The organism is Desulfocurvibacter africanus subsp. africanus DSM 2603 (assembly GCF_000422545.1).
In the GTDB taxonomy this organism is placed as follows: Bacteria; Desulfobacterota; Desulfovibrionia; order Desulfovibrionales; family Desulfovibrionaceae; genus Desulfocurvibacter; species Desulfocurvibacter africanus.
Map to the genome: position 1 here is coordinate 115,344 of NZ_AULZ01000009.1, position 46,924 is coordinate 162,267.

Annotated in this window: 41 protein-coding genes and 1 pseudogene; 30 read left to right on the plus strand and 12 right to left on the minus strand. The window is 55.2% G+C overall.

Features of this window, described 5'->3' with window-relative positions:
* Nucleotides 1-218 precede the first annotated feature (218 nt).
* From H585_RS0107040 to H585_RS0107055, 4 genes are all read left to right on the plus strand, one after another.
* Nucleotides 219-1,211, plus strand: coding sequence for a thiamine pyrophosphate-dependent dehydrogenase E1 component subunit alpha (locus H585_RS0107040; protein ID WP_027367306.1), 993 nt, complete (start codon nucleotides 219-221; stop codon nucleotides 1,209-1,211).
* 12 nt (nucleotides 1,212-1,223) lie between these two features.
* Nucleotides 1,224-2,204 (plus strand): alpha-ketoacid dehydrogenase subunit beta, encoded by a 981-nt coding sequence (locus H585_RS0107045; protein WP_027367307.1) that lies wholly within the window; start codon nucleotides 1,224-1,226, stop codon nucleotides 2,202-2,204.
* Nucleotides 2,205-2,328: 124 nt separating this feature from the next.
* Nucleotides 2,329-2,991, plus strand: coding sequence for a class I SAM-dependent methyltransferase (locus tag H585_RS0107050; RefSeq protein ID WP_027367308.1), 663 nt, complete (start codon nucleotides 2,329-2,331; stop codon nucleotides 2,989-2,991).
* Between the two features lie 1,123 nt (nucleotides 2,992-4,114).
* Entirely contained in the window at nucleotides 4,115-4,348 is a 234-nt protein-coding gene (locus H585_RS0107055) for a YwbE family protein (protein WP_027367309.1), read from the plus strand.
* A gap of 201 nt (nucleotides 4,349-4,549) precedes the next feature.
* On the opposite strand, the gene H585_RS0107060 is transcribed toward H585_RS0107055, so the two are convergent.
* The 6 genes from H585_RS0107060 to H585_RS0107090 form a co-directional block, all read right to left on the minus strand.
* Nucleotides 4,550-6,019 carry a carotenoid oxygenase family protein gene (locus tag H585_RS0107060; protein ID WP_027367310.1) on the minus strand — a complete coding sequence of 490 codons (1,470 nt, stop codon included), beginning with the start codon at nucleotides 6,017-6,019 and terminating at the stop codon, nucleotides 4,550-4,552.
* A gap of 403 nt (nucleotides 6,020-6,422) precedes the next feature.
* On the minus strand, nucleotides 6,423-6,932 hold the full coding sequence (locus H585_RS0107065) for a single-stranded DNA-binding protein (RefSeq protein WP_027367311.1): 510 nt from the start codon (nucleotides 6,930-6,932) through the stop codon (nucleotides 6,423-6,425).
* Between the two features lie 685 nt (nucleotides 6,933-7,617).
* Nucleotides 7,618-7,833: a metallophosphoesterase gene (locus H585_RS23885; protein WP_138708170.1), complete on the minus strand. Its 216-nt coding sequence runs from the start codon at nucleotides 7,831-7,833 to the stop codon at nucleotides 7,618-7,620.
* 83 nt (nucleotides 7,834-7,916) lie between these two features.
* A complete protein-coding gene (locus H585_RS0107075; protein ID WP_027367312.1) occupies nucleotides 7,917-8,303 on the minus strand; it encodes a DUF6915 family protein in 387 nt (128 codons plus the stop codon).
* A gap of 31 nt (nucleotides 8,304-8,334) precedes the next feature.
* Entirely contained in the window at nucleotides 8,335-9,072 is a 738-nt protein-coding gene (locus H585_RS0107080) for a metallophosphoesterase family protein (protein WP_034627343.1), read from the minus strand.
* A 293-nt stretch (nucleotides 9,073-9,365) separates the two neighbouring features.
* Nucleotides 9,366-9,920 (minus strand): recombinase family protein, encoded by a 555-nt coding sequence (locus H585_RS0107090; protein WP_027367314.1) that lies wholly within the window; start codon nucleotides 9,918-9,920, stop codon nucleotides 9,366-9,368.
* Between the two features lie 293 nt (nucleotides 9,921-10,213).
* Between H585_RS0107090 and H585_RS22390 the strand changes: the two genes are divergently transcribed.
* The gene (locus H585_RS22390) at nucleotides 10,214-11,383 is read left to right on the plus strand and encodes a Shedu anti-phage system protein SduA domain-containing protein (protein ID WP_161628418.1); all 1,170 of its coding nucleotides are present in this window, start codon (nucleotides 10,214-10,216) and stop codon (nucleotides 11,381-11,383) included.
* A 210-nt stretch (nucleotides 11,384-11,593) separates the two neighbouring features.
* Here the strand turns inward: H585_RS22390 and H585_RS20915 are convergent.
* The 3 genes and pseudogenes from H585_RS20915 to H585_RS0107105 all read right to left on the minus strand — a co-directional run.
* Nucleotides 11,594-11,901 (minus strand): annotated as a pseudogene (locus tag H585_RS20915) (integrase core domain-containing protein); the annotation flags it as partial.
* Between the two features lie 19 nt (nucleotides 11,902-11,920).
* A complete protein-coding gene (locus tag H585_RS0107100; RefSeq protein ID WP_027367315.1) occupies nucleotides 11,921-13,276 on the minus strand; it encodes a sigma-54-dependent Fis family transcriptional regulator in 1,356 nt (451 codons plus the stop codon).
* On the minus strand, nucleotides 13,273-15,087 hold the full coding sequence (locus H585_RS0107105) for an ATP-binding protein (protein WP_051183003.1): 1,815 nt from the start codon (nucleotides 15,085-15,087) through the stop codon (nucleotides 13,273-13,275). Before H585_RS0107105 ends, H585_RS0107100 begins: the two co-directional genes overlap by 4 nt.
* Before the next feature lie 246 nt (nucleotides 15,088-15,333).
* Between H585_RS0107105 and H585_RS20920 the strand changes: the two genes are divergently transcribed.
* The 13 genes from H585_RS20920 (at nucleotide 15,334) to H585_RS23230 (ending at nucleotide 24,560) form a co-directional block, all read left to right on the plus strand.
* Nucleotides 15,334-15,639: a hypothetical protein gene (locus H585_RS20920; RefSeq protein WP_005983201.1), complete on the plus strand. Its 306-nt coding sequence runs from the start codon at nucleotides 15,334-15,336 to the stop codon at nucleotides 15,637-15,639.
* A gap of 37 nt (nucleotides 15,640-15,676) precedes the next feature.
* The gene (locus tag H585_RS22045) at nucleotides 15,677-16,057 is read left to right on the plus strand and encodes a hypothetical protein (RefSeq protein ID WP_051182982.1); all 381 of its coding nucleotides are present in this window, start codon (nucleotides 15,677-15,679) and stop codon (nucleotides 16,055-16,057) included.
* Between the two features lie 88 nt (nucleotides 16,058-16,145).
* Nucleotides 16,146-16,430 (plus strand): periplasmic heavy metal sensor, encoded by a 285-nt coding sequence (locus H585_RS24020; protein ID WP_476728576.1) that lies wholly within the window; start codon nucleotides 16,146-16,148, stop codon nucleotides 16,428-16,430.
* Nucleotides 16,431-16,465: 35 nt separating this feature from the next.
* Nucleotides 16,466-16,738: an SHOCT domain-containing protein gene (locus H585_RS0107125; RefSeq protein WP_027367318.1), complete on the plus strand. Its 273-nt coding sequence runs from the start codon at nucleotides 16,466-16,468 to the stop codon at nucleotides 16,736-16,738.
* Between the two features lie 78 nt (nucleotides 16,739-16,816).
* Nucleotides 16,817-17,242: a Spy/CpxP family protein refolding chaperone gene (locus tag H585_RS0107130; RefSeq protein ID WP_027367319.1), complete on the plus strand. Its 426-nt coding sequence runs from the start codon at nucleotides 16,817-16,819 to the stop codon at nucleotides 17,240-17,242.
* Nucleotides 17,243-17,333: 91 nt separating this feature from the next.
* The gene (locus H585_RS0107135; protein ID WP_051182984.1) at nucleotides 17,334-17,660 is read left to right on the plus strand and encodes an SHOCT domain-containing protein; all 327 of its coding nucleotides are present in this window, start codon (nucleotides 17,334-17,336) and stop codon (nucleotides 17,658-17,660) included.
* A gap of 21 nt (nucleotides 17,661-17,681) precedes the next feature.
* Nucleotides 17,682-19,523 (plus strand): ABC transporter ATP-binding protein, encoded by a 1,842-nt coding sequence (locus H585_RS20935; RefSeq protein WP_051182986.1) that lies wholly within the window; start codon nucleotides 17,682-17,684, stop codon nucleotides 19,521-19,523.
* Between the two features lie 12 nt (nucleotides 19,524-19,535).
* Complete coding sequence (locus H585_RS0107145) at nucleotides 19,536-20,564, plus strand: ATP-binding protein (protein WP_027367321.1); 1,029 nt, start codon at nucleotides 19,536-19,538, stop codon at nucleotides 20,562-20,564.
* A 37-nt stretch (nucleotides 20,565-20,601) separates the two neighbouring features.
* Nucleotides 20,602-21,162 carry a YqhA family protein gene (locus H585_RS20940; protein ID WP_051182989.1) on the plus strand — a complete coding sequence of 187 codons (561 nt, stop codon included), beginning with the start codon at nucleotides 20,602-20,604 and terminating at the stop codon, nucleotides 21,160-21,162.
* Nucleotides 21,162-21,887 (plus strand): ZIP family metal transporter, encoded by a 726-nt coding sequence (locus tag H585_RS0107155; protein WP_027367322.1) that lies wholly within the window; start codon nucleotides 21,162-21,164, stop codon nucleotides 21,885-21,887. Before H585_RS20940 ends, H585_RS0107155 begins: the two co-directional genes overlap by 1 nt.
* Before the next feature lie 489 nt (nucleotides 21,888-22,376).
* Complete coding sequence (locus H585_RS20945; protein WP_051182991.1) at nucleotides 22,377-23,507, plus strand: nickel/cobalt transporter; 1,131 nt, start codon at nucleotides 22,377-22,379, stop codon at nucleotides 23,505-23,507.
* A gap of 82 nt (nucleotides 23,508-23,589) precedes the next feature.
* Nucleotides 23,590-24,189, plus strand: a complete 600-nt coding sequence (locus H585_RS0107165; protein WP_027367323.1) for a DUF1007 family protein — start codon at nucleotides 23,590-23,592, stop codon at nucleotides 24,187-24,189.
* A gap of 215 nt (nucleotides 24,190-24,404) precedes the next feature.
* Complete coding sequence (locus H585_RS23230) at nucleotides 24,405-24,560, plus strand: hypothetical protein (RefSeq protein ID WP_154658846.1); 156 nt, start codon at nucleotides 24,405-24,407, stop codon at nucleotides 24,558-24,560.
* Between the two features lie 239 nt (nucleotides 24,561-24,799).
* Here the strand turns inward: H585_RS23230 and H585_RS0107175 are convergent, their stop codons facing one another.
* On the minus strand, nucleotides 24,800-26,989 hold the full coding sequence (locus H585_RS0107175; protein WP_027367324.1) for a heavy metal translocating P-type ATPase: 2,190 nt from the start codon (nucleotides 26,987-26,989) through the stop codon (nucleotides 24,800-24,802).
* A gap of 416 nt (nucleotides 26,990-27,405) precedes the next feature.
* Here H585_RS0107175 and H585_RS23015 point away from each other — a divergent pair, with 416 nt between their 5' ends.
* The 11 genes from H585_RS23015 to H585_RS23890 all read left to right on the plus strand — a co-directional run bounded on the left by H585_RS23015 (nucleotide 27,406) and on the right by H585_RS23890 (nucleotide 41,320).
* Nucleotides 27,406-27,963 carry a hypothetical protein gene (locus H585_RS23015; protein WP_138708168.1) on the plus strand — a complete coding sequence of 186 codons (558 nt, stop codon included), beginning with the start codon at nucleotides 27,406-27,408 and terminating at the stop codon, nucleotides 27,961-27,963.
* A gap of 88 nt (nucleotides 27,964-28,051) precedes the next feature.
* Complete coding sequence (locus H585_RS0107185; protein ID WP_027367325.1) at nucleotides 28,052-29,965, plus strand: heme lyase CcmF/NrfE family subunit; 1,914 nt, start codon at nucleotides 28,052-28,054, stop codon at nucleotides 29,963-29,965.
* Nucleotide 29,966: 1 nt separating this feature from the next.
* On the plus strand, nucleotides 29,967-30,539 hold the full coding sequence (locus tag H585_RS0107190) for a tetratricopeptide repeat protein (RefSeq protein ID WP_027367326.1): 573 nt from the start codon (nucleotides 29,967-29,969) through the stop codon (nucleotides 30,537-30,539).
* Nucleotides 30,540-30,976: 437 nt separating this feature from the next.
* Nucleotides 30,977-31,444, plus strand: a complete 468-nt coding sequence (locus H585_RS0107195; protein WP_027367327.1) for a hypothetical protein — start codon at nucleotides 30,977-30,979, stop codon at nucleotides 31,442-31,444.
* A gap of 33 nt (nucleotides 31,445-31,477) precedes the next feature.
* Nucleotides 31,478-31,759 carry a hypothetical protein gene (locus H585_RS0107200; RefSeq protein WP_027367328.1) on the plus strand — a complete coding sequence of 94 codons (282 nt, stop codon included), beginning with the start codon at nucleotides 31,478-31,480 and terminating at the stop codon, nucleotides 31,757-31,759.
* A 484-nt stretch (nucleotides 31,760-32,243) separates the two neighbouring features.
* Entirely contained in the window at nucleotides 32,244-33,683 is a 1,440-nt protein-coding gene (locus tag H585_RS23645; protein ID WP_051182992.1) for an IS66 family transposase, read from the plus strand.
* Nucleotides 33,684-33,685: 2 nt separating this feature from the next.
* Nucleotides 33,686-34,498 carry a TnsA endonuclease N-terminal domain-containing protein gene (locus H585_RS22405; protein WP_081678603.1) on the plus strand — a complete coding sequence of 271 codons (813 nt, stop codon included), beginning with the start codon at nucleotides 33,686-33,688 and terminating at the stop codon, nucleotides 34,496-34,498.
* Nucleotides 34,485-36,656: a Mu transposase C-terminal domain-containing protein gene (locus H585_RS22410; protein ID WP_081678604.1), complete on the plus strand. Its 2,172-nt coding sequence runs from the start codon at nucleotides 34,485-34,487 to the stop codon at nucleotides 36,654-36,656. Before H585_RS22405 ends, H585_RS22410 begins: the two co-directional genes overlap by 14 nt.
* Nucleotides 36,653-38,086 (plus strand): AAA family ATPase, encoded by a 1,434-nt coding sequence (locus H585_RS22415; RefSeq protein WP_161628419.1) that lies wholly within the window; start codon nucleotides 36,653-36,655, stop codon nucleotides 38,084-38,086. Before H585_RS22410 ends, H585_RS22415 begins: the two co-directional genes overlap by 4 nt.
* Nucleotides 38,087-38,103: 17 nt before the next feature.
* Nucleotides 38,104-40,050 carry a TnsD family Tn7-like transposition protein gene (locus H585_RS22420; RefSeq protein WP_081678606.1) on the plus strand — a complete coding sequence of 649 codons (1,947 nt, stop codon included), beginning with the start codon at nucleotides 38,104-38,106 and terminating at the stop codon, nucleotides 40,048-40,050.
* Between the two features lie 949 nt (nucleotides 40,051-40,999).
* Nucleotides 41,000-41,320, plus strand: coding sequence for an integrase core domain-containing protein (locus H585_RS23890; protein WP_138708169.1), 321 nt, complete (start codon nucleotides 41,000-41,002; stop codon nucleotides 41,318-41,320).
* On the opposite strand, the gene H585_RS0107220 is transcribed toward H585_RS23890, so the two are convergent.
* Nucleotides 41,259-42,422 carry an efflux RND transporter periplasmic adaptor subunit gene (locus H585_RS0107220; protein WP_027367331.1) on the minus strand — a complete coding sequence of 388 codons (1,164 nt, stop codon included), beginning with the start codon at nucleotides 42,420-42,422 and terminating at the stop codon, nucleotides 41,259-41,261. The two genes, H585_RS23890 and H585_RS0107220, sit on opposite strands and share 62 nt — an antisense overlap.
* Nucleotides 42,419-43,699: a TolC family protein gene (locus H585_RS0107225; protein WP_027367332.1), complete on the minus strand. Its 1,281-nt coding sequence runs from the start codon at nucleotides 43,697-43,699 to the stop codon at nucleotides 42,419-42,421. Before H585_RS0107225 ends, H585_RS0107220 begins: the two co-directional genes overlap by 4 nt.
* A gap of 110 nt (nucleotides 43,700-43,809) precedes the next feature.
* Between H585_RS0107225 and H585_RS20965 the strand changes: the two genes are divergently transcribed.
* On the plus strand, nucleotides 43,810-46,924 hold a 3,115-nt coding region (locus H585_RS20965; RefSeq protein WP_034627398.1), incomplete at its 3' end, for an efflux RND transporter permease subunit.

Below are 46,924 nucleotides of genomic sequence, written 5' to 3' on the forward strand. Positions count from 1 at the left end.
GCGGCATGCGGCCCTAGCGACCATTCTCGGCAAACGGCATGGCCCCGACGTTCAATCCCATAATTGGTCGGAGCGAAACAGGCCTTAACCTGAACTCCTCCTGCTGGTGCTTCTTGCCGTAACCCAACCAACCTCTTTTCGTCGTTGGATATTTTCTCCTTTTATGCCACTATCCCGCCAAACAGGCATAGAGCTTCCCGCAGCTAAGGAGGAAAAACATGCCGACCTCAAGGCCCGGCGGCGAGATACGCCGGCAGATGCTTGCCAGCATGATCTTAGTGCGTGCCTTCGAGAACCGCTTGTCCAAGTTGGTCGCCGACAAGGAAGACGTCCTTGGCATGCAGATCCTGGCCACAGGCCAAGAGGCCGCGTCCGTGGCATCCGTACAGGCCCTGACACCCGAGGACGTCATCGTCTCCAACCATCGCAGCCATGGCCATCTCCTCGCGCGCAACGCAGACATCAAGACGATCATGGCCGAGATCATGGGCAAGGCGACAGGCGTGAACAAGGGCAAATCCGGCACCCTGCACCTCATCGTGCCCGAGGTGAACGCACTCATGACCAGCACCGTGGTCGGCGCAGGACCGTCCATGGCCGCCGGAGCAGCTTTCGCCCAACAGTACCGGGACGAGCGAGCCATCACGGCCGTTTTCTTCGGCGACGGCGCGGCGGCCGAGGGCAACGTGCACGAGGCCATGAACTTGGCCGGCGTATGGAAGCTCCCGCTGCTCTTCATATGTGAAAACAACTGCTGGGCCGGGGCCCAGGCCCTCAAGGAGCACTGCGCGGTAGGCAATATCGCCGTGCGCGCGAGCTCCTATGGCATGCCCGGCAAGCTGGTGGACGGCAATGACGCCGACGAGGTGCACTCCGCAGTTTCCGAGCTGGCCGAGCACTGCCGCAGCGGCAAAGGCCCTGCCCTGCTGGAGGCCTATACCTACCGCATGCGCGGCCACGGCGAGCATGACCATCAGCATTATGTGGACAAGGAAGAGCTGGAGTTGTGGGCCGCCAAGGACCCCATACGCATATATCGCGCGCGCTTGGTCCAGGAAGGTTTGCTGACCGAGGAAGACGTTCGTGGCATGGAGCGGGACGCCTCCGCCCGCGTGGAAGAGGCTGTGCGCTTCGCCGCCGAGAGCCCGTTCCCCGCGCCCGAGGCGGCTGTGGAGGATGTTTGGGTTCAAAGCCCCTGGGCTGGGCGCTAAAGGAGGTCGCATATGCTTGAAATGCATACCGGAGTCGCGGTCCGCGAAGCCCTGACCTTGGCAATGGAGCAGGACGAGCGCATTTTCATAGCCGGCGAAGGCGTGGGCGTGTCCATACACGACAGCCCGCTTATGCCCACGTATGGACTATTACAGAAATTCGGACCCAGGCGGGTCAAGGATACGCCCGTGAGCGAGGCGGCCATTGCCGGCCTGGCCGTAGGCGCGGCGAATCTTGGCCTGCTGCCTGTGGTCGAGATCATGTTCTTCCCCTTCATCACTCTAGCCTCGGACATGCTCGTGAACCACGCCGCCAAGCTGCGCTACCTAAGCGGCGGCAAGAGCAGCTTCCCGCTCACGGTGCGCGTCAAGACTGGCATCGGCTTCCAGGCCGGCTGTCAGCACTGTCACCCGCTGGAGGCCTGGATGGCGCACATTCCAGGCCTGAAGGTCGTGTACGCCTCCACTCCCGCCGACGCCAAGGGGCTGCTCCTGTCGGCCATTTTCGATCCGGACCCGGTCATCGTTATCGAGGAAATGGGCCTGTACTGGATGAAAGGCGACGTGCCCGAGGGCGACGTGCGAGTGCCGCTCGGCAAGGCGCGGCTGGTCAAGCCGGGAAGAGACGTGACAATCGTGGCCTACGGCAGCGCTGTGTACACGGCGCTGCAGGCCGCGGGGCAGCTTGAGGCCGAAGGTATCTCGGCGGAAGTCATCGATCTGCGCAGCCTTGTGCCGCTGGACAAGCAGGCGGTGCTTGAGTCCGTGAAAAAGACGGGCCGATTTGTGACCGTGCACGACGCCAACAAGTTTTGCGGATTCGGCGCGGAGCTGGCGGCCATGGTCGCGGAAGAGGCCTTCGATAGCCTGAAAGCTCCGGTGCGCAGAGTCGCCGCGCCCGAGGCGCCCGTGCCTTTTTGCCCGCCGCAGGAGAAGTTCTATAAGCCTGATGCGGGAAAAGTGAACGCAGCGGTGAAGGGAATTATGAAATGATGGAACACTGGGGAGGGCGCAAGCTCTCCCCAGCATCACTCCAGCGGTTGCCCATTCAGCTGCCCTGAAGAGCAACTCGGCCAAGGTGATGGTATCCGGATCGGAGCAATATCTTGTGGGGGCTATGATAATGGGGCAGAGTTTAAGCAAAATAGAAAAAGTGTATGATACAGTAGCAAAAGAATATGCCGAGACGTTCTTTTATGAGCACGAAAAGAAACCTAAAGACCAGGACATACTTTGCAGGTTCTCACAAGAAATTGGAAACAGAAGACCTGTTTGGGATTTCGGTTGTGGTCCCGGTCATACTGCAAGCTACCTGACAAAGCTTGGACTTGAAACTTCGGGATTGGATCTGTCAGAAAAAATACTGGAGCAAGCCAGAGCAATTCATCCGGCGATGCACTTTAGAAGAGGAAACATCCTAGAGCTCGAATTCGAAGACAACTTAATAGCTGGCATTGTGTCTTTCTACTCCATAGTTCACTTCACAGAAGATCAGGTTAAACTGGCTTTCCGGGAAGCATTTCGCGTATTACAACCTGGCGGCATATTTCTTTTTACCTTTCACATTGGTGAGAACACAATCCACCTGGATCAATTTCTGAATAAAGAAATCGATGTAGATTTCATGTTTTTTACTAATGATTTCATATGGAAAAGCCTCAAGGACAGTGGCTTTGCAAAGATAGAGATGATCGCGAGAGAACCATATCCCGCAGTGGAGTACCAAAGCCGAAGATCGTATGTTTTCGCAATAAAACCTGTCGCTCGAAAATCGCCCTGACAAGGCGCTGAAACGGATGCCATCGTAGGGGCCGGATTACCAGCATCGTGGCCAGTCTCGCCCCTTCGTCCTTGCTGGCCGAGCGGTCTGAGCACGCCCCTGGAGGACCGTCGCCCTGATGCCGGCAGTTTGTAGCGGTCGGGAGCATCTTGGCCGAGGTCATCGATCTCCTCCAACTCACCATGGGCAGCCCGAACGAACCGCGTCCAAAGTTAATAATTGTCATGAAGCTATGCTTTTGTATTTACAAGGCATGCAAACGGTCCTTAAGCCAATCACGTGTAATCAGTGTGCCCACTGGACTCCCGTGAACTGGTCTCTTGGGCACTGCAGTCATCAGTGTTGCCCCATGCCGGGCGTAGCCGGAGCCTGCTCGGCGTACAAGCCGTCTTCATTCAGGCGTCCCAACGAAGGTAAGCGCCCGTAACGATCTCCCAGCCCACCCTCTGCAATTACCTGATCGAACAGCACCGGATTCAGATTCCGGTGCGCCAGGTTCCCGGCCCGCGCTCAAAGTGCTCGTGGGTCACGGACGTGCCCTGCCGCCTGCGCACTTACCCATGTCGCACTCGTACCGGTGCCGTTCAATCTCGGCTCCTTACTTGCGGCACATACATAGCCAACGCAAGGTGTTGTCCATGCGCGTATGTCTCGTCCACGACCACGCCTCGGCACGACCGGCCCGAGTGCCGCGACTGGCAAAGATTGCATAAGAAGGCTAGATAAACCATCTTTGGATTACGGTGGTGGATCGAAACGGCCGAAAAGTCGCCCTGATGAAAGTCAAATGGCCGAGGTTTAGAGCATTTTGCTTTTGAAAATGCTCTGCAAGCCATGCGTCGGCATGGCTTGCCGCCGCGTAGGCGTAGGCGCAATTCACTTGCGCCGTCAACGCCGGAGCGGGCGTCTTAAAAGCAATCTGCTCTAAAAAGCGCTCATTCGGGCCAAGCGCACCTGGGTCTATGCCAAGTACTGCACGCGAAAAGAGTGCAACGCCTTAAGAGAACCGGATAAAAACTGGGCAGAAGGCTTGTCTTTGTACGGGAGGCAAGCCGGCGCCGCCTTGGAAATGATGCAGGAGCATGTGAAACCGTACAGGTGTTATTCAAGGCCAACGAAGGATATGAAAGTGGCATTCGACAATCGCAAACGTGATGATTGCAAGCCTGGGCGGCGCGTTCAGATCATCCTCAAGCAGGACCAAAGGACTGGCAAGACCGTGGCTGGAATAATCGGCCAGGTGCTGACTAGTTCGCCCTACCACTCCCGAGGTATCAAGGTCCGCCTCACTGATGGAAGAGTTGGGCGCGTTGCGCATTTCGAGGAAGATGATGCTGCGAAAAGCCACTCTTCATAAGGGTGGCAAAACGGCCAAGAGCCGCTATTTCAGTTCTTCAATAGCATATCCGCTCCTGCCTGGCCATTTGCAGGGCTAATACAGCTCTGCCTGACTGAAAGCGTGAGGCCTATGCAACGAGGATTTGGGCCGATTTACCAGGATTTGCATTGCAAAATCCACCTGGAGACAGCCCCCCTACTTCTCATTCCATGCGGCAGGCTAACGGTGCAGGCCCAGGAAAGATTCCGCACCGCTTGCAGCAGGAAGAAAGTTCCCGTGGAAGCCGAATGGAATATGATGCGGTACTTCCGCGCGCGTCAGCTCCTCCCAGTTCGAGGCGTCCAGGACGAGCAGGAAAGATCGGCCCACTTGTACATTTAGGACCACCGAAAGAATCAGTCCATCGTCCTCTTCCCGTGCATCTGGAGCGGCAACAAACACCGGCTCACCAGGATAGCACCCTGCCTCGCACCAGGTCCGAACGGCACCCACATGGAGATCGATCTTTACGAGATTATCCATGAAGTCCGCCTTGCCGCCACTCACCGCATTGCCCGCGCCAAAGACAAAGCGGTACGGCTGTCCCGTCCGATGTCGGTAGTTGATCCGAGGCAGTTCCAGACGAGCTTCCGACAGCAACTGCTCGCTAACCTCCCCCCGGCCGCGAGAGTTTATGCGAAAGCGCGTGAGCTTCCCCGTCGCTATCACGGGTTCGTCGGATTGCAGGTGCCGGAGATACAGATGGTCGATGATCGTTGGGTCCGGGTAGGTTACGATGTCGACGACGATGGTGTCGTCCTCTTCGAAAGCATTCACGTGGTGAAAGGCGAAACATGTGTCGCCGCGGGTCTCCTTGACCACCCGCCCCGTCTCCTTGTCCACAACGTGGAACCGTACGCCACGCTCAGGCTTCCACTGGTAGTTGCGGATGAACGGCTTACCACTGAACCGTAGCCGTAGCGGGTTTACCACGAGCGGGAACTCCGTAAGCACAAGGTAATGCTCGGTCATCGCGAACGAGTGCATGTACGCTGGTCGCTCCACGGGAATCTTCGTCAGCACCTTCTGTTGCCGTGTCTTGGCCTCAATGCTGAAGATGCGGTAGGTGCTCTGTTGGCCGAAGTCGAGCATGTAGCTGTAGTGGCAGCCGCGCTGAAAGTCGAAGTGAGGATGGGCGATGGAGATCGGCCCAGGAAGGCGGTCTCCGGGGCCATCGTCATAGTCATAGATGCCGAGCGTTTCCAGCGTCATTGGGTCGAATTGGACCGGAAGGCGGGTCTCGGTGAAGGCAACAATCTTGTCGGCGAGCTTATTGATACTGACGTTGCAGTTGTCCGTCAGCTTTGGAGCGAAGAAGGCCGCCACGCGTTCAAAGAGCGTTCGACTCGGATTGGTTGCGAACTCGCCCCGGCTGATCCTGCCCTTCTTCATCGCCTCCAGATATGATTGACTCTGAAGGAAGCGATTGGCGTAGGAAACACGACCGTCGGCGAATGTGAATGAGTGGAGCATGGCAAGGCCGTCGAACCAGTGGTTGTAGCTCTGGTTGCCGACCTCGAATCTGGCTGGGGCCGTTCGCATGAGAATACCGCTAAGCCAGGAGGGCAGTATGCCCTGGATCGGCAAGTCCTCCACTCTGGTCTCTCGGTCAAGCGTCGTGAATCCGAGGTGGTAGGGTGATTGGTTCATTATTACCCCGGTCGGATGCTACCCTTCTTTACGCTTGCCCCTTCCCAATAGAGTTGGTCATTTCAAGGCGGCTCATTATATGTACTCTATTCCATGCTATTGAACCAACGATCAAACTTGTTTAGAGCATTTTGCTTTTGAAAATGCTCTGCAAGCCATGCGTCGGCATGGCTTGTCGCCGCGTAGGCGTAGGCGCAATTCACTTGCGCCGTCAACGCCGGAGCGGGCGTCTTATAAGCAATCTGCCCTAGAGCCCAAAAAAAAGAGCCCCGAAGGGCTCTCGTAATAGTCATTACTTTTTGATGAAAGCTGCTGCCCCCATCCCCGAAAGCGTCAACAACAAAAAACTGAAGTCATATCAATGACTTCGCCCCATCTGTTAACAAATTATGTTTGGTATTCCCTAGAATGGCACATCATCCATGCCGCCGGCCTCGGACGGAAAAGCCGGTCCTAGGTCGTCATCCTGATATTGGGGAGCCTGCTGGGGTGCTGGGCGTTGACCTCCGCGAGGCTGCTGCTGATTCTGATAGCCCTGATTCTGATAACCCTGCTGGGGAGCAGCGTCGCCCTGGTTATCGCGACGGGAATCAAGCCCCTGCACGCGCTGGGCGATGACCTCCGTGACATAATGCTTCTGGCCTTCCTTCTCATAATTGCGCGTGCGCAGACTGCCTTCGATCATGATCAGGCTGCCCTTGTGCAGATAGTTGGCCACGAATTCGGCCTGCTTTCCGTAGACCGTGATATTATGCCATTCGGTTCGGTCCACGCGCTGTCCGGACTGATCCTTGTAGCTTTCGTCCGTGGCTATCCGCGCGTTGACCACGGCCTGCCCCGAAGGGAGATAGGCCAGCTTCGGGTCTTGCCCGAGACGGCCGATGAGAATGACTTTGTTCATGCTTCCGGCCATGCGCTCTCCTTCCTTGTGAAAAGACAAAAGTAATTGTCCCTCGACAAAAGTAAGTGTCCCTCGACAAAAGAAATTGTCCCAAGACAAAAGTAAGTGTCCCAAGTACGAACTAATTTCAAATCGGCTCCATCTACTCGCATGAGACAGTCATGCCTAAGCTGAAAGCCCCAGCACCCTCAAAAGTTAATTTAGTCCATTTGCACTCTAAGTCATGGATTAACCCGCACCCTCTGGCACGGCAACCCATACTTATTCTGGGCAAATTTTTCTTTTATATTAAACATATAGACCGTGTCAAGCGCAATATTAAACCGTTTCCGCTCCTCACCAAGTGAATGGGAAATCTTTTTGTATATTAATTACAGTGATAGCCCCCCCATGCTCCTTGCCAGGTCACCGATGACAGCAAAGCCATATGGATGTGACTCGGGAGCCTCATATGTCACGAGGATGTCTGCTCTTTGACCTCTAAGCACCTCGACATCCTCCGGAAAGATCGTACTCCAGTGGGTAAGCGGCACTCCATCAAGGAACCGCTGAGCCGGCTGCACATGCTCACGCATCTTGGCCCTAGTCCTGAATCGTGGTTCCTCCTTCGGGTACCAGACTCTTCTTCGGAAGACACCGCCAAGTCCCGCCACACGCAGGTCGTCCAGGACCTGCACACGGGCATGCAGATTGTGCTTCAACATTTCTTCCCTGTGGCAGATGGGTATTCCGGGGCATCGGTGTCATGGTTGCCTAGAATGAACCACGTCCTTTGCCACCAATCACCCAGGATGACCTTAAGCGGCCTATCCGGCGCTTGATCCCCAAGAAGCACGATATGCTCCGGCCTTACCTGCTCAACTCTGGACAGGCATGGAGCAAATTGCCCGTGTGGATCACCGCAGAAGAGGATTACTTGTCGCCCACCTGGAAAGCTGGAATGATCAGAACCTGCTTACCATCTCGCATTTCGTAGCGTGGCGCATTCTCCGGATCCTACTTGCGTGCCTCCCCCTTTCTCCCTTGTTCATCCTCGTTGCTAGGCTCAGCATGATTCACCAAGGGCAGACCGTACCTGAAGCCGAATGCATCCTGAAGACGAGTTTCGATCTCACGCCTCAGATGGGGTTGTTTTGGCCATGGCATGTCCTGAAAGCCCTTCGGAATACGTCCTTCGAAATCGTCCATGACATGCATTTGGGCCGCCTCCCTGGCGCGTTCTCCAAAAACTTCTACGGCCAGCTCGATGCCTTGGACGTGATGGAGAATAATGCGGTGCCAGCCGCAGTATTCGCCAGAATACTGGTCGAACCAGCGGTGCAGATCGGCCCAGTCGGAACCAAGAGCAGCCTTGGTTCGTTCGCAGTGCTCCCTGAAGTGCATCGCTCTTTCCCTTCCTCCCACGTGGGCGAAATTACGGAAGCCAAATCCACCAGTTCGGGTTTGGCGCCATATTAAGCACTGTCCACCTGCAACCTCTGCACTCCCCCTGGATGAAGGTATGCCAGTGCGCAGCATACCAAAGGTTGGGCCTGCAGTGCTCCAGAACGCGGGAGAGCAGAGGCCTGGATGGATCCGGGCTCATGTCCCAGCCCCACTGTTTTTCGAGCGCGTCAGACGTCATGCCTCCCCAGTTTGGGACTTTGAATTCCAGGGGTACGGTGTGACTAATAACAATGTCGGCTCTCTCAGGTAAATTTGCAAGATCCGCTTCGGTGAGGACCTCGTCCGGAAACCAATCCACTTCTGGCTCATTTAGCTTCCAGTCCGTACTTTTGGCCCCGCCCATAAAGAGCACTAACCGCCCATCCGGAAGCCTGAAGGTTGAACCGCGCGGCTGCCAGTAGACGCCGGGGGCGACCTCATAATCCTCTTTCTTCCTGCGTTCCTGCAAGGAGTGGTAATCCTCGTGATTACCCTCTGCCCAGTGAATCGGCACCCGCTTGCCGCCCGGCGCATTTTTGATGCGGCCCTGCGGATCATACTTTCGCATTGCGACCATTCGGCCTGAATAGTCGCGCACCTCTTTCTTCTCACGCGGGAAATATCCGAAGTCGCCGCATTGAAGGATCATGTCTGGTCGCTTGCGATTAATTAGCGCATTGAGCCAACCCCAACCTCCATGCACATCGCCACAAACAATAATCCGCATCAGCTCTCTCTACCCTCCCCCAGGCCCCCCACCGAGGAAAATAACCGCTCGCAACTACTCTCGATCATGGCGTTGACCCGAGAGTGGATAGTTTCGCCAGCCCGGCGTAAGTCCGTGCATATGTCCCACCACACCGATTCCCTGGGCATAGGCATATTAAATCTCCCACGCCGTTTCATCATCCAACTGAGTTCCATCAATGAGAGCTACAACCAAATCTGAGGAAGTGAGGCGCTTCTTACTGAAGAATCTAGAACCTTATCTTGGGGAATCGCTTCGAGCTGGCGATCAGACTACGAGGCAATAGCCGAATAGAGCGTAGGTCTACTTATCCCGTACTCACGGGCAAGGCTGGCCTTCCGCTCGCCCTTGTTTAGCCTTTCGCGGATTTCATTGACTTGTGCCCCCGTGAGGGCCTTCCTTCTGCCCCTGTACTTTCCCGCCTTCTTAGCAATCTCAATTCCTTCTCTCTGCCGCTCCCGAATAAGCGCTCGCTCGAATTGTGCGACGGCCCCAATGATCTGAAGCTGGAGAAGCTGGAAAGGGCTCGACTCGCCAGTGAAGTGAAGGTTCTCTTTGTGAAACTTCACGGACACACCGCGCCCAATTAGCCCCTCAAGGAGGCTAAGAAGATCTTGGAGATTTCTGGCTAGTCGGTCGATGCTATGAACATGGAGGATATCTCCTTCTCGAAGATAAGCAAGACAGGACGTAAGCTGCGGCCTTTGAGCGTCCTTCGCACTTGCCTTATCCTCAAAAACACGATCAAGCTCATGTCCTTCAAGCTGTCGTGCGGTGTTCTGATCTGTTGTGCTGACACGGATGTAACCAACATGCTGTCCGGTCATATCGTGTGCCCCCTTGATTTCTGTAAGCACATCTTTCAGACCATCCTTGACGAGATGTCAAAAAAAGCCATAACTGATCCCATCGTTACGGCTGACTAGCGCTTTCCCACGTGTAAAGCGAAGTACACTACACTTGACCTATGAATATCACCAGCTCTATCCCTCCACTAAGTTTCATTGGCGTATGTTATGGCATTAAAACGGGAGCGAATCCCTTTCCCCTAGGGTCAGTATCCTTGTTCGATTTAACCCTCGCTCCAAAGCATATAATATACCCGACAGGAATAGATCATTTGATCTGGGTATTTAGCCTCCATTCTTCTTATTTAGAAAACCCACATGAGTTTGAGATTAAGTTTATCAAGCCCGATGGCAAAGCGTACATCGGCTTCAAGTTGCTGCTAGATGAAGACTCTGCTGCAAGCAATTCTTCTCTCAGTAGAGGTGAACTTCATGCATCTTATCGCTCTGGCGATATCACAATCTCCGCGCTAAATTCATTCCTCGTTAATAGCTCCGGCTGGAGCAGTTTATTGTTACAAATTTCAAACATGGTAATTGATGAGCCTTCGGATTATAAAATAATTCTCGAAGGTGCAGGCCACTCATGGGAAATTGGACGATTCCGCTTTTGCTACAGCCGTTATCCCGATTTTGAGCCAGAGGAATTAAGAGCAATGCAAGCCAATCCCGATATTCCTCGATCAGCTGTAATCAATTTAAGCTGTAAAGAATGCGGGACAGTATTCAAAGCTTATACAAGTCTGGAACGGAGACCAGACTTAGAAGAAGATGGAGCTGTATGGCAGTACAACCTACAAAATGAATTTCGATGCAATTGCTCGAAAACAATCTATAACTTGAAACACTTGAGAGAAAGCATGCATGGAATGCTTGCACATAATACGCGCGGGCTTCCTACTGACTACATATCAAGATATACGAGGCAAAACGTTCAATCGATTATTGATCGCTATATTTTGCTCCTCTCTGGCGACCACCCAGAAAGCATGTATCAAGTATTCATTGAAGAAAATCCTTTGTTGCTGGCATATTTTCATCCGAAGAAGTGGTACCCTAAAGGCTCGGTTATGGGTCTTAAGGAAACTGACTTTACAGTTCTAGATCAGCAAGGTTGTTTACACTTGATTGAAATAGAAAAACCCCAGACAAAGCTGTTCACAAAGGATGGTCAACCGAGACACGAATTGACTCATGCCTACCAGCAGGTATTGGATTGGATTGCGTTGTTTGAAGAGCATCCTTCTGCCGTATTGGAAACGCTAAAACTGTCTAGGTCTGACGTATCTTCTGTAACGGGAGTTGTTGTCGCAGGAAGGACAACTCGGGAAGACGCTAAACTTCTTAAAAGGCACAGGATGACACAGCACCATAAAGTTAAATTGCTTACATTCGATGACATACATGTCAATCTTCGTAGTATAATGCAGAACCTTCCTTAGTTCCCAGAAGCTGAACGCCTGCCTTTTATTGGTGACCACTTTGTAAGTTGTTATCAACATGGACATTGTATGGCAATACGGGCTTTGTGTGCTGGGGAGGAGGATGAGATGTACCCCCCCTCCATGCTGCCCACGGGTACCTCCCCGGTGTCATGTAGAATGCCCCGCCCGCAACTTTCACTCCAGACCTTTTGAGGTCCCCCCCCGAAATTAGGTCCACCCATAAGTTGAGCTTCCGGCACTTCGTTCCCCGATAAGTCCTCCAAATTCCTTGGGAGTCAGGTACCCCAGGGATGTGTGAGGGCGGTTCTCGTTATAATCCTTCCTCCAGGCCTCGAACTTGGCCTGGGCGTCCCCGAGGGACAGAATCCAGTTGGCGCTCAGGCACTCCTCGCGGAAGCGGCCATTGAACGCCTCGATGTAGGCGTTGTCAGTGGGCTTTCCCGGCCTTGAGAAGTCAAGGCTCACTCCATGGGCTAGGCCCAGGCGTCCAGGGCGCGGGAGACGAATTCGGGCCCATAATACCTGCGGAATACACTATTCTCGCCCATACTGCTTCAGCTTCTTGTGCAGGGTAGCACGGGTGATGCCCAGGACCCGCGCAGTTTCGCTTTTGTTCCCGCCTGTTTTATCCAGGGTCGCTAGAATGGCCTCCCGCTCGACATCCTCCAGGGATTGGTCGCCGCTCAAAGCAGATTGGGGCTGCGCATCAGTCGAGCCCTCTCCAGCTACGAGCAGGGGCAGCTCGCGTTCGCTGACGTACTCGCCCAGGGACAGGATGACGGCGCGCTCGACGGCGTTCTCAAGCTCGCGCACGTTGCCCGGCCAGTCGTGATGCAGCAGGGCGTCCATGGCCTGGGGAGTGAAACCTTTCAGCTTCTTGCGGTTCTTCTCTGCAAATCGCGTGAGGAAATGCTGGGCGAGCAGCGGGACGTCATCCTTGCGCTCCCGAAGTGACGGCACGCGCAAGGTGACCACGTTCAGGCGGTAGAAGAGGTCCTCGCGGAAACGGCCTTCATCGACTTCCTTGCGCAGATCGCGGTTCGTGGCCGCGATGATGCGCACATCCACGCTCACGGGCTTGTCGCTGCCGACTCGCTGCACCTCCCGCTCCTGGATGGCCCGCAGGAGCTTGGCCTGCATGGCCTGGGAGATCTCACCGATCTCGTCCAAAAAAATGGTTCCCTTGTGGGCCTGTTGAAAACGCCCTTCGCGGCGGCGGTCAGCGCCCGTAAAAGCTCCTTTTTCGTGGCCGAAGAGTTCGGATTCGAGGAGCGATTCAGCCAAAGCGGCGCAGTTGACTACCACAAGCGGGCCGTTCTTGCGCGGGCTTCCGGCATGCACGGCCTTGGCGATCAGCTCCTTACCCGTGCCGGATTCGCCGGTCACAAGCACTGTGGCCTCGGTCGGGGCGACCATGGCCAGCATGTCCAAAAGCTCTTTCATGGGCCGGCTGCGGCCGATGATGTTCGGCTGGATGCTGCTGGTGTCCATACGCTGGCGCAAGGCCCGGTTCTCCTCGCGCAGGCGCGTGTGGTCCAGGGCGCGCTCCAGGGTGATGCGCAGCTCGTCAAAGTCGAGCGGCTTGGTCAGGTAGTCGTAAGCCCCGGCCTTGAGCGCCTCCTTGGCCGACTCGACAGAGGAGTAAGCGGTCATGATGAGCACGGGGATGGCCGGGTTGTACTCCTTGATCTCACGGAGCGCCTCGATGCCGCCAAGCCTGGCCATGCGCACGTCCATGAGCAGGGCATCGAAGGCCTTCTCCCTGACCCTGGCCACGGCCTCCTGGCCGTCCCCGGCCTTCTCGGCCTCGTAGCCCCAGCCCTTGATCATGGTGGCCAGCATGGCCAAATGGCCCTGGTCGTCATCCACTATGAGCACTTTTGGTTTCATGCTGCCTCGCTGCTCTGTCCGGCCTCGGCCGGCAGGGTGATGGTGAACGTGCTGCCCTTGCCCGGCTCGCTCTCGACAGTGATCTCACCGCCATGGGCTTCGATGATCTTCTGGACGATGGCCAGTCCAAGGCCCGTGCCCGAGGGCTTGGTCGTGAAGTAGGGATCGAAGATGCGCCCCAGGTCCTCTGGGGCGATGCCCTTGCCCGTGTCGCGTACGGATATGGTCAGGTGTCCATTCTTGCGAGCAAGGCCCACATCCAGAGTTCCGCCCGTGTCCATGGCCTGGATGGCGTTGAGCAAAAGATTCAGTAGAACCTGAGATATGCGGTCCGGATCAAGCTTGGCTGGAAGTGGGCCATTAGGGGTGTAGCGCACATCGACGCCCGAGACGCGAGCATCCTCGCGCACAAGGCGCAGGCTGTGCGCCACGAGGTCGGTCACGTCCACGGGCGCGGGCTTGATCTCCATGGGCCGCGTGTATTCGAGCAGCTCGGTGATGACTCGATTGAGCCGGTCCACCTCGCGGATCATGATGCGCGCGGACTCCTTGTTCTCGCTGCCCTCCTCGAACAGGCTGCCGAAATAGGTGGCAAAGCCCTTGATGGAGCTGAGCGGATTGCGGATCTCATGCGCCACGCCGGCGGCGAGCCGGCCCACGGCCGCGAGCTTCTCCCGGCGGCGCACCTCCTCCTGGAGCTGGCGTATCTCACTTAAGTCCCGCAGGATGAGCACCGTGCCCACACGATGCCCATCTTCGGTAATGATGCTTGAGGCGCTTGCGCTCACAGGCACTCGGCCACGCTCCGCAAAGGCCGCGTCCAGCTCGCGCTCGATCTGGCGAGTCGCGCCAGCCTCGGTCAGAAGCCCGCTCAACTCGGACGGCAGCACTTCCAGGCCGGACCGGCCGACGAGGTCGGAATGGCGCTTGCCCAGGAGGCGTTCGGCGGACTCGTTGGCCAGGCTGATGCGCCCTTGGGGATCAAGCACAAGCAGTGCCGCAGGAAGGTTGAAGACGACTTCGGCGGCCAGAGCGCGCGTGTCTTGCAGAAGCCTGCGCGAGGCCCGGTAGGACTGTGCCCAGTAGAGCGAGACCACGCCCGCGAAGCCAAGCAGAAGGAGCACGGCCGAGATAACAACGCTGATGCGCATATCCTGCGCCCTGGCATGCTCAAACGGCCCCACGTCCATGCCGATGAAGATCACCGGCTCCTCTTCGGCTATGCCGGGCTGCACGCGCCTTGGCCACCGCCAGTCACCTGAACACCAGAAGTCGTCCATGTTGCCCATGCCGCGATGCTCCGAAGCGCCATATCCCATGCCATGGCCCGTGGAATCGCTGCCTTCAAGCGGCGTGAAATTTTTATACACCTCAAAGACATCGGCTCCATCCACGGTTCTTGCCAAACGCCACTTCTCCTCCTGGGAGGCGTTCAAGGCCGTGAATTCCTGACCATCCATCAGCCGGCCGCCCACGCGCTCAGGATCGCTATGGGCCAGGATGCGGCCATTTCGATCCGTGAGCGCGAGATAGAGGATATCCTCCTGCTTGGCAGTCTCCTCCAGGAGCGTCTGGATCTGGGTTCCTTGGCCCAGGTGCCCCATCATGCCTGTCCTCGTCCCGGCCTCGAAGGCCCGAATGAGCGCCCCACCTTTGTCCAGAAGAATCTCGCGGACCATGCGCTCTTCCCTGCGGGCATTAACCACCGCCAAGACGACGATCACGGCCACAAGGATGAGCGAGAAACCGATGATCAGCCAAGGAGAGGCCTGGGCACCTTTGGGCACGCTTTTTAGGCGCTTGAAAACCATACGCAGTTGATCCTTCGCTACCGGCGGGAAGCCGGGCAAGCAGGTGGTGATCATTTTCTAAACAGTTGTATATCGACTCCGCAAACAAAATGAACACTTCCAGGACTACTGGCAAGCCCAACTTTTTGCATCTCTAGCCTCATGTCTATTTTAATCCTTAAAATACGAATAGTTATTAGCAGGTATTTCGCTTGGCACGCCGATTGCCTTTAGAGAAGCAACCAGCAACCACAAGGAGAAGAATCCATGAGACGCATCGCACTGCTTCTGGCTTTGGCAACGACCTTGACCCTGTCCGCCGGCTCGGCCTTCGCCTGGAATCAGGGCGGGGGCATGCATGGCCAGGGCAATACCCAGGGGTATGGCCATCAGATGGGAGGCCACATGGGTGGCATGGGCATGATGGGCGGTGGCCACATGATGAGGAGTGGGCACATGATGGGAGGCATGGGCGGCTACGGCATGGGCATGTGCGCCGGCCCCATGATGGGCATGGCGGGCTATCCCACGGCTGGAACGACTCAGGCTCCGACCCCGAACGCAACCCGCTAACTCGAACAAGACACATCAGGAACGCAGGAGAAATACCATGAGGAAGACCTTTCTCGCACTGGCCCTGGCCCTTACCTTTGGCCTCATCGGCACGCAGGCGCAGGCCTACTACGGCTGCCCCATGGGAGGGGCATACGGGGTAAACCCCGCCGTCTCGGCCGACTACCAGAAGTTCATGACCGAGACCAGCCAGCTGCGCGCGGACCTGTACGCGACCCAGGCCGCTCTCAATGCCCAGCTCGCCCAGCCCAAGCCTGACCAAGCCAAGGTCCGCGAACTGACCAGGAATGTGGCCGACAAGCAGTCCGAGCTTGCCCTTAAGGCCCGCTCGTATAATGTAAATGGTTACGGCTACGCCTGCCCCGGCCATGCCGGCGGCTACCACGCCACTACCTGCGCCTACGGGTATGGTTGGTAGAGGATGATGAAGGGGGAGCTTAGCTCCTCCTTCATACCAAACCGGAGGGCCTATGAAGAGCATATGGAAATGGGCGACACTTCTTCTGATGGCCCTGGCGCTCCTCTCCTTGCAGGCCTGCGGGCACTATGGGCACCGGCGCAGCGGATACTACGGCTCCCAATCGGTAAACAGCGCCTACTATGAGGAGACGGCCAATCTGCGCAGTGAAATCGCGGCCGACCGTGCCGAGCTGGATGCCCTTATGCGCTCTCCCGATCCTGACCCAGAAAGGGCGCGAAACTTGGCTCAGGAGATATCTCGGAACGAGGAGCGTCTCCGTACGCTTCAGGCGAATTCCCAAGGATACGGAGCTTGCCCGTATGGCTGGTAAGTGCTCAGTCCTGATAGCAGACCGAGGAGAAATGTATGTGGTGTAACTTTTCAGGACCGCTTTTCTCTGGCCCAGGGTTCTTCTGGGGCGGAGGCCTGATCGGTCTGCTGCTAAAAATTCTCATTGTTGCGGGCATCGTCTGGCTGGCCCTGCGAATCATCGACGGCATCAGAAACAGGCAGACCTCGGGGGACGACAAGGACCACTCCATGCGGATTCTCAAGGTCAAGTACGCGCGGGGCGAGATCAGCGAAGATGAGTACCGGCGCATGCGCGAGGTGCTCGATGGGCGCGGTCTGCCGACATAAGGACAGGAGCCAGCCTCAATAGGTCTGCAGCCTTGATAGCCATTAATAGCTGTGCAACCTGTAAATAGGAGGTCGGACATGAAAAAGGGAATCATTGCACTTGCGCTGATCACGGTCTTCAGCCTTGCAGCTGGAAGTGCCATGGCCCAGCCCGGCTACGGCTGCCCCTGGGGCGGCTATGGAGCACAGGGTGGCATGTATGGCGCAACGCCTCAGCAAACGGAAAGTTATCAGAAGTACATGGCTGAAACCCAGCAACTCCGCTCTCAGCTCATGAGGGACGAGGCGCAGCTCAATGCCCTTCTGATGCAGGAGAAGCCTGACCCCAAGCAGGTGAAGGAGTTGAACCAGCGCATTGCCGAAACGCAGACGCAGTTGCAACTCAAGGCCCGGGACTATGGCATCCAGGGCCAGTGCCCATGGTGCGGCGGCCCCATGATGGGTCCTGGCATGGGTCGCGGAATGGGGCATGGCATGGGTCGCGGAATGAATAGGGGTTGGTAAACACTGGCCCAGGGGGATTCCCCTCCTGGGCTTAAGCCGTTTTATCGAGCAGGATGGAGTGCAAGTGGCCTACACCGACTGGTGACTCAGTATGATGTTAAAAGAAATCTCGACCAGCTTCAGCGAACTGATTGTGAGGTGCCAGACCAACCAAGAGTGGTGCCCGCCAGGCATGGACCAGTGGGGCGACCGCTGGATGCACCAGTGGGAAATATACCCCAATAGAAACATCTACCTGCTTCTGCTCATCGTGGCGCTTGTGGGCATCATCATCTTCCTTGCCGTGAAGTGCCGCAAGCCGAGCGACCTTCCTGGGCCGCGCTTCGAGGACCCGCTGGAGATCCTCAAGCGCCGCTATGCCAAAGGAGAGATCACCAAGGAGCAGTTCGAGCAGTACAAAAAGGACCTCGGGCTTTAGGCGCGCGGATCAGGAATGCCCATGCGCAAGCCTCAATCCTTTCCCCTTATCCGCTTACTGCGGAACCTCCATTTCTTCCAGCACCTGCGCGCCAGCTGGCTGCTCGTGTTTGGCGTATGTCTGGCCTTGGCGGGGCAGTCGGGGCTCATCCTGGCATTGCCCTGGCCCTTCAGGCAAATCGTCGATCATCTCGTGCAGCAGAAAGCCACCGGGCAGGACGCGACCACGGCGCAGGGCTTAGGGGAATTCGCGCGCAATGCCTTGCATTCCCTTCAGACTACCCAGACTGCAGACATCATCCTCATCAGTGCAGCACTCCTGCTTTTCCTCTACGTCTCGAATGCCCTGCTCATGTATTTGCAGCACTATTTTCTTGTTCGCTTGGGGCAATCCGTGGTCCTCAGCGTGCGCAGGGAACTTTTCACGCGCATCATCACCATGCCCGCAGGCTTCTTTGCTACCGCCAGAAGCGGCGACCTGACCAGTCGCATAACCTCTGATTCCGCCGAGATCGAGACCATACTCGAAGCGATTGTCGTCGTGACCGTGCGCAGCCTTCCCACGATCATCGGCATCCTGCTCGTCACTTTCCTTACGGACTGGGTATTTGCTTTGACCTTCGTTCTGGCCGTCCCGCTGATCTTCTTGGCAAACACAAGGCTTGCCCAAAAAGCCAAGAAGTCCATCAGGCAGCAGCGACGCATCGAAGGTGGAATCGCCTCCTCGGTTCAGGAATCGATCTCCCATCAGAAGGCCGTGTCCGCCATGTGCCTGGAAGAAGGGTTGGTCCAGGAGTTCGCAAGGAGTGGACAAGAGAGCGTGGCGCTTGCCCAACGTGCCGGGCATTACCAGGGGATGCTGACTTCTGCGGTCGATCTGCTCATAGGGCTTACGACTGTGCTGGTCATACTCGTTGGTGCTCTGCGCATTCTGGAGGGTAGCTTGACGGTAGGGCAGCTCATGGTCTTCATGGCCTACCTGAACAGCCTCTTCAAGCCGGTGCGTGAAGTGAGCAAATTCGCCAGCCGCATGTCCAAATCAACGGCCTCCCTGGAGCGAGTGGAAGAGATTCTGCAACTCGACCCGCGCCGCATGGGCGCTGTCGAGCAACCGGATTCAGTGCCGGCCCCGGCTCTTCAAGGGGCTATCCAGCTCTCGGGTGTAACTTTCGGCTACGATCCGGAGTCGCCCGTGCTTCGGGACCTCTCCCTCGTGATTCCGGCTGGAAAAACCGTGGCCCTAGCAGGTGGCTCCGGCAGCGGCAAATCGACCATCCTGCAGCTCCTCTTGCGCATGTACGACCCGCAGAATGGCTCGGTGCGCATCGGTGGACAGGACATCCGGCGGTTCACCCTGGAAAGCCTCAGGAGCCAGATGGCCACGGTCCTGCAGGACTCTTTCCTCTTCAACCTGACCATTCGCGAGAACATTCGCCTGGCGAGGCCGGATGCGTCGGATGAAGAGGTCGAGCGAGCAGCAAAGGCCGCCGAGGCTCACGAGTTCATCTTCAACCTGCCTCTTGGCTATGACACTCCGCTTGGCGAGGGAGGCACAGGTCTTTCCGGCGGCCAGAAGCGCAGGCTGGCCATTGCACGGGCCTTCCTCAAGGATGCGCCCATCGTGCTCCTCGACGAACCCACCACAGGCCTCGACTCGGCCACGGAGCGCGACGTCATCACCGCCCTGAAGCGGCTCTGCGCCGGCAGGACGGGCATCATCGTGACGCATCAGCTCTCCACGGTTACGGACGTGGACGAGATATATTTCCTCCAAGACGGTATAATTGCTGAACAGGGTTCCCATAAGGAACTGCTTTCCAGGCAAGGGCCGTATCGCAGCATGTGGGTGAGCCAGACCAGCTAAAAGGAGGAGAAGATGGACGGCGCGCAGGGTGTGGGAAGGAAAGTTGTCGCCGTTGTCATCTTGGTCGCCGTGATCACGTTCCTCCACTATGTCACCGCCAGTACATTGCACCACTACCATGCGATCTACCGCGAGCTTTACTTCTTGCCTGTCATGCTCGCCGGATTCTGGTTCGGACTGCGGGGCGGCCTGATCACCTCCGTAAGCATTTCCCTTCTCTATCTGCCCGTTATCGTGCTCCAGTGGAATGGGCTCTCCGCTGATGATCTGACCAGGATCCTTGAGCTGATACTCTTCAACATTGTCGCAGCCGTATTGGGGCGCATTGCTGACCGTGAACGTTCCGAGCAAAGAGCCTTGCGGGAGGCGGAACGCCTGGCAGCCATGGGCAAGGCCCTATCCTGTGTTGCGCATGATATGAAGGCGCCGCTCATCGCTATTGGCGGATTCAGCTGCATAATTCAGCGAAAGCTTGCCGACAGTGACCCGAATCGCGATAAATTGAAACTCATTGCCGAGGAGGCTTCAAGACTTGAGGCCATGGTCAAGGACATGCTCGATTTTTCAAAGCCCTTTGCGCTCAATGTGGAAAAAAACCGCATTGAAGATGTTGTCAGGCGCAGTCTGGCCATGGTCGAAAAGACGGCCGCAGAGAAGAACGTCTCCATTCGTCTCGCGCAGTCCGAGAATCTCCCGGTTCTCCCCATGGATAACCAGAGGATGGAGCAGGTGTTTATCAATCTTTTGCTAAACGCCGTGCAGGCCTCTCCCGCAGATGAAGTAGTCAGCATTGAGATGCGCCGGGGTCGGGGGAATATGATCATCGATATCGTTGATAATGGCCCAGGAATTCCCCAGGAGGTGCGGGAAAAGCTCTTCACGCCGTTCTTTACGACCAAGAAGGGAGGAACCGGCTTAGGGTTGGCCATCTCCCAAAAGATTATGCTGGCCCATGGCGGCGCGATACGCTTACTGGATAATAAGGTCAAAGGCGCGCATTTTCGAGTCGAGTTGCCGTTGGACGCTGCTCAACTGAAGTAGGCCGCCGTGTTACCGCCAGCCAGGAACAGCGGAGAACATGATGGTGGATAAAGAAAAAGACATATGCCGGTATGGAGAAGATGAGCGACTTGCTCGACTGATTGCCATCTTTCAGCAGATATTCAAGTACGCGATTCTTCTTGCGGTCATCATGATGCTAGGCTTGGCCCTGAGCACGTTCCTGCTTGGTGCAGGCTATTCCGTTGTTAAAACGTATTCCATTTGGATGGAATTCATCACCGAACAGAGATTCTCCGCAAAATCTCTCGTCTCCCTGCTGGAAATCGTGAGCGATCTGCTCAAGGCAGTCATATTCTATATCATAGCTTTGGGTTTGTTCAATATCTTCATCTACCCCCTGCCCCTGTGCGACCGATTGCGGCTGAGAGAGATACATGATCTCGAAGGGCAGATCATCGGTATTGTCATTGTCATTCTTGCCATCGAGTTCCTGGAGCGTTTCATCCGCATTCCGGATTCCCAATCCTTGCACGTGCTCTGGTTCGGTCTGGGCTTGGCCGCTGCGGTTACTGCCTTGGTCGCTGCCTACTTTTTTATGATCAGGGCCTGCAGGCTGCCGAGGGAAAAGGGCGAATAATGTCTGAATTCCTCTCCATCCTGCTCCTCGCCACCCTTCCTGCGCTGGGCAACTTCGCTGGAGGCATCTTATCCGAGTTTGTTACCTTCTCTCAGCGGAACCTGAGTATGGCGCTGCATGCCGCAGCAGGTATCCTCATCGCTGTAGTTGGTGTCGAGATCCTGCCGGCGGCTATCAAGTTGCAGCCAACATGGGTTATCATCCTCAGTTTTTTCGTTGGTGGGGTCTTCTTTATCCTCATCGATTCTGTTCAAGATCATCTCCAAGAGAAGGGAGGCAACAGTGAGAGTGGGTCTTGGGCTATATTCCTTGGTGTGATGGTGGATCTGTTCGGTGACGGTTTGCTGATTGGATCAGGCTCGGCCATTTCCAGCAGCCTTGGTTTGTTCCTCGCCCTTGCTCAAGTCACGGCAGACATTCCCGAAGGCTTTGCGAGCATGGGCACATTCAAGAGCGAAGGCTTCTCAAGGCGCAGCCGCATCCTTCTGGCTGCGTCTTTCACTCTGCCCGTGCTATTCTCTGCGACCTTGGGCTACTGGCTTCTGCGGGGACAGTCCGAACTGCTCAAGTACGCCATTCTTACGTTCACGGCTGGTATGCTCACGAGCATTACGGTCGAGGAAATTATGCCCTTGGCGCATAGGGGGAAGGAGTCCCGCTTGGCCATGCTCTGCTTTCTTCTTGGATTCACGGTGTTTACGACACTCTCCGTTTACTTAAAGTGAGCGACCCTGGAACAAGGCCATGCCGAGGTGCGGCAACAATTCAGCTTTCCGCTATGATCTAATTATGAGTAGTAGAGAACTAGGAGGAGGATTAAGAGCAAATAGCTGCGGTTTCAGTTAACCGCGAGAGCCAGGTTCTGTTTTCATACTGGATCGTAGAGAGGATGCTGCCCTTTCCAAGCCCCTCCATCCCATGAGTGCATCCTTCGGACCCGTCTTTCTCCTCCCCCTGAACGCGCAGCTACTTATCCACATGCCCCCGTTAAGCTCTTTAGCCTGCAAATGCCTTGCACTGTGTGGTCAATGCAGGAGACGAGCATGCAGTCTCCACCCCGTCCGATACCGAACGATAGCTGAAATCTCCAGGGAGCCGAGATTTCATGGCAGGCTCCTTGCTAACGCAGCAGGGCAAGGCGGCGCGGCCGACGCGGCCCTGGCGCAGCCACGAACTATTCCCTGCAAGTAGACGTATCCACAAGGAAAGCACTCATGCCACTCCTGCGCATCACGGCGCGACATCCACGTTTTCTGGTCTGCGCGCTTCTCGTCATGGCCCTGGCGTGGAGCGCGGCCCCGGCGGCCGCCTCGCCATTTTTCGGTTCTGGAGGCGGCAAGGCAGCCGGAGCGGAAGCCTTGGGAGCAGCCGCCACAAATTCCAGCCAGGTTGTCGAACCGGCCGCTCCCGCCGCCACGGGCAACCCGTTCACCGCGCCATCCGCGCCCGGCGCTTCAGCCCCAGCCGAGACCGCCGTTCCGGCCGGAGCCGGCGGGGCAAGCCCCTTCACTGCGGCTCCGGCCACGGCTCCAGCCGAGGTCCAGGCGAGCGTCGAGCCGGAGCAGCCCTGGCTGCCGGTCCTGCTCTGGCGCAAGCTCCTGGTCCAGTCCACGCGCCTGCAAAAGGAGCTGCGCTCGGGCATGGCATCCTTTGCCCGCGATATTCGCGAGAACCCCACGGGTCAGGCCTTCTGGCTCTTCCTCCTGGCCGGCTTCGGCTATGGCGTGCTGCACGCCCTGGGGCCCGGCCACGGCAAGAGCTTCATCTGCGGCTATTTCCTGAGCCGCAGGGGCAGTCTGATCCAGGGCTTAGCCATGGGCACGGGCAGCATGCTGGCCCACGTGGCCTCGGCCGCACTCATGGTCATCGCCCTTAACCTGTTCCTCCAGCGCACGGGCATGGCCGATTTCGACCAGAACGGCGCGCTCATGCAGCGTGGCAGCTACGGCCTGCTCATGGCCATGGGCGCGTTGCTGACGCTCAAGACGCTCTACGACATCGCCACCGGCCGCCTGGCCGCCCACGGCCACTGTCACGCCAGCGCCAAGGGCATGACGGCCATGTCCCTGGCTGCCGGGCTCATCCCCTGCCCCGGCTCGGCCGTCATCCTCATCTTCGCCACGAGCTTGGGCATCTTCTGGGCGGGCCTTGCATCTCTCTTCTTCGTGGCCCTAGGCATGGGCCTGACCACCTCGGCCTTCGCGATGGCCACGATCCTCTTCCGCCGGGCCGTGGAGCGCGGGGTCCACGGGAGCGGCAGGCTGACCATGGCGGTCTTCGCGGGCCTGAGCCTGACCGGCTCGCTGGCCATAGCCCTGCTCGGCGCGGCCATGTTCTTTGCCTGATGCGCCTTGACGCGCGCCCGACGAACGCTCGTCGAACGATTGAAATCGACATGCCCCTATCGATGAACCTCACGAGGAGACCATGCACTTAGCCATCCTGGCCCTGCTGGCCGTCTGTCTGGCCCCGCTACCCGCCTTTGGCCACCCCCACGTCTTCACCGACTGCGAGCTGACCTTCGTCTTCGACGCCGGCGGCCTGTCCGGCATCCGCCAGCGCTGGACTTTCGACGAGATGTTTTCGACCCAGATTGTGGACATGGTCGACAAGGACGGGAACGGCCGCCTGAGCGAGGCCGAAGGCCGCGCAATGGAGCAGGAGGCCTTCGTCAATCTGAAGGGCTTCAACTACTTCACCCATGCGAGCCTCGACGGCCGCAAGGTCGCCTTCGCAACGGCCAAGGACTTCCGGCCCCAGTACGCCAAGGGCATCCTGAGCTACGAGTTCTTCCTGCCACTGGCCGCACCGGCCCAGCAAACCCAGGTCGGCAAGCCCCGCACGTTGATCGTGGCGGTTTACGACCAGAGCTACTACACGGACATGGCCCTGGTGGAGGCCGCCCCCAAACTCCTCGGTGCAGAACGATTCAAGACCGGCCTCAAGGTCGAGGAGGCGGACACGGTGCACACCAGTTGGGGTCCCATCATGCCCAAGGATGTCATCCTCACATTCGGCCCGCGCTAGACTCTCGTCGGTGTAACCGAGAGAGGGCGAGGAGCCCTCTCTCGGCTCCCCTTTCTCTTCCTCTCCAGGTTCTGCTTTAAAAGGCTAGCCAGAGCAGGGTCGCAGCCAAGGTAAGCCAGGCTAGATAGTTTCGAGCCAGCTTGTCGTAGCGGATCGCAGTCCTTCTGTGGCGCTTTATCGTATTAAAAACTTTCTTTATCAGATCATCTCTGTCCTTGGACAATTCCATAAGCACCGTCTTTCAGATTCCGCCTTGGTCCAGCGACCATAGCGCGTATAAGCACTTCTCCCCGGTCACCGACGTGGATGCGATCCACTTCATCCTGGACGGCAAGGTGGCCGAGAGCGGCTCACACGAGGAGCTGGTTTAGCGAAGAGGGCCGTACCATCAGATGTGGTCAACCAGACAGGCTGACGGAGGAGAGAGTAGCGGCAAACGTGACGCAAGAATCATTCACGTCATTGCTGGCGCGGCCTTGGTTTGGCTGGGTTGGCCGCGAGGCACCAACCCTCGCGGTCGGTACATTGGGTAGGATTGTTTAAATCCTGTTACTGATTCTTTTGCCAGTGGCCTCGCGGCTCGCCTCGCCGATCTGGCCGCCTGCGTGAATCAGGTCCGGCCACCGGCGTTCATCAGCCGTAGGCTGTTGAAGATGACGAGCAGCGAGGCTCCCATGTCCGCGACGATGGCCATCCAGAGAGTGGCCAAGCCGGTGACCGCCAGGATCAGGAAGATGACCTTGAGGCCCAAGGCGAAGACGATGTTTTGCCGGATGATGCCCAAGGCCCGCCTGGAGTGGCGAATGAGCCAGGGCAGCTTCGACAAGTCGTCGGACATGAGTGCGACATCGGCCGTCTCGATGGCCACGTCCGTGCCCATGGCCCCCATGGCGATGCCGACCGTGGCGATAGCCAGGGCCGGGGCATCGTTGACCCCATCGCCAATCATGGCGACCCTCTCCCCATTGTCCACAAGCTCCTGCACCGCCCGAGTCTTGTCCTCGGGCATGAGGTCCGCCCGGATCTCGCTAACACCCGTAACGTGGGCAATGCGCTCGGCCGTGGGCCGGTTGTCGCCCGAAAGCATGATGACTCTGCCGATGCCCAGGTCTTTAAGATCCTTCACCAGATTCTTGGCCTCGGGCCGTACGCTGTCGGCAAGCCCGATGTACCCGTGCACGCGCTCTTCATCCCAAAGGTAGACGTGCGAAGTGGCCTCGCCATTTTCAAGCGACGTTACGGCCGGGAGATGCCCCTTGAACTCGCTCTTCAGCATGCGCGGGCTGCCTATCCAATAGAGGCTGCCCGCGATGCGCCCGCGTGCGCCCATGCCTGGAAAGGCGGTGAACTCATGGACCTGCGGAATATCCACTCCCTGCGCCTGAGCAAAGCCGACGATGGCCCGGGCAAGGGGGTGCGTGCTCTGGCTCTCAAGCGCCGCTGCCAAGGCGAGCACCTGGGCCTGCGCACGGCCGTCCAATGCCTGAACCGACTTCACTTCCGGTTTGCCCCGGGTCAGCGTGCCAGTCTTGTCGAAGGCCATGGCCGTCAGCTCTCCAGGCAACTCAAGGAACACGCCGCCCTTGATTAGCACGCCATTTCGCGCCGCTGCAGAGATGCCGGTTACGATGCAGACCGGAGTGGAGATGACCATCGCACAGGGACAGGCAATGACGAGAATGACCAGGGCCTCGTAGAACCAGTCGCTCCAACTGCCGCCAAAGGCTAGTGGCGGCACGATCGCAATGAGCGCGGCCATGAGCACCATGGCTGGGGTATAAATCGCGGCGAACTTTTCGATCCACTGCACCATGGGCGCGCGGCGGGATTGGGCCGTCTCCACCATGTGAATGATGCGCGCCAGTGTCGTATCCGAGGCCGGTTTCGTGGATCGGAACTCAAGGGAGCCGTCGCCATTGAGCGTACCGGCGAAGACTTGATCGTCAGGCTCCTTCATCACCGGCACCGACTCGCCCGTGATGGGCGATTGGTCCACCGAAGAGCTGCCTTTCAGGACGATGCCGTCCAAAGGCAGCTTGTCGCCCGGCCTAACCAAGATCCGCTCGCCGACTTTGATGTCCCCCACAGGCTTCTCCACGAATTCCTGCCGCCCGAAATCAAATGCTAGAGCCGTGCTTGGCGTGATGCTCATGAGCGACTGGATGGCCCGCCGGGCGCGGCCGATGCTCCAGGATTCGAGCAGGTTGGCCAGAGAGAATAGAAAAGCAACGGATGCGGCTTCGAAGAGTTCCCCAATCATGACGGCACCGACCACGGCGATGGTCATGAGCAGGTTCATGTCCGGCCTGAGCCGGCGCAGAGATCCCCAGGCCTTTGGCATGACATACCAGATGCCGCTCAGGATCGACCCGAGCCAGAGCAGGGCGGCGGATAGGGGATAGGCGTGCTCGCCCTCGACGTCCCCGGCCAGCGCGGAGAGAACGCCTCCTCTTTCAAAGGCCACGAGGGCAAAACCGGTCAGCAGGAGGACGCCGCTCAGAATACACAGAATCAGGCGGCCGTGCTGCTGCCAGAATCCTTCTCCTGTGGGGCACGTGCCTCCGCAGCATGCGCAGCCGATCTCGACGCCCGAGTCGGCCTGCATGCCGGTCTTGGCGATGGCCTTCATGATGTCCTCTTCGCGCACATTCAGGCCTTCGACATCTACCATCACCCTGCGCTCCAGGATGTCGAAGGAGAGCCGCGACCCGTCGCCCACCAGCGGCTCAAGCTCGCGCTTGAGCGTTGCGACCTCGGCCGCGCAGTCCATGTCCTTCACTCTCAGTATGATCTTGTCCAATCGAATGCTCCTTGAGCTTGCCGCATTGTGGTCGTGGTCTGAACACTCGGCAAGAGCGATCGTTCACTTATTATACGGATCATGCCTTGCCCTTCCATTGGGAGCAAAATGTGACCCGTTGGTAAAAGAAGCTGGGCCTGATCGCAGTTCGCATGCAAGCATCTTATTCTATTACGATTATACACGGATGACATGCCTGGGGTTTTGGTCGGGGTCCGCAGACGAAAGGCCTCCTGTGTGTAGTTAGTAAGCATTATGTGCAGGTTTTGGCACTTATTTGGATATTTTTTAAACAGGGAAACTCGTCTCTTTTGCCCCTCAGGTCAACCCAAGTGGCTGTATTATTTAATTCTAAGTTCCGGGGCATGCTTCATGCTTTACGTATAAGTAGTCTACCATTTTAGGAGGAAAACTGAATGAAAAAAATACTTCTCACCCTTACCATGGCCGCCTCGCTTGTCCTTGCCGGTACAGCCTTTGCCGGTCCTGGTGAAGGAGGGCACGGCGGAGGCCACGGTGGAGGCTCCGGCGGTGGCAGCCAGGGAGGCAGTTCAAGCCATGATGGCGGCGGCAGTGGGATGGGTTCCGGTGGTATGGGCAACCACAATGGTGGCATGGGTTCAGGCGGTATGGGTTCAAGCGGCATGGGCAGCCACAATGGCGGCATGGCGTCCGGAAACCAGGGCGGTATCGGCCATGATGGCGAACACAGCCAGGGGACTCACATGAGTGCAAGCGGCAAGGACCGTAGCGGCATGCATGCTGCTGGTTCCTGGACCGGCACGATGAGCGACCACATGGCCAATGCCTCCATGGGCAGGCATAACGACAGGCAGGCGGACGCGGCCCGTCACAACGGCAGCCTTGACCGTCACAGCGCCACCAATCGGGACCAGCACGCCGGCAACGGCCAGCACGCCGGCCGTCACACCATCGCCAATTCCACGCAAACGCCCCAGACAACCAATCAGTAACCCCTCCTCCTCCACATACCCCGAGAAGACAGGGCGGTTAAGCCGTCCTGTCTTCTCGGCATCGGATGTATAAACCTAGGAGTTCCGCATGCCTCTCGTAGCACAAGGTTCGTTGCTTCTAGCTCTTCTGTTCACCCTCGGCCTGGGAGCCTGGGCTTGTTGGACTGCTTACGGCAGGCAAGACGAAACCAGGCTCCTGGAGAAAGGGCATCTCATCGTCACGCTGCTCATGCTCTGCGCTTCGACGATCCTGCTCATGGCGCTTGCCGGGCGCGACTACTCCTACAAGTACGTGCATGATTATGTGGACAACCACCTGGCGCTCTTCTACAGGCTGACCGCGTTTTGGGCTGGCCAAGAGGGCTCGCTTCTCTTTTGGGCCCTGTGCTCGGCGCTTCTGGGAGTCGCATTCGCGCGATCAGCCTCGTACAAATCCTTGGCAGGGGCGACCCGCCAGAACTATTGGGTTCTGTTCCTCGCTGTCCAGGCCTTCTTCCTGCTCCTGCTCACAAGCTGGAGCAACCCGTTCCAGGAGTTCCTCCAGGCTCCAGCGGACGGGAATGGTCTCAATCCCCTGCTGCGCAACCTGGGCATGATTTTTCATCCGCCGCTGCTCTTTCTGGGCTACGCGGGCTTCACCATCCCCGCCTGTCTGGCCTTGGCCAGCGTCATGGCGGGCGAACGGCTTCCCTGGACACGCCTTTGCCGCAACTGGACCATCCTGTCCTGGATATTTCTCACCGCCGGCATCGTCCTTGGCGGCTGGTGGGCATACATGGAGCTTGGCTGGGGCGGCTACTGGGCCTGGGACCCGGTGGAGAACGCCTCGCTCATCCCCTGGCTGACCGCCACGGCCTTTCTGCATACTGCGGCATTGGGCGGCAGATCCGGAGCACTTCCCCGCACGAATCTCCTGCTCATCGGCATTACCTTCCTGCTGTGCATCTTTGGCACCTACCTCGTGCGCAGCGGAGTAGTGAACTCGCTGCACGCCTTCGGCGACGGCGGTGTCGGCTTGCCGCTTCTCGTGTTCATGCTTGCGGGGCTTGTCGTTCTCTTTGTCGGGATGGCTTATGGTTGTCGCAAGGCGGGCCGCCCGCTTGGCGAGTTCCTGAGCATCAAGGGCGCGCTGCTCTGCGCCGCCTGGATTCTATGCGCCTTGGGGCTCGTGGTCATCCTGGGCACCATGTGGCCCGTGATCACGGCCAAGCTGACTGGGACCTCCATCGGCCTCGATGCCGGATTCTACAACCGTGTGTGCCTGCCGCTCTTCTCCGCCCTGGTCCTGCTCTTCGCATTGGCCCCATGGCTCCACAGCCAGCGTGGTTTCCGCGACAGGCGCGGCCTTGTCGTCGCGGGGCTTGTATTCATCGCGTCCGCCATCCTGCTTGCAGCCGTGGGCATCCGCATTCCTTTGGCGCTGGTCACGGCAGCCGGCAGCCTGGCCGTCCTGGCCGGCATCCTCCTTGTGCTGATACGCAGGCGCGATGCACGCTCCGGACGATCCCTGGCCACCTATGGCGTGCACCTGGGCTTTGCGCTCATGGCCCTGGGCGTGGCCATATCCGGGCCTTACCAGAACATGCGCGAGACGTCCCTGGCTCTTGGCGAGAGCATGGAGGTGGGCAAGTACACCATCACCAATGAGGGCGTGAGCCAATCCTCGGACCAGGCCATAGCCGTCGCTACGGCACGCCTGCGGGTGGAGCACCAGGGCAGGGAGGTAGGCATCTTGAGTCCGGAGCGGCGTATTTACGCAAACTTCAGGCAACCTTTCGCCGAGGTGTCCGTCATTCCGGGGCTCCTCGACGAGATCTATGGCGTTCTCCTCGGGTTCGACGAATCCGGAAAGGTCACCCTCAAGGTGAGCGTGAACCCCTTGGTTAATTGGATCTGGATCGGCGGCACGGTGATGTGCCTGGCTGGTTTCGGTCTTCTCAGGCGGCCCGGCAGCCGGTCTGCCGATGGACAGGCAGTGCGTGCGAACGAGGGGGGAGAATAGGATGCGCGAAGAAAGCGGTCAGCCTCAAAAAGTCATGCTCATTCTGATGGCCTTGGCCTTTCTGGCCATATTCGCGACTTCCATCGTGTACAGGCTTGAGCATCCGGCGACCAAGATTGCACTGAAAACGTCGAAAGCCGCACAGGACCAGCAGGCGGAGCACCTTCAGCACCTGATGAAAGATCTGAAGGATAAACCGGACAACCTGGAGACGATACTTCAAGTCGCGGCTCTGTTCATGGAAATGAACGCCCCTGAGAAGGCCAAGGGCTTCATCGAAAAGGCGCTTGCCCTTGATCCGGGCAACAACCACGCGCAAGCCATGCGCGCCGGAATGCTCTATGCCCTGAAGTCATACCCCGAGGCGGCGGAGGCGCTGAACGAACTCGTCAAGGCTGATCCCAAGGACGCCTGGGCGCATTACAATTTGGGCATCGTGCTCAAGTACCAGCTAGGAAGTGAGGAAAAGGCGCGGGAGCATTTTGCCCGCGTTCTTACACTTGAGCCGAACGATAGCGATCTTAGGCAGCGCGCATTGCACGAGATAGAACATAAGGATGAGCAGGCTGACTAATTTCGCAGGTTGGTAAAGTCAGCGATTGTCTACGTACGAGTTATAACCTATGGGTGTGCAATAAGAAATGCACACCCATAGGTTATCTATACGTTATAGGTTATCTTCCCATGGCAAGCACCCTTTGCGTCCTGCCATGACGGGATCCGCCCCCGTGTTTCTCTGCAAGCCGAGTGTTCCTTGCAGAGAGGAAAGCCTACCCAAAAAGAGTTGCAGTCACCTTCCAGGTAGGATTAGGTTCTCCCCAAAGTCTACTTGAACAATCTGAAATGTGAAACGCCATTGGTCGAGCGACTTGCTCAGACAATCTGAGCTGCACTCTCCGCGCAGAATTTGATTGAGCGTTCAGATCTTAAGCGCATCTAACGGCTGGTACGTTCTGTTTCGACCAGTCTTGCGCATACTTCTGGAGGAGACGGCTGCTGTCAGTACGGAACATGAAGATCGGCGTGAAGCTCGGTCTCGGATTTGGGGCCATTCTCCTGATAATCCTGCTAAGCATCCTCGCGGTCATGCCCTCTCTTGAAAAGGCCGACCAGGGGTCCATGGCGGTTGCAGACCATTACCTGGACTATGCGTTCCAGGCCGACAACCTTGAGAAGTCATTGCTGCGTATGCAGCTGACCTTCCCCACGGCGGCTACGGCTCACGATCATGAAGGCGTGTATCAAAAGAAGCTTGACGAGTTAAAGGCCATCTTTCTTAAAGATATCGCCAAATTCAAGGACATGTTCAGGCGGATGGACAACGCGGAGTCTGCCCGGCAGGTGCTTGGGACTGATGCTGCTGATGCTGGCTTCCAGCCTGCTGGGCAAGGGCGGCCGAAGCCACGAGTAGAAGGGACAACAAACACATTGGAAGCAAGGTGCCGCATTTTTGGAGCATATCTTCCTCCATCCGGTTGAGGGTGATATGAATCCATACAGCCTATCCACGTTTTGGCTCTCTGGAAAGACGCTCACAGGATTAAGCTGCTGGATGAGCCCAGCACAGGCATCGACTCGGCTACCGAACGCGACGTCATCTCAGTCCAGGAGCGGCTCTGCAGCGGCAGGGCCGGCATTATCGTGACCCACCAACTCTCGACGCTCACCGGCGTGGATATAGACGCAATCCATATCCTCCAGAACGGCAAGATGGACGAGGACGGCTTGCACGAGGAGCCGATTTCGAGAAGATGGTCGTCCAGTGGTGAGATACGGGGCAACCAGACAAGCTGACGGAGGGGAGTCACGGCTAACAGGACGCAGGGAGGATGCTCGTCATTGCAGACGGCACTGGCTTGGCATAAGCGCACTTGGCAAGCTTGCCGAGCTAGATTCATATCAATTGCAAAACATCTCTAGGACCTGTTAACGCCTTATAAAAACATAAGCTATTATAGTATGTTACGTTTGGAGCTATTTCCCGAGGCCCCTATCTTCATTCATAAACTGCTTTAGTGTGAACAGGCCCTAGCCGATCTTGATCTGGCCTCTTCCAGCAAAAAGCTGGAGATTTCCAGATCTGACTATCCAAGAGGAAAAAAGCTAAGATACTAGTTTTTATTCTTTTTAACCCACAAGGAGTCATAAGCCCTGCCCCATTTACCTTAACGTAACCGATCACAGGGTATAACCACGGTCCCGCCGATCCTTCCGGAATGAACCGAAAGGCTCGGATCGGCTCTGGACGTTATCTCCCGAAAATGCTGATCTCATAAGCATGAAACCTTCCAGTCATGAGCAGATCCCCCTGACCGAAGAGGTTATCCTCCAGACCCCGCCAGACGCGCTGGCTCTGATCGAAACTCTGCTCAAGGAAATCCGGGCGCTCACGGCACGCGTTGAATATCTGGAAGACCAGCTTGGCCAGAACTCATCCAATTCAAACTGGCCCCCGTCCTCGGACAGCCTCCTCAGGACCAAGTCAGCGAGCAAGGCATCCGGCAAGCGTGGCGGGCGCAAGTGCCACAAAGACTTTCGCCAAGCCATGCTCGAGTCGACCGATGTCACTTACGTCCGGCTAGGCCCTTATCGCTGCGGCGGCAGCCACTTTCCCGACCTTGCGCAGTACTACACGCATCAGGTCATAGAGCTGCCTGAGATCAGGACGCAGGTCACCCACGTGGTCCTTCTGCGCGGCAGGTGCTCCCGCTGTGGCCAAATGGACAAGGCGCTTGTGCCTGATGAGCAGCGCAGCGGCTTTAGTCCACGCCTCTCGTCCATAATCGTCGAGATGGCCGGCGTGCAGAAGGACTCCCGCCGCGCCGTGCAGGACTTCTGCCAGTCCGTGCTCGGTGTGCACGTAAGCCATGAAGCGATCCAGAAGGTTATCGACCGGTCAAGCCGGGCCATCACAGCCCACTACGCAGCCATCGACAAGGAAACTCGCGCCCAGGCTGTGGGCCATGTCGACGAGATCTCCTGGCGAAACAGCGGCGCGCTCTCCTGGCTGTGGGTCCTGGGCAGCCAGCGAAATGCACTGTTCATGATCCACAAATCCAAATCCAGGCAAGCTTTTGAGTCTCTCGTGCAGAACTTCGGGGGAGCCCTCGTCTGCGACGGCTCCAGCGCCTGCTGCAGATGGGAAGGTGACCGGCAGACCTGCCTCGTCCACCTCATCCGCCACGCCAAAGGCCAGTCCGAGCGCTCGGACACCGCAGTCGCCCACTCCTGCTCCTGGGCATTCATCGAGTTGCGCCGGCTGTGCAAAATGGCCCATGCCCCGCCGTCCACGGGACCGTGGAGAGCGTTTCGTACCCGACATCATCGCTTTATATCACGCCATGCCGACCGAGAAGACGATGCAGGCAGGTCTGCCCGCCGCCTGCTCGGCGAGATGGACAATCTCGGGCTCTACGCAAGCAAGGTGTTGGGCAGACCCAAAACCATGCCGAGCGGCGGCTGCGTTTTGCGATCCTCTGGCGGAAATCGAGTTTCGGCACTGCAAGTGACAAGGATGACCGTTTTGTCGAGCGCATCCTCTCCCTGCGCCACACCTGTCGACTCAGTGGGCATGCGCCCCTTTCCTCGTCCTTGTCGAAGTCCTGAACCAGTTCTTTCAAAGAACCTCGCCCGACCTGTCTTGGATCACCCAGTCTCAAGCCGACACACTGTAATCGTTTACATCTTTAAGTTATTCGATGACCAAGTGCGAGAGTAAAAATGGCTCGAAGGAAGTATACCGAAAGCAGCATACAGAAGATTCTCGCAAAAGGGTTAGGACAGGGATCTGGCGTAAAGTACAAACCTTTTTATCATGTGCGCGATGTCCCCTCAAAAGGACTTTCGTTCATGGTAAAAGGACTTAAGACAGGCAGAATTCACCATTATTTATCTAAGATAGAATTTAGTGCACACCTACTAGCAGAGCATAATACTAATGTAATAGATATTCGAGAGCAATACGCTCTTTTACCTAGGGAGGAGACCCAGGAGATCGCAAAAGAACTTGGATTTAAACATCCTCGGTACCCAGGATCAAACTGCTTTGTAGTTATGACTACTGATATCGTGTTAACGCTAACAAACGGATACAAAGCAATATGCATAAAAACGAGCGAAAGCCTTTCAGAAAAAAATAAAACAGCGAGACGTACTCTTGAAAAGTTATTAATTGAGAAAACTTATTGGGAGCGTCGGAGCATTACATGGAATGTTATTACAGAAAAAGATTTGCCCTGGGTTAAGATTGACAATCTCAAGATGCTTTGGACAAGCATGACATCAAAGGAGAAGGACCATCTAAACACTTCCATTTCTAAATATGCTCAAATATTTCTTGGCATTTGGAATAAAAACATAATTTTGATTGACATCATAAAAGAAACTTCCACTATAATGAATATATCAACTAATGATGCATTTACAATGTTTGCACGAGGAGCCTGGATGCGAAATATACCTATAGATTTAAATCGCAGAATTTGCTTCCACTGTAACGTAAAATTGAGAGAAAATAAAAATGATAAACATTAACACTATCTTAAAATTCACTAATTATGCAATGTATGATATTTCAGGGTATGCCAGATTATTATTAGTAAAGGATGGTTACGCTTATTTCATCGGACTCGAGTCCTCCAAAAACAAGGGAATCTTCAAGGTGGGCCTTGAACAACTAAAAGAAGGAATGCAGAACTATCATATCATTCCTCAAGAAGACAAAAATATAAACAGAACACATGATATTGATGTATTAAGTGAGGCTACAAAGAAAAAACTCAAACACTACTCACAGATAGTCTCAGAACTTGCAAAAGATACCTCATGCATTACAAATATGTCCACTCGCAATATAAAAATTAGAACAATCTCGAATCTATACGAAGTATCTCAAAAGACAGTAAGAAGAATTTATTATAAATACTTACGTGGAGGGCAGTCAGATTTAGCTCTAATTCCAATGTTTATGAATAGAGGAAATCCAGGCCAGATTCAATCCCCAGGAACTAGCAAGAAAGGTCGCAATAGCCACAAATTTCAAAATAAAGGTATTCCATTACCGCAAGTCAGGGAACAACTCATAGATGGCTATGAAAAGTATTACAAACCAGGCAAAGCAACGCTGCGAGCAGCATACTATAAAACAATGTTGCACATATTTATGAAAGAGAATAATGTTGAAGAATTTTCGAGTAACTCAATCGTGGAATACATCGATAAAGAAGTCGAGGGAGGTAAACTCCCAACAATTTGGCAATTTTATTACGTATGCAATACAGAATCCAGTAAAGACGGTGGCAGAAAGAAAAAACCCCGAACAATCAGAGCTAAAGATGCATCTTGGAAGTTTCGCGGCAAATCTAGAGATGAACTGCAGGGACCTGGGCAAAGATATGAAGTAGATCCAACCAACATACAGGCTGAACTTGTTTCAAGAATAGATCATCATACAAGAATAGGCAACTGTACTGTTTACGTCCTTATAGACGCTTGGTCGGGTTTTTACTCTGGCTTAGGCATATCTTTGGAAAAGTCTAGCTGGGCCGTTGCATCCAATGCATTGTACAATGCATTTACCCCTAAGCATTCAATCTTTGACAGACTTGGACTTGCTTATACAGATAGCGACTGGCCGAGCCATCACCTACCTATGGCTATAACAGCCGATAGAGCAGAGTTGATCAGTAACAAAGCAGAATCTGTACCCAATTCTGGTATTATTGTTCAAATTACACCACCTTACTGTCCGCAGAGAAAGGGATTAGTGGAATCTGCTATCAACAAATTAAAGCACGGACACGGCTATCATATCCCAGGTAGTTATCCAAAGTTCAGAAGACGGGGCGAAAAAGATGGAAAGCTAACGGCTGCGCTTGATATAACTATGCTGGAGCGAATATTAGTTGAAATAATTATTGATTTAAATAATGAGCCAGTACCTGTTGAAAACCTTCCCCTAGAGTTAATCGAAACCAGGAAGTCATATAGTTATAAAGACTTATTTGTATGGGGTCTTGAAAACAGGCCTGGCTACACTAGGACTCTAACCAGCAAGGAAGTTTATACAGCCCTATTGAGTCGAAGCACAGCAACTATTACAAATCGTGGCTTAAAATTCAAAGGCAACACATACACGAGTGATCATCTCATATCTGCAGGATACACCCTTGTAAAGTCAGGTGACCGCAAGCTAATTAGCATACGATACAATGAGCATTCGGTTAATCAAATATGGTATTATGATGCTGAATCCGATGATTGGCTCATGGCATTAAACAATAACTCCGAAGTACATAGACTAACGGCCTCCTTTCTCGAATGGCAAGCTGCAATCAAAGCATCGCACTCCAGTTACGACGAAAGAAAAGCTGTTAATCTAATAGAAAGGATTAAAAAAGAGGACCGTTACAACAAATCAGCTGCAAATGCAACTATAGCGGCAAAAAGGCTGCGGAAGATAAGGAAGAATATTAAAGGTAATCTTAGCGTTCGTGAAAGCAGGCATGTAGAAAAGACATTGCAAAAGTTCGAGACAGAACAATCTGCTATACAATCCTACATGAGAGGTATTGATAATGCCAAGCTAAACAAGTCAATTGATGAGCGCAAAAGTGTTGATAATATGACTTTCAATAATAACGAGGAGTCCTTGAACAAGCGTAGCAAGAATATATGGGACAAGCACAAATGAGCTTAACGATAATAAATACAAATCCCCAGTACAACGAACTTGGACTTATCGATTTTCAGGATAATCCCCTCGTAGAGGCATTACCACCACCACCGAAATCTAAGGATGATATATTACAAAGACTTATGATCCGGCCCGAATGGAACCCAGAGGAGGTCAACCTACCTGATTTTATCAGGTATCAAGCTATTACACGTCTACACCACTTCCTGTTCCCAATAGACCAGCACGTAAAGATCTATTCGTCACTCTATGGTCAAATATTAGACGGTTATCGATATAGAAACCCACTACATACTGATACCCAAATGCAGCTGTATGGTTTTAACGAAGCTAGTTCTACCAATTCAAGAGGCATCTTGCGACCCAACTCCAGTTCAAGCATTTCATTTATTTCAGGCATTTCTGGACTTGGCAAATCAACTCTTGTTAAATCTATTCTTCATTCTTTCGGTCCTCAAGTTATTAAACATAGCATATACAACAACAAACAATTCTACGAAACTCAGATCGTATGCCTTATGCGAAATGTACCCGATCAATGCAGCGTAAAATCACTTTGCAGAAGCTTTGGCTATTATACAGATATATTACTTAATACAAATCTTTATTCAATTGAATTCTCCGATAAGCATTTAACCAGAAATCATTACATCCATTTGATCCATAAAATTATTAGAAATTTCCACGTTGGAATTGTTGTAATTGATGAATTTCAAAATGTATCCATATCCCGTTCCGGCGGGAAAAAGGAAGTACTCGCTTTCATCATTAATCTATTTGATGAACTTGGGGTGCCTATCGTAATAATAGGCACTCCAAACGCAAAAAACATTTTAAGTGACAATGTTAGTGTTATTAGGCGATTTACCACTGGAGGATTTCACGAACTAAGAAGGCCAGATGCACCTGGCAATAAAAACGATGACACTTGGGAAACATTTTGCAAGGTATGTTGGGACTATCAGTGGTTGAAAAACCCTAAAGAAATTAATGAAGAGATCATACATACTTTATATGACTGCTCCCAGGGAATCTTTGGGATCATGTTGAGAATATTTACAGCATCCCAAGTTGTTGCAATTGAACAAAAAAAGGAAACATTATCATCCAGGCTCATTAGAAATGTATATTTATCTGAGTTTTCTATGCTCCACAAAGTAATAGATGCAATTAGATCAGGGGATTTGTCCGCGCTATCGCTATTCGAAGATCTATACTCAACAGCGTTTAAAGGAAACGACACATCAACTATTGTCAACAGACTTGCATTGCTATCCAATCAAATACGTCCTACCGAGGACAAACTGCACAATCTTGACCAACCACTTCCAGAAAATACCCACACGAGGCAGTATTCTGGCAAGCATAATAAACAAAGCATTGAAGAACTTAGGGATGCTGTACTCCGAAATAAACCTAAATCCTGAAATGAGGAGTTGGCATATTGGATTCTAGCAATACACCATTCTTTCCTTTACCAGCCCCAGGGGAAACCATCTACTCTGTACTGTTCCGATATGTCACTAGATCAGGATTACAAGCTAATACCGCATTTAAATTTTTACTAAATAAGAGAAAAGCCAGTGAAATTCTCACAATAATTCCTGACTTTATCGTCTCACTATCTCAAACCGTCAACAGAAGCCATCCCTGGTCAGATCCAATAAATATTTTATTAAATCATACAATTTTCAATTACCTGTGTAATCTTAGAACTAATTCACATGTCGATAACCTCATCAATCGAGCCCTCGACCCCTCACAGGCACGATACGTAGCAATTGCTTTAGGAGCATCAATGCAGAGGCAACCTAAGCAACTTACGTATCCTCGTTATTGTAAACTATGCGCAATTGATGATTTAAACTCCTTGGGATTTACATATTTCCACAGAGAACACCAACTTCCTAGCGTTATAACTTGCTGGAGGCATAATGAACCACTTTTCATAGGTTGCAAAAAATGTGGCCCATACCCGATCAAAGGAAGCCCTTCCAGCCTACCTTCTACTTGCAACTGCTCACATATCGATCCTCTTGCAATAACTAATATTCCTCCTTCTAAACCCCTGCTATGGCTTGCACAACAATCTGCCCTTCTGACTGATCGTCAAATATCACTTACACCCAGCTTACCTTTTGTTACCAGAAAAGCCTTGCTCCATAATCAGAACCGAACCAAGCAATTAGATCTTATCCTGCTTGCCAAAAGTATTAAGGCCGTATTCGGTAATGAGTACTTAACCTTTATTAATTTTCCACCATTTATTTCTGAAAAACCGTCCCCCTGGATCACTCGCATCCTTAGATCATCAGTTAACCAAACTAAGAAGCCAGTTTTTTTATATTTGCTTCTTATTGGCTCTCATTTTAATTCAATTGAAGAAATCTACAACCTTGCCAAGCGGCCCCACTCCAACGAATCTTTCAAGAATCATTCTCATGCCTCCGACCATTTAATGTCAACTCTGCTTATAAATACAGAGAAATCATCTTTTTCAATCGATCTCTTCATGCAACTCATTTCATCGGGAAATTTTACTCTTGACACCATAGCCAAGAAGCTTGGCACAACTTTCCACACCCTCGCTAATTTTTGCCTGAACAATAATATTAGATTTCCCATGCCAAACCGGTTGGCCAACAAGATAGGCAATAAAGTGATTTCTAATACTAGAGCAGACTTACTTAACGGAGTAGATAACAAAGCCATAATGGACCGATACAAATTCACCGAGAGGACCATTATTTACATTAAACTCAATGAGCCAAGCCTTTACAAGCTCCACAGAAATGCCGCTAAACTGTTATTACGCGAGAAACATAGGGCAATCCTGACCGACTATGTAAAAGACAATACCGAAGCTACTCGGAACGACATTGTTTTCAATCTTCCCTCTACTTATGACTACCTAATAAAAAATGATAAACAATGGTTTTTTAATGCCATTCCATTCCAAAATAGGCAGAGGCCTCATAGAAAATCCCATAGTGGAGTAAATTGGACTGAACTTGATAAGCAAATGTCTGACCATATTTTAGCCTATATCACCATCACACAATCTCAAGAGCATAAACCTATTTGGCTTACAGAAACTTACTTAACCAAGCAATCTCCTCTTTTCTCCAGATACTGGAGAAACAAAAAGCATTTCCCAAAAACTCTAACTATTATAAACAGACACAAAGAAAGTTATGAAGATTTCGTAAAAAGGAAAATTCAATGGGCACTTTCTGTTTTAGAAAAGAAGAACAGATCTTTATCTATCCTAAGCCTTAGAACGACAGCTGGCCTGCCAGCTGGAATTGTAAAAAGTCATAAGATATTCATCCTTGATAAAATGGAAATGTTTAATTTCTCATTCGCCCCAAAGTCTTTTTTCACCGACTAATAGAACATCTTTGGCACAAAATCTTCGAAATTTCATAGGCCCACAAATCAGCCTACGGTCCATTTGTAGATGCGAATGGTGGTGTAGCCCTCTTAATTCCATCTCGCCTGCCTGCTCATCTCGCTCAGGTATTTATGAAACCGCTTTCAGCCCAACGGGGCGACTACTTCGGCCTTCCCTTAGACCCTATGAAAAAGCAATAGTAATTATCCCAAAATAAAAGAAAGTGTCCCAAAGCTTTTTGAGGCAGCTTTGGGACACTTATTGGGACATTATCTTTTCAAAAATGGAATCTTGCAAGTAATTGATTTTATTTAATGCCATGGGACAATTACTTTTATCTTTTTACATCCTTGTGAAAAGACAAAAGTAATGGTCCCTGAACAAAAGAAACTGTCCCAAGACAAAAAGAAGTGTCCCACCCGTAAACTCATTTCCAATCGGCTTCAGCTAATTACCTGAGTCAGACATGACCAGCTGATAAGCCCAGCACCTTAAAAGCTAGTAAGGCCAATTACGCGCGCCGTGGCTTAGATTATCCCACAGCCTTTGGCATCTCAATCCATACTTATACTAAGTAATTTTCTAATTGTATATTAAAGACATAAAGATATGTCAAGACCAAAGCATCAATATTACTACCCCCAACTAGCGATTGTACTCACGATATAATAGCGGCTATCTACAGCCATAATCCTTCTTTAAAACTAACCTAAAATATTCAATGTTTGTGCAAAATACATAGGAAATATGCATTATACTAACGACATAAAGCAGACCTCCAGATACTCTTGCAAACAATTTTTATGATAGCTCTTTTACGACCTGAACATATTTTGATTTTTAAAAAGATAATTTTTTTGCTGGTAATGACAGATGGCTTAAACTTGCTCTAATTTGGTAAGCATAAGTATACCGCTCCCCTGAAAATTGAAGCCACGAACAAGACGTGCGAGAAGCACGTGCAGGGAATGGCTACCGATGGACGAGAACGCACAGGAAAGTATTCAGCGCTGGACGCCGAAGCGGCGTGCGGCACTGGATCACGTGGTACAACTCGGGTCGTCCCCATCAGGCTCTCGGGTACCTGAGCCCAGCGGATTACCGAGCGCAAAAACTACAACATGTGGCTTGTTTTCGGGGGAGCACTACACTTACATCAGTCACTCTTCTCTACAGGGGCAACGCCCTACGAATTCAGCAATGCCTTAGTGGCCCGCATGGGCGGCCCCACCCAATGCTTCCCGCAGCTTGCTCTCGGAGGCGATGAGAAAGTTGGCGCTGGCGACGACGCGCTCCCCGGCTTGCAAGCCTTCCTGGACAACGTAGTAATTCCCTGCCTTGGCTCCAGCCGCCACCTCGCGGGTCTCCAAGTATCCCTGCCCGCGGTCGACGAAGGCGACCGTCTTAGTGCCGGTATCCAGCAGAGCCTCCGCCGGAACTGCAAGCCGATGGCCCAGATCGACATCAAGATTTACGTTGGCGTACATGCCGGGCTTCAGGCGCACCTGTGGATTGGGAAATTCCATGCGCACGCGCACGGTGCGTGTCTCCACATTCAAGTACGGATAGATGTAGCTGACCCGGCCAAACAGCACCTCATCCGGCAGATAGGGCAGGCGCACCTCGGCCTGCTGCCCGATCTCGATGAAGGGCACTTCGTATTCATAGAAGTCGCCCTCGACCCATACGCTCGAGAGATCAGCTATCCGGTAGAGAGACATCCCGGGGCGTACCTCCATTCCCTCCAGGGCCTCCTTATTGATCACGTAGCCGTCCAGGGGCGAGTAGAGGCTCAGCGTCTTGGTTGGCTTGCCGGTACGCTCAAGTCGCTCGATCTGGGCCTGGCTGATGTCCCACAGCTCGAGCCGACGCCGGGCCGCCTCAAGCAAGGTCTCACCGCTCTCGGCCACGCCGGGATAGGAGCTGCGGGCAAGCTCCCGTTTGGCTCGCAGGGCGACCAGGTACTCCTCCTGGGTCGCCAGCAGCTCAGGGCTGTAGATGTCGAGCAGCCGCTGCCCTTTTTTAACGAACTCGCCCGTGGTGTTGACGTACAGGCGCTCGATCCAGCCACCGACCTTGGACGTTATCGTGGCGAGTGCCTTCTCATTGTAGACGACCCTGGCCACGGCGCGCAGTTCCTTCACCAGACGGCGATGCGCCACGGTGGCGTAGCGCACGCCGATCTGCTGCTGGCGCTGGGGGCTGATGTGGATGGTCTCGGGTGTGGCTGCCGCTGGAGGTTGGGCTTGCGTCTCGGCTTGCGGTTCGGCAGCTGGCGGTCCGCCATGGCCTGCGTGCCCCTGGGCGAGCGCCTGCGTGCCGGAAAGGATGAGCAGCGCAGCCACCAGGAGAACGCGGCAAGCCTTCATTTCGCTTCCCCTGGAGGCTGTAAGCCAACGATATAGTCGATCTCGGCCACTGCCTGGGAATAGTCGGTCAGGGCGCGGGCCCTGGCCACCTCGGAGGCGTAGAGGTTCATCTGGGCCTCAAGCAGGCTCAGGAAATCGAGCGTTCCCACCCGGTAGCCCGAGAGCGAACTCTCCACGGTCAAGCGGGCCTGGGGCAAGATGCCTGTATTGTAGAGGGCGAGCGACTCTTTGGCCCGTGTGGCCTTGGCCAGGGCCTGCCACAGCTCGAACTCTATCTCGTTGACGCCGGCCTGGTAGCTCTCGACAGCCTGCCGCTCGGCCTGTTTCGCCTCACGCAGCATCGGGTCGAGCTTCGAGTCCTGCCACAGTGGCACGTTTATGCTCACTGCTGTTGAGAGCATGTCATCGATCTGGCTGCCCATGACCTCGCCTCGCTGCCCGTATGCGGCCATGATCTCGAAGTCGGGCCAATACTCCTTGCGGGCCAGGTCGATCTCGCGCCGGCGGGCCTGGGTCATGGCCTGGGCCTCCTTGAGCATGGGGCGCTGCTCCAGGGCCAACTCAAGCAATTCGTCGCTGCTCCAGGAAGGCGGCTCGGTGGCGGGAAGGCTTTGCGGAGGCTCGATCAACGAACCGGCCGGTCGGTCGAGAAGGCTCCTCAAGCGAGCGGCAACCATAATTCGCTCGCGCTCGACCATGAGCCGCTCGTCGATCATCCTGGCGTGCTGGGTCTGGGCGCGCAATATGTCGGCCTGCTTGCCCAGGCCAGAAACATAGGCCGCCTTGGCGACTTCGATGAACTGGCTCAACACGCCCAGGTTAGCCTCGATCAGTTGGGCTTGCTGCGCGACGAAAAAAAATTCGTAGTAAACCTCCCGCAGCTCGCGCACCACGCGGTTGGCCGCCTCGATGTAGCGCTGGCGCGCCGCCTCGGCCTCCTGACCGGCCGCATCCCCCCGCAGCTCCCGTTTGCCGAACCAGGGAAACATCTGCGAGACCTGCACCTGCTTCATGGTCATAGGTTCATCATTGAAACGGAAGCTGGTGGGCAAGTTCATCACACCGACGCTCAGTTGCGGGTCCGGGAGTGCCCTGGCCTGCGACGGGCGTTCTCCGGCCGCCTGCCATGCCGCCCGGGCGGCCAACACCTCGCGATTGCGGCTGAGCGCCTCGGAGATCAGCTCGGGCAAGCCTGGTGCCGAGCCGGCCCAGACCCCGGCGGACAGCAGAAGGAAGGCGGCCAGCAGGGCCATTGTCAACGTGGCGGATACTCTCATATGCCTAATCCTTGCCCGAGCGACAATATAGCCGTACGCATAACATAGAGTTGCCAATAAGTGAGGTCCCAAGGCAAAAATTTCGAACATTCTCCGGCCGGTAGCCACACATGGTCGAGCGCATCATCGAATACAGCGCCAGGCACCGCTTCATCGTCTTCCTCTTCGTGGGAGCGCTTGCGCTCGCCGGCTGGTGGTCCTTCCTGACAATGCCCAAGGATGCCCTGCCCGACCTCTCAGACACCCAGGTCATCGTCTACACCACCTGGATGGGGCGCAGCCCCGACCTCATAGAAGACCAGATCACCTATCCCATCGTAACGGCGCTTCTGTCGGCTCCGCGGGTCACTGTCGTGCGCGGAGTATCCGACTTCGGCTTCTCCTACGTCTATGTCATCTTTGAGGAAGGCACCGACATCTACTGGGCCCGCAGCCGAATCCTGGAATACTTAAGCCAGCTCCGGGGACGGCTGCCCGCCGGGGTCGAACCGGCCCTGGGGCCCGATGCCACGGGTGTGGGCTGGGTCTTTCAGTATGCCCTTGTCGATGAAGAGAACCGCTACGATCTCTCGCAGCTGCGCACCATTCAGGATTGGTACCTGCGCTATCAGTTGGCGAGCGTCGAGGGAGTCGCGGAGGTGGCTTCGCTCGGCGGCTTCGTGCGCCAGTACCAGGTCAATCTCGACCCCAATAAGCTTGCCGCCTATGGCCTCTCTATCCCGCAAGTAATCGAGGCGGTGCGCTCGGCCAACCGCGAGACGGGTGGGCGTGTCATTGAGTGGGGGGGAACCGAATTCATGGTCCGCGGCCGCGGCTACGTGAAGTCGGTCGAGGACATTGCCGCCGCCCCCGTGAGCGTCACGATGCAGGGAGTGCCCATCCGTCTGCGCGACGTGGCTACCGTCACCACCGGGCCTGACATGCGCCGGGGCTTTGCCGACCTGAACGGGACCGGAGACGTCGTCGGCGGCATTGTGGTGATGCGCTTCGGCGAGAACGCCCAGGCGGTCATCGCCAGGGTCAAGGAGCGGCTGGCCGAGATCGAGCCCACGCTGCCTCCCGGGGTGAAGATCCTCACCACGTATGACCGCTCGTCCCTCATCAACCGCGCCATCCGCTCCATCAGCGAGAGCCTGATCGAAGAGCTGATCATCATCAGCCTGCTCATGGTCTTTTTCCTGTGGCATTTACGCTCGGCGCTCGTGCCCATCATCTCGCTCCCTCTCGCCGTCATCATCTCCTTCATCCCGATGTACTTCATGAACATGGGGACCAACATCATGGCCCTGGGCGGCATCATCGTGGCCATCGGCGACATGGTCGACGCGGCCATCGTCATGGTCGAGAACGCGGTCAAGCGCCTGACCGACGCGGAGGCATCCGGCCAGCCCCACGACCGCAACGAGGTCCTCATCTCCTCGGCCAAGGAGGTCGGCCCGCCCATCTTCGCCTCGCTTATAGTCATGGCCGTTTCCTTCCTGCCCATACTGACCCTGGAAGCCCAGGAAGGCCGGCTCTTCAAGCCGCTCGCCTTCACCAAGAACTTCGCCATCGCCATCGCCGCGATCCTGGCCATCACCCTCATTCCGGCCATGCTGAGCCTCTTTGTGCGCGGCAAGCTCCTGCCCGAGGCGAAGCACCCCATCAATCGGCGGCTCATCGCCCTCTACCGGCCGGTGGTGCGGGCCGCTCTCAAATGGCGCTGGCTGACGGTGGGCATCGCCCTGCTGCTCTTTGCTCTGAGCGTGCCCCTCTTCCTGCGCATGGGCTCGGAGTTCATGCCGCCCCTCAATGAGGGAACGATCTTCTATATGCCCATCACCATGCCGGGCATCTCGGAGACAGAGGCGCAGCGGCTCCTGCAACTCCAAGACAAGATCCTCATGAGCTTTCCGGAAGTCGAGCTGGTCAGCGGGAAAGCTGGCCGGGCCGAAACCTCCACCGATCCTGCTCCTTTCTCGATGATGGAGACCATCGTTCAGCTCAAGCCCCGGGAGCAGTGGCGAGACGTGCGCATCGAGCGCCCCTGGCTGCCTCGCTTCCTGCGGTCCACGGCCGACTTCCTCTTCGGCAAGCAACGCAAGATCACCTGGGATGAGCTGGTGGAGCAGATGGATGCCGCGCTGAAACTGCCTGGCCAGCAGAATGCCTGGACCATGCCCATCAAGGCGCGCATCGACATGCTCACCACGGGCATCCGCACTCCCGTGGGCATCAAGGTCATGGGGCGCGACCTGCGTGAGATCGATCAGCTTGCCCGCCATCTGGAGATGCTGCTGGTTAGGGTGCCGGGAACGCGCTCCGTCTTCGCCGAGCGGGTGCTCGGGGGCTATTACCTCGATATCGCGGTAGACCGCGAGGAGGCGGCCCGTTACGGGCTATCCGTGGCAGAGGTGCAAATGGCCGTGGAGAACGCCATCGGCGGCGAGAATATCGACACGACCATCATGGGCCGGGAGCGCTATCCGGTCAGCGTACGTTATCACCGCGATTTCCGCTCCGAGATGCCCGATCTTGGACGGGTGCTCGTGCGCGCCATGAACGGCGCGCAAATCCCCCTGGCCCAGGTCGCCACCATCAGCCGCGTGCCGGGTCCGGCCATGATCCGCGACGAAGACGGGCAGCTTGCCGCCTACGTCTTTGTCGACGTCGCGGGGCGCGACATCGGCTCATACGTGACCGACGCCAAGGCGGCCGTGGAGGGCAACATCAAAATGCCCGCCGGCTACACGATCAAGTGGAGCGGCCAGTACGAGTTCATGGAACGTGTGAAGGCGCGTCTGAAAGTCTTCGTGCCCTTGACCCTGGGCATCATTTTCATGCTGTACTACTTCACCTTCGGCTCGGTCGTGGAGACCCTCCTCATAATGCTCTCGGTGCCCTTTGCCCTGACCGGGGCCATATTCCTCCTCTCGCCGGACATCGGCCTGGGCTACAACATGTCGATTGCCGTGTGGGTGGGGCTCATTGCCTTGGCAGGTGTGTCGGCCGAGACGGTGGCCATCATGCTCTCCTACCTCGACGAGGCGTGGAAGAGGCGTGTTGAGGCTGGACGGATGAAGGACAAGAGCGACCTGCGCGAGGCCATCATGGAAGGCTCGGTGCTGCGGGTCCGCCCCATGCTCATGACGGCCCTGGCCAACATCTTCGGCCTTATGCCCGTCATGGTCAGCACCGGCACGGGGGCCGACGTTATGAAGCGCATAGCAGCCCCGATGGTGGGCG

Excerpts from the sequence above, each read along its gene's own strand:
- H585_RS0107045 (WP_027367307.1), top strand. The coding sequence starts at position 1,224 with ATGCTTGAAATGCATACCGGAGTCGCGGTCCGCGAAGCCCTGACCTTG.
- H585_RS0107055 (WP_027367309.1), top strand. The coding sequence starts at position 4,115 with ATGAAAGTGGCATTCGACAATCGCAAACGTGATGATTGCAAGCCTGGG.
- H585_RS0107165 (WP_027367323.1), top strand. The coding sequence starts at position 23,590 with ATGCACTTAGCCATCCTGGCCCTGCTGGCCGTCTGTCTGGCCCCGCTA.
- H585_RS0107185 (WP_027367325.1), top strand. The coding sequence starts at position 28,052 with ATGCCTCTCGTAGCACAAGGTTCGTTGCTTCTAGCTCTTCTGTTCACC.
- H585_RS23015 (WP_138708168.1), top strand. The coding sequence starts at position 27,406 with ATGAAAAAAATACTTCTCACCCTTACCATGGCCGCCTCGCTTGTCCTT.
- H585_RS0107090 (WP_027367314.1), bottom strand. The coding sequence starts at position 9,920 with ATGACCGGACAGCATGTTGGTTACATCCGTGTCAGCACAACAGATCAG.
- H585_RS0107130 (WP_027367319.1), top strand. The coding sequence starts at position 16,817 with ATGAAAAAGGGAATCATTGCACTTGCGCTGATCACGGTCTTCAGCCTT.
- H585_RS0107040 (WP_027367306.1), top strand. The coding sequence starts at position 219 with ATGCCGACCTCAAGGCCCGGCGGCGAGATACGCCGGCAGATGCTTGCC.
- H585_RS20920 (WP_005983201.1), top strand. The coding sequence starts at position 15,334 with ATGAGACGCATCGCACTGCTTCTGGCTTTGGCAACGACCTTGACCCTG.
- H585_RS20935 (WP_051182986.1), top strand. The coding sequence starts at position 17,682 with ATGCGCAAGCCTCAATCCTTTCCCCTTATCCGCTTACTGCGGAACCTC.
- H585_RS0107050 (WP_027367308.1), top strand. The coding sequence starts at position 2,329 with ATGATAATGGGGCAGAGTTTAAGCAAAATAGAAAAAGTGTATGATACA.
- H585_RS0107225 (WP_027367332.1), bottom strand. The coding sequence starts at position 43,699 with ATGAGAGTATCCGCCACGTTGACAATGGCCCTGCTGGCCGCCTTCCTT.
- H585_RS0107060 (WP_027367310.1), bottom strand. The coding sequence starts at position 6,019 with ATGAACCAATCACCCTACCACCTCGGATTCACGACGCTTGACCGAGAG.
- H585_RS0107155 (WP_027367322.1), top strand. The coding sequence starts at position 21,162 with ATGTCTGAATTCCTCTCCATCCTGCTCCTCGCCACCCTTCCTGCGCTG.
- H585_RS22415 (WP_161628419.1), top strand. The coding sequence starts at position 36,653 with ATGAGCTTAACGATAATAAATACAAATCCCCAGTACAACGAACTTGGA.
- H585_RS20940 (WP_051182989.1), top strand. The coding sequence starts at position 20,602 with ATGATGGTGGATAAAGAAAAAGACATATGCCGGTATGGAGAAGATGAG.
- H585_RS0107075 (WP_027367312.1), bottom strand. The coding sequence starts at position 8,303 with ATGCACTTCAGGGAGCACTGCGAACGAACCAAGGCTGCTCTTGGTTCC.
- H585_RS20945 (WP_051182991.1), top strand. The coding sequence starts at position 22,377 with ATGCCACTCCTGCGCATCACGGCGCGACATCCACGTTTTCTGGTCTGC.
- H585_RS22045 (WP_051182982.1), top strand. The coding sequence starts at position 15,677 with ATGAGGAAGACCTTTCTCGCACTGGCCCTGGCCCTTACCTTTGGCCTC.
- H585_RS23645 (WP_051182992.1), top strand. The coding sequence starts at position 32,244 with ATGAAACCTTCCAGTCATGAGCAGATCCCCCTGACCGAAGAGGTTATC.
- H585_RS0107220 (WP_027367331.1), bottom strand. The coding sequence starts at position 42,422 with ATGAAGGCTTGCCGCGTTCTCCTGGTGGCTGCGCTGCTCATCCTTTCC.
- H585_RS0107065 (WP_027367311.1), bottom strand. The coding sequence starts at position 6,932 with ATGGCCGGAAGCATGAACAAAGTCATTCTCATCGGCCGTCTCGGGCAA.
- H585_RS0107195 (WP_027367327.1), top strand. The coding sequence starts at position 30,977 with ATGAAGATCGGCGTGAAGCTCGGTCTCGGATTTGGGGCCATTCTCCTG.
- H585_RS0107105 (WP_051183003.1), bottom strand. The coding sequence starts at position 15,087 with ATGGTTTTCAAGCGCCTAAAAAGCGTGCCCAAAGGTGCCCAGGCCTCT.
- H585_RS0107190 (WP_027367326.1), top strand. The coding sequence starts at position 29,967 with ATGCGCGAAGAAAGCGGTCAGCCTCAAAAAGTCATGCTCATTCTGATG.
- H585_RS0107125 (WP_027367318.1), top strand. The coding sequence starts at position 16,466 with ATGTGGTGTAACTTTTCAGGACCGCTTTTCTCTGGCCCAGGGTTCTTC.
- H585_RS22410 (WP_081678604.1), top strand. The coding sequence starts at position 34,485 with ATGATAAACATTAACACTATCTTAAAATTCACTAATTATGCAATGTAT.
- H585_RS0107080 (WP_034627343.1), bottom strand. The coding sequence starts at position 9,072 with ATGCGGATTATTGTTTGTGGCGATGTGCATGGAGGTTGGGGTTGGCTC.
- H585_RS22405 (WP_081678603.1), top strand. The coding sequence starts at position 33,686 with ATGGCTCGAAGGAAGTATACCGAAAGCAGCATACAGAAGATTCTCGCA.
- H585_RS0107100 (WP_027367315.1), bottom strand. The coding sequence starts at position 13,276 with ATGAAACCAAAAGTGCTCATAGTGGATGACGACCAGGGCCATTTGGCC.
- H585_RS24020 (WP_476728576.1), top strand. The coding sequence starts at position 16,146 with ATGGCCCTGGCGCTCCTCTCCTTGCAGGCCTGCGGGCACTATGGGCAC.
- H585_RS0107145 (WP_027367321.1), top strand. The coding sequence starts at position 19,536 with ATGGACGGCGCGCAGGGTGTGGGAAGGAAAGTTGTCGCCGTTGTCATC.
- H585_RS0107135 (WP_051182984.1), top strand. The coding sequence starts at position 17,334 with ATGATGTTAAAAGAAATCTCGACCAGCTTCAGCGAACTGATTGTGAGG.